The organism is Bacillus sp. MT(2024) (assembly GCF_036362845.1).
In the GTDB taxonomy this organism is placed as follows: domain Bacteria; phylum Bacillota; class Bacilli; order Bacillales; family Bacillaceae; genus Bacillus; species Bacillus velezensis.
In genome coordinates this window covers 1,094,376-1,150,003 of sequence record NZ_CP143632.1, presented here as the reverse complement: position 1 = coordinate 1,150,003, position 55,628 = coordinate 1,094,376, and the positions used below count along the sequence as shown (strand labels likewise).

The following is a 55,628-nucleotide window of genomic DNA, read 5'->3' as shown; positions in this document are numbered from 1 at the left end:
GAAAAAGAAACAAACATTTTATAATATTGTGTAAGCACCACCGAGCAGGAGGACGGGCCATGGACAAAAAAGAACAGCTCCTCACGGATTTCAGGGACTTTTTTAACAAGATGGTGTGGCTGAATAGGCTGAAGATGGAAGAAAGCCTTAAGGGGCATAAACCTTCTGAAGTGCATTGCATCGAATTCATCGAAAAAATTGAAGACGCCAATGTGACAAAACTTGCGGAGTCCCTTTATATGACAAGAGGCGCTATAAGTAAATTAACGAAGAAGCTTATCAATAAAGGCCTTATCGAAAGCTATCAGAAGCCGCTTAACAAGAAAGAAATCTATTTCAGGCTTACCGAGCAAGGAAAAGTCATTTATAAAATTCACGAGGAATTGCATAAAGAGTTTCAAGAACGGGACAAAATCGTGTTTGAACAAGTAACCGATGAACAATTTGACACAATGCTGAGCTTCGTGGAAACATACAGCAGGCATTTGGATTCAGAAATAAAGAAACTTGGTGCAGACATGAAATCGGAATAAATATGAATAAAACCATAGGCAGCCCCGCTCCATGAAAACGGGCTGCCTTTTTATATCCCTCTTATTGTTGACAAAGAAACAAAATCACTCTATTATTTTGTTGACAAGGAAACAAATACAGCAATTTTGAGAGGAGAATTATATGTCAACACATAAAAGAAAGGAACTTCGGCTGCCAAAAGAAGTTCTCACAGCCGCCTGGGCTATTGCACTGGGAGCAATTGCTCCAATGCTTGACTCTACGATGGTAAACATCGCCATCGCCAAACTGACCAAAGACTTCAACACAACATTGGATACCATTCAGTGGTCCGTTACAGGCTATATGTTAGCACTTGCGATTGCAGTACCCGTATCCGGCTGGCTTATGAATAAATATAACGGTAAGAAAATCTTCATCGGCTCAGTCATCGCCTTTGGTGTCATTTCTGTTTTTGCGGGAATGAGCCGTGACGTTTCCAGCTTCATCTTCTTCCGTTTGCTTCAAGGATTCAGCGCCGGCATTATCACTCCGCTTATGTCAACACTCTTGGTTAAAACGGCAGGTCCGGAAAACCTGGGAAAAGTGATGGCAATTGTCAGCACCCCTATGATCTTCGGCCCGATCTTAGGACCTGTCATCGGAGGCTTCATCGTCCAAGGCGCTTCATGGCATTGGATTTTTTACATCAACGTGTTCATCACTTTGATTGCCGCACCGCTTATGATGAAAACCATTCCAGACTTTGAACCATTCAACAAAGATCGTAAACTCGATATTTTCGGGATTATCAATTTGTCATTAATGAGCGCGGCATTGATGTACGGTATTACGAAAGCGGCGGATCATGCATCATTTAACAATAGCGACACCATTTTATGGGCGGGCATCGGTCTTGTTTCAGCAGTCATTTATCTTGTATATAATCTGATCAAGAAAAACCAAACCGTGCTGCCTATGAATTTGTTTGCAAACAAGAGCTTCTTAGCTTCTTCAATTGGGTTGTTCTTAGCGAATATTGCCATCATGGGGCCGATGTTAATACTTCCGCTGTTTTTTCAAAACATTCGTCAGTTCACGGCAGTCGGAGCAGCACTAGCTTTAATCCCTCAAGGAGTCGGAATGCTCGTGACTCGTCCGCTGATCGGAAAAATGATTGATAAGATCGGTGCGAAATACGTGGTTACGGTCAGTCTTGTTCTTTCGCTGATCGGATCTATCCCCCTTATTTTTATCACCGATAACACAAGTATGATTTGGATTTCCGTCGTATTATTTATCCGCGGCACCAGTTTTGGAGGAATTATGCTCCCATTAATGAGTGACGCTTATACAGGTCTTGACAGCAAACGGCTTCCGGAAGCAGGTGTCGGTATTCATATGATTGAAAACCTCGGTTCCAGCTTTGGGTCAGCTGTGATCGCAACCGTTACCGCAACTGTCATACAAGGATTGCAGCCAACGATTCCGAACAGTTTAAAAGGCTACCATGCCGGATTCTTAGTATCCGTCATCATCCTTGCGGCCATCTTCATTCCAAGTCTGTTCCTTACCCATAAAAACACTGCGATATAAAGAACTTTTTAAAGTAAAAAACCCTTGCGCAGCAAGGGTTTTAATGAATGAAACTGATGATTGTTACCGGCAGAGTCAGCCAACAACAGACAAAGCCTTTTACTCACTCACATTGCTTTTCATTAACCATTCTACTTCCGTTAATTCTTGTTTTTGAACGTCTTTTGTGTGTTTTTTCGTAAAATGGACTTTAACAGCTTCTTCGTTTTCCCAAATCTCCCAAAGCATAATTTTGCGTTCTGATGGTTCGAGCGGATGAGCATGGAACTGAATACAGCCTTCTTCTTTGTTCGTTTCTTCCTCAAGTTTTTTGAATTCCTTCATTATTTCATTAAGGTCTTTATCACTGATGATTTTTAAGCATGCCGTTATGTAATGCATCGAAACTCCCCCTCTTCCCATCATTTTATGGCTTTACATTATAACATCGAAACCGGCATACCGCATTCTCAACATATAAAAAACCGTCCATAAAAAATGAACGGCAATGTTTATTTAAGATCATTAAGAGCGACTTTTGCAGCCTCAGCGATAAGAGCATTATGATAATCGGCATCTTCCGTAAATCGGTTTGACAGGATTGCCAAAACGATTGGAGCTCTGTCAGGCGGCCACACGATCGCAATGTCGTTTCGCGTCCCGTAACTTCCGGCTCCGGATTTATCGCCGACTTCCCATCCTGCAGGAGCGCCTGCCCGAATCAGTTCGTCGCCGGTAGCGTTGCCCCGCATCCAATCCGTTAAGATCGTGCGCTTGTCAGTCGTGAGAGTGTTACCTAAAGTGAACGCTTTAAGATCAGTTGCCAGTGCCTTTGCTGTGCTTGTGTCACGACGATCCCCGGGAATCGCAGAGTTTAGATCCGTCTCGAATCGATCCGCTTTCGTTACATGATCCCCGATCTGTTTCAGTGATTTTTCGAAACCTTTAGGGCCGCCAAGCTGCTGCAGCAATAGGTTCCCGGCAGTATTATCGCTGTAACGGACAGCGGCTTCGGAGATTTCTTTCAGGCTCATGCCTGTATCCAGGTGTTTTTCTGTGATTGGAGAATATGTAACAAGATCATCTTTACTGTAGCGGATGATGGCATTAAGTTTTTCATTTGAGCTTTTCTTCAGAACAGCAGCTGCAGCCAGAACTTTATAGGTTGATGCGTAAGCAAACCGTTCATTCGGCCGATAGGCGATTGTCTTGTTTGAACCTGTATCAATCGCATAAACCCCAAGCCTGGCATCAAATTTTTTCTCAAGCTGAACAAATTTTTTGTTCGTTGTACAGCTTGTCATTTTTGTGTCTTCTATGGATTTGGCTTCAGCGTGCGTAGAGCCGAATAAAAGGCTGAAACCGGTAAAGCTTAAACATAAAAGCCCAATGCATAGTCCAAATTGTATTCTCGCTTTATTTTTCACATCCAGACCTCCTCATTATAATGTTTTTGTATACATCTTCTAATTAACATTACAAACAGGATGAAAGTCAATATATTTCCTGTGAGATGTTTTCCGTGACAGTTAAGAAAGCAGCTGAAATTTTCAATTAAAACACTCGCTGACGGTAAACAACCAGAGTCAATCAACCGAGCAGAAATGTTTACTGCCCCCACGGAGGCGGTCAAAGCCCGCAATTTAACGTTAGATTAATAGATAATACTCTAACAGGAAAGATCCTCGGCTCAAAAAAGCATTAACCATTTAACAAATAATTTGAGGTGATTTTATGTAAATCTGTTTTTTGTTAAGAGGTTTTGTCACTCTGATTACTGCTTTTATTCGTTGAATACTCATTCACTTCAAAAGTAAGGATATTCTTAAAAATAACATGATCTTTTCTGTTCTCAAACGGACCAATATTATTGTCGTGTTTGTCCACCTCGTATCTAGAAGGGCCTGTTCCCGAGTCTTTTTGATCGTACCAGTTAACGAAACTATTTAACTCTTCCATCGAAAGATCAAATTCTTTTTCAAGTCCGTTTGTCATTGTTATAGTAAGGATAGCTCGATCAGCGTGCCCTTCCTCAGGAATATTGCCACCAGAACTCGGATCTCCCAAGTTATCATCTGGGTTTTTCTCTGTATACACCTGAACTGTTTTCACCATACCTGATGTATCTACAGCAATAGAGCCACCTTTAGTAGTTCCCCCGATAATAAAAATATTATTATTTATTGTCGCCGCACCTGCAGCCACTCGAGAACTGGTTAGATTTTGAAAATCGTTAACTGTATTTGCAACAGGGTCATAAATTACTGAACTATTTGATGCTTTTTTACTTGAATCTGATCCTCCCATTAAATAAATTTTATTATTGTAAACCGTAGAAGCTATATAGCTTAATTTATCCCTCAAAGAGTATTTAAAGGTCCAATTATCAGTTTTGGGATCATACTCAAAAATGCTATTACTAAAACCACTTTTATTTTCGCCACCAATAGCATAAATTTTCTCTTTTACTGTTGCTGTGCTTAAAGCTCTTAATGGAATCGGCAGAGAACTTTTTTCAGACCAGGTTTTAGTATCAGTATTGTAAATATAAGTGTTGGAAGTTGGACCTTCACTAGGATTAAATCCACCTATTAAATAAATATCCTTCCCTATAACTGTTGCAGATGATCCCGTTAGAGGTTTAGGTAATTCTATACCTTTTGTCCATGAATCTGTGTTAATGTCATATACTTCAACAGTTTTTAAATAGGTCTTCGAACCAGAATTATCCTCGCCATAACCTCCGATTACATAGATTTTATGATCAACAACTGCAATAGCTGCACCTTCTCTCCCTTCATTCATAGAAACTTTTTCAATCCATTTATTTTGTTTAGGATCATATACATAAATTTGGTTTTGAACTTTGCCGTTATTATTACCACCAATTACATAGATTTTACCGTCAATAACCGCAGTACTAAAAAGAGATAGTTCCTTTGGTAAATCCTCTTTACCTTCCCAAGTTTTCACTTCAGTTTGATCTGCATTTTGAGCTTCTACTGATGCAGTAGTAGTGAGTAACGCACTTAAAAAAATAAGAAACAAAACTATAATTATGTTTTTCTTCAAAAAAATCACTCTCCGAAAAGTTAATCTAGAAAAGAACAATACTATTATCGGTAAATTTTTAAATTTATTTATAAAGAATGATCTTTGATCTTTACTTTGTAAAGTATTAGTTCAGCTACCTACCTTTTTATAGACCTGAAACCTTCTATACGCATTTTTCCGTTTTTCAGAACATTACCACCAGCAATCCAAATTCTTTACCTTTTTATTCGGATTGGGATAGATAGCCGCCAGCGCACCCGCTTGAATCTGTTTGGACAACAGCTGACCAACAATCTTCCACTTTAAAAAAGGGCATCAGCGATTCTATCCTTATCCCAATCACTTATCTCTCCCTCAACCTCTTGAACAATTGTGTATTCTTCCGGGAGCGCATCAATTAAGCCCGGATCAGCAAGAATCTTCCTTTGATATGCGTCTCTTCTGTCAGCACCTCGGTGGGCGCCGGGCTGTCTTCCGTTTTGCAGCCATTCAAGAGTGAATTCAATATCGCTGATCATGCTACTGATAATCTTTTTGTCGTTGATCTGTTCAGCCGTTAGATTGACTTCAGCCGTATCTTTGTAGAGCCGGTACATTTTTCTTGTTTCTCTTAATGCTCGTTTGTATTCAATGATTAAATCCTACATTCTATTCCTCCCTTAATGCGCCACACTTACCTCGTTAAGTGTTTGCCTGCCTTGTTGCCGCCAAAAGCGTTAAGATCGCTCCTGCGTGTTTTTATTGGGCTTTTTCTTTTCCTGCTTTATGTCATGCCTCCATTCAAATAAAAAACGGACACCAATCAGAGCACAGTAATTCTGTTCAATGATCAGTGTCCGCAGGCTTTCCGTCTTGGCTATATCAAGTTTTGTCTTCTATAAACATTTTTTTATCACATAGTTCGTCTAATTTTATTATTTTTGTTTCCGTGCATAATTTAGGATTTGGTTCATTTCCTAACAAAATAAGTTCCTTGCTGACGGCATGTAAAATATACCAACAGTCATCACTCTCTTCATTTGTTGAAGGATGACGTTCTTGTTCGGATCTATCTATAACAATATATTTATCTTTTGACCATTCGACTAATCTGGAAACAGGCCTCATTAAAAATGGAACTGGTAAAGAAAAAATAAAAGGAAGACCTAGAATATAAATTAGTTTAATTAACTGGTTCTCGCCTTTGATACTTCCGATTATACAACCATCAAGCGCAACATAGAACAATATTAAACATGTTACAAAAACAATAACAACGCTAAACCTTATCCAATATGGTTTGAAAAAATTCGTAAATCCCCAGTCCATGTCCTCAAATTCTATGATAAACAATATGATTGCAAATATTATTTCTCCAATCGTAGCAGTTATTGTACCAACAGTCGTAGATGTATTGAAATTAACTGTCCATTCTGGTAAATTACTCAAACTTAATATAGTAAGAAAAACCACTGTCCAAAATACTGTCTGCCAAAAGTGCCGCCAAATCATTATAGTAAACAATTTCTCTTTAGAAAAAAGCTTCTTTTCAAATATATTGGCAGTTAAAGTAGTTATTGGCCTAAATGTTACAACTAACCCGTAAACTAAGATACCTGCAGCAGCTATATAACCTGGTATCCCAATACTCTTAAACAATCCAACAACATCCATAACATTTCCTCCTCTTCTAATAGTCTCTTTTTAGAATCGGCAAATTATGGATTTTATTTAGTTCTTTTAGGGAAATCACTATTTAAATCGGATTTATTTACCTTCCCGCTCCTCTATATACTTATCAATATCTTGAAAAAACGCCGCGGCCGTGAATGCGATGATTGCTCCTATTAACGTGATGTTCGCTTTCATGTCCGGTCTGTATTCGTACTGGAAATAAAACCAGAATCCTACCCCCTCAGCCCCAAAACTATTCTCAGCGCCATCGAATCCCCCTTATTTGATTTGACAATTGACTGATTCAAATGTTCCGATATAGTTCCCCTTGCCGGAATCAGAATAGCAGTCAAGTTGGATGACATAGGTTCCCTTTCCGGTCTTATTCCGGATCGTTTTCACGTTGAATGATTTCAGAGGCGTTGCCGTTTTGAATCTGCCCCGTTGCACTAAATTCGTATCAGTCAGCCCGTCGCCGCTACGCTTCTTGTATACGCCGGCCGTGTAAGTCGCGGCATCCGGAAACACCCGGCCGCTCTACCCGGATTCATTTTGCCATCTGGACCATGCGGCGGAAGCAGGCGGCGCAACGGCCGCCGCTCCCGGAAGTAATAATGCTGATAGAATGATTGACTTGAATAGTTTTTTAATTAATGCTCCTCCTGCTTTTTATATTCTGCGATTTCCTTAGGGGTAGCCTTCCGGACTCCGTCTGTGTCTGTCCTGTTTGCCACTTGAGCGCCTTCCATGTTTTTTATCTCGCTGACGACTCCCAAATGCTCTAAATACACATGATCACCAATCTTGAAACGATTCAGTTTGGCCCGCTCCTCGGTCATGCTCCTGTATTCAGTCGCGGCTTTCATTTTTAATTCAGCCAGACACATTTGACAAAGGGTTACTGTTACAGAATTGCCGTTAAAATCAGTAAACGAAACCGATCTGACAGATTCCTTTTCCGGGTGCATCGTACATGTTTTCTTCATAGGTGAAGGCCGTGTAAATTTAATCATTCCGCTTCCTCCTCAAAAAGTCGCTTTTCCCTCTGACATAGCTCCGGATGAATGGGAAGTTCCATACCCCCGCATTCGAACTTTCACGACACATAGAGATTGCCTTTCCTTCGCCATCTGACGGATTTTCATACATCCTTCATATCTGTAAGCCTATATTCCTTTATATTCCCAATGCCCGCCGCATTTCCCTGTTATGATGAAGTTTTTAAAGCTGTTGACCAGTTGCCCAGGTTGATTCCATGCGAAAAGCGGTTTGGGCCGCCGTATCCCAATTCATTCGGGTGAATTTCAGCCCTCTAATATGTGTGTATGCTTTTCAAAGGAGGTGCGTCACATGATGTTCTAACAACCGATTCAACCCAAAGCTAACTCTACCCCAATTCCCGATCTTAAAATAAGTAAATTTACCCAGAACAAATTAATCATTTTGCACTTTCAAAATACTTATTTGGCTTTTCCTTCATTCTTCCATGGTAATATCTTGTTGAAGTATTTCGCATGAAAGGATATGGTCATGAAAGTTTTCGAAGCAACCACCCTCCTGGCCGCTGCCAAACAGCGCGCGGGTGAATACAAAAAACTGCGCGGCCAGATGGTCAATCTGAAAAAAGCATTTCAAGGCATGGCTGATCTTGGTGACAATGATTTCTCAGGCCGGGGCGCAAATAACATCAAAGCTTTTTTCAAGGACCACGCCGGCGTCACAGACAGCTGGCTTGATCTGATCGATATGAAAATCGCATTTCTCACAAGCCTTCCCGGCAAGGTCGAAGATGCCGGACTTTCCAATTCGCATGTGGAGGAATCATTTCTGGAACATGAACTCACCCACGCCCTCAGCAAATCAAAGGCGATTATGGAAGAGCAGAAAAAAGACATGCGCTCCATCCTCGGAGAGATCGAAGACATCATCTCGCTTGATCTCTTTTCCACCGAAAGCGTGGATCACAAGCTCCAATCAGCCGACAAAAAGAGAAACGAAACCATACATAAACTCGGCAGACTTGATCACGATCTAACGAAAGAATACGCAGAAACCGAAGCGAACGAACAGTTCATCCAAGCCGACTTTCAACAGCTCCAAAACGCAACGGGCAAAGGAAAAAACGCCACGCCGCTTCACTATAACGCCAAGGCATACCGAGAAAGCGACATCCATAAGAAGAAAGGCGAGATTGCAAGACATTCGGATGCTTATTTGACGATTAAAAAGGAAGAAGCGAAAGAGCGTGAAATCAAGGATCTGAAGAAAAAGCTGGCTGATGGTGTCACCGATCCGGATGAGTATTTGGAAATCGCGAAGAAGATCGGCTATGAAAACCTTGAACCCGCTCAGGTGCAATATGTGCTGCAGCTTGAACAAGCAAAACAGCTCGAAGAAGTCGGAGAAACGGCTTGGGATATCGTCAAAGGAATAGGCGTCGGCCTTTATGATGTGGGAAAAGACACCATAACAGGCGTCAAAGATCTCGCTGTCGGCGCATGGGATTTTTACCATCTCTCCGATGAACAAAAAGTCGCTAAAACCATATCTGCTGTATTGAACACGCCCTCCTACGCAAAAATCATATGGACAAACCTGGCGGATTCATGGAATGATAAAATGGTTAACGGGGATGCGTATTCAAGATCCCATTACATCACCTACGCCATCGGGAGCATCGTCGGACTAAAAGGTTCCGGCTCAGCTGTAAAAGTATCAAGCAAGCTCGCCAAAACAGGCGCCGTCAAAGTGGATAACGTCTTGGAAGCCGGTGAAAAAGCGGCTGCAAAACATGTGAAAACCGGGATTGAAAAAGGAAAAGACTATATTAATTCCGTTTCGAAAAACAAGTACGAACCCGCGCTTGCCGGAATAGCACAGGATATTGAAAATACTCACAATGTGAAGAATACTCCTTTGTTGAAAAGTATTATTGAAGATCAGAAAGAAAGTGTTCTCAGTAAATCTGTGACTTCAAATTTTAGTACAGGAAAAAGCAAGTATACCGCCGGTACAATGAAACATATTTATCATGGAGAAGTTAATAAACGCGGTAAAGCAGTTGGCTACCACCATGAAAGCATGATGGGTGGGAAGATTATACCAGGTACAGAAAAGAAACCTGACAAAAATGGAGTGTATATGGCGAAAGTTGAAGTCGGGTCTGTAAAAAAGATAGCGGATTCAAGTTTCTTTCCAAGGGAATGGAACCGCGCTGATGTATTAAAAGCAATTGACGAAGCTTATCATACTAGAAAACAAGTACGTTCAAATAAGTATAGGGGAATCACTTCAACAGGAATTAAAATTGAAATGTATTTAAATAGTGACGGAACAATAGCAACAGCATATCCGTTATATAAAAAATAAACTTAAAGGTGACCGTGACACATGAAATATTCATACAGGTTTGATAAAGATCCATTTGGTGATATAAAAATAGTTTTACCAGAAGAAATCAGTCTTTTCTCTGACTTCATTGAAAATATTACAACAATAGAACAAACTGATGAGTATATAGAATACATTCAGAATGTTTTAAATGGGATACATGAGGATTTTGAAATTGATTTAAATGGGATAAGTGTATTGATAAAAAAAGATGTTACCGATGTTGAAAACCCTTTTTTGATCGACGACCCTTATAAAAACTCAATAGAAACAGACCAATTTAAAGAGCTATTATTAATATGGAGAAACAAAATTCCTGAGATATTTAAAGGTTAAGTACATTCATTATTCTACGCGGTGAAATTTGGTTCTTAACCTTTATTGAGCCGGTATTCAAATTTCCCAGAGACCAAGATGTTAAAGCCTTTCTCATAAGAGGGCTTTATCTGTGTTTTCAATAGGATAGACTTTCTTCAGTCCGTAGATCCCATCAGCATCAGGCTGGCGGCAAAGAACCTTGCAGTATACAGCGAATGTACTTCAAAATCAGCTCAAAAAAGTTTCATCGGCAAACGGATATGTAAAAAACCCTTGCTGTGCAAGGGTTTTGGTTATGATTCCGACTGGGCTCGAACCAGCGACCTCTACCCTGTCAAGGTAGCAATTACCTTCTGAAAGAAACAGAGGTTTTCTCTCAAGTGATTCTGATGAAAATTTATCTTTTTTGACCAAAAATGAAAAGTTTGATCCCAAAAGGTAATAATCATACTTTGTTCGCATCCCATCTGAAGTTAAATCATAAAACAATTTTTCCCAGCGTAAATCTAGTTTGGATTCCTGATGTTATTTAAATTAAACAGAGCACTGGCGGACGTTCAGACTACTCGGCTCTCTAATAATATATTCTTTTTCCACTGTATAGACCTAGTCACCTTTCTATTAAAAGTTTGAAATCTGGAGAATCTATGTCTATTTGCACAATTTTCTTTCAATATATATATAAATATGTAACGAAATCATTTCAATCTAAACTAAATTATGTAATAATCATTATAATATTTCCCACTATAACCAACTATATACTTTGTGGGAAAATTATAATAATTCATGAGGTGATATTAATGTACTATGCAACACTTCGTCAAAAACAAGGGGAATGCAGAGCTTTAAAGCAGCTTGAAGAGTTTGGAAATGATATATCTAAATTCGTACCTAATATAATTATTAAGGATGCGAACCAAGATTGTTTAGATGATATTAGAAAGAGTTACAAGGGATTTGTTTTGCTAGATGTAAGAGATTGTGAACCAGAAGACATAGTTGTTTTAGAAGAGCTTCTTGAAAACAATTTAAATAAAGATTTTGAAATCATGTATCCAGTGGAATACATAGTGGATGATAACAGAAAAGAAGACAAAAAATATGTCCGGATTGACGAGTCTGTTGTTAACCAGTTCTTTATTAAATGGTTAAATCAAAACCAATCTTCCTTGCCTAACAGAGTTATGTTAGACTTTGAATTTATAGACAGCGAAAGTTCAAAAATATCCGAGTTCAAATCGGTGCTAGAATCTTTAAAGAAACACGAGATTATCATTATGAGTGGTGCTGTTCCACAAACTATACCAGTCTCTTCGGAAGAGAACTACACGCTAAGACGTTTTGAAAAAGACCTTTTTAAAAAGATTGAAGCTCTAGCACCAACCAATTCTAAACTTTACTTCGGTGACTACACTTCAGTTAGTCCAATTCTCTCAACTGGTGGAAGAGCTATTGTGCAAATAAAATACACTCTTAAAGATGATTACTGGTTTGTAAGAAATGGGTTACGTCGTGGAAATTACGACTTTGTGGATGTTTGCAAAGAAATCTCTAATTCCTTTGATTTTGATCAACAAAATTGTTGGGGGGATTCATTCATTCAATCTGTAGTCGATGAAAATGTAAATAAAGGTAATCCTTCGGTGTGGACCTCAATAGGAATTAACAAGCATATCGTGGCTTGTTTAAATGAGTTATAAGGGGACAGGTGATTTATCACCTGTTTTTATACATTTTTCAGTAAGAGTCGCACTCTATTCTTAAGCTTATTTTTAAGTGAGTTAGGAACTGTTTCGTCTAACCTTTTTATAACTTCTTGTTTAAAAAGCTCTCTTATTTTCCTTTTTGGAAGTTTTCTCCCAAGGTAATCATCCATCAAAGCTATTTTTTTCACATCTTCCGAAGATAACAAAGATATAAAGTCTTTAAAAGAAAGATTCGGGTTTAATCTTGCCTTCTTTATAAAGGATAAACGAACAGTATTTACTCTGGTTTTTTCAGCTACAATAATCCCCCAATGTTCGGGTACGAACATAGTGATTGATTCTGCAAACTTCTGCCCCACTACTACGTAATTCATCTCAAAGTTCTTGTCATACTCGGGTATTTGCGTAGTTAGTCGTTTTATTGAATCAAAGTCACTTTTTATTTCGTATGCAACCACATGTCCATTTACAGCTACTATATCTGCCCGGGCTTTTCCAGAGGGGACAGTTACCTCTTCGAAAACTCTACAGTCTTTATAAGTGGTTAGTCTAGAAATGAGAGTTGAGCGTATTTCTTTATCATCAAGCTTTTTCATATTATCACCTACTACTCCATATTCTATACATCGATTTCGAATTTATCAATTACTTATAAGTGAACTCAATTTAAAATTTGAACATATCCTCTACAATTTACATTTATGCTTTTTAAATTATCATTTGCTGCAACTATTATGATCAAATTGAAGAAATACTGCAACAAATCCTCAGTCTATAAGCTGAAAAAGGCCGTATGCAGTAAGACGATTTCAGGAGTTTGGAATGGGATGTTTTAAGGTATAAAAAAGGCCTGCCTACGAATATGGAAAGAATGAAGAGCCGCCAGCGCCGTTTGTATCTGTTTTACGGCCTCCCCTCGGGTCAATGGGCTTGTGACTTTAAAAATGCCCGCAGGCAGGCGGAAGAATGATTTTTTGCCGCCGGATGGAAAACCGGCAGATCCGGTCAGCTTTAATACTTGACCGGCTTTAATCAAGTTCGGGTCCTTGATGCCGTTCAAGCTTAGCAGGGTTGCCATGCTTACGCCTGTTTTTTGTGCAATTACAGAAAGGGCATCGCCTCTCTTGACGGTGTACGTCGCCCCGCTAGCCTTTGTTTCTGTTTTTGCAGGAGAAGATGCTTTTTCACCGCTAAATCGTTCTAATTCTTGCAGCACTGGCCGCCCTTCCCTGATCCCAGCGTCCCTCAAACAAAATCCGACGCAGGCAGTATTCCCCATTCCAATCCTGATGCTTTCTGACTCTGTCAATCCCCAGCCCAGCTCTTTTAAAAGCTGCGCCACAAATTTTGATAGCCAGCTATCCCGCTCCGCCGACTTGCTGTAGCAGACTCTAGCGCCGATAGACACGGTTCCATTTTTACCGTCTCCAGAATGCCCTGAATCACTTCTTTATCATCGACGGCAAAATGAAAGCTTTTGATTCAGTGCTACCGGTCATATAACTGCTGATCGTTATCACTTTAGCCGTTCAGTGATACGGAATTTCTGGATTTCTCTGTAATGAACAGGTTTCGGCAAAGACCGCCGCCTTAAAGGCAATGTCCATCTCCCTTGCAGTATACAGCGAATGTACTTCAAAATCAGCTCAAAAAAGTTTCGTCCCAAAATGGATTAGTGGTGAGAAAACCAATAAATATAAAAAATAAAAAACCCTTGCTACGCAAGGGTTTCGGCTATGATTCCGACTGGGCTCGAACCAGCGACCTCTACCCTGTCAAGGTAGCGCTCTCCCAGCTGAGCTACGGAATCATGATATGTATGTGTTGCTGGGTATGTTGTTGTCTCTCTGACATTTATAATTATATATCCTGATTTCTCATTCGTCAACACTTTTTTTATCTAAAATAAAAAAGGGCGCGTCGCAAAATTGACGGCGCCCTTTTCGTTTATGATCTCACTTGGGCGGGGGTTATTTTTTTCAATGCCTGTTCGAAGTCGCGTTCTAAATCTTCGGCGTTTTCGACTCCGACGCTCAGGCGCAGAAGGCCGTCTGTGATGCCGCGTTTCTCCCTCTCTGCTTTCGGCATGGCGGCATGCGACATGGCTGCAGGGTATGAGAGAATGGATTCAACGGCGCCGAGGCTGACGGCAAATACCGGAAGCGATACGTTTTCGACCAGCTTTTTGACGGCTTCTTTGCTTTCCAATTCAAAGGACAGGACGGCGCCCGCTCCGCTCGCTTGACGTTTATGGGTATCGGCTCCCGGGTGTCCGGCAAGGCCGGGATAGTAAACGTTTTTGACGGCGGGATGCCCGTCAAAATAGGCAGCCAGCCGCTCAGCCGTCCGGCTCGCTTTTTCCAGTCTGACCTGCAATGTTTTTAAGCCTCTCAATACGAGCCAGCAATCCTGAACGCCGAGCACCGCTCCAAACGAGTTTTGCAGCTTATACAGCTGATTGCCGAGCTCTTCATCTTTTACGGCAGCAAGGCCTGACAGCACGTCACTGTGGCCGCTTAAAAATTTCGTCGCACTGTGAAGCACGATATCTACACCGAGATCAAGCGGACGCTGCAGAGCAGGCGTCATGAATGTATTGTCAAGGTATGTCAGACAGCCGTGATCCTTTGCCAGTTTGACGACGCCCTTAATATCCGTGATGCCGAGCGTCGGGTTTGACGGTGTTTCCATATAAATGGCTTTCGTGTTCGGACGGATGGCGCGGGCGACCGCTTCTGTGTCCGTCATATCGACAAAGGTATGTTCGATTCCGAAACGGGACAGAACCTCAGTCACCATGCGGAATGTTCCGCCGTACACATCCTCCGTGACGAGAACATGGTCGCCTTGGGATAAGAGCAGAAATGCCGTCGAAATCGCCGCCATACCGGAGCTGAAAGCAAAACCTCTCGTTCCGCCTTCAAGACCTGCGATCGTTTCTTCAAGCGCTGTTCTTGTCGGTGTGCCGGAGCGGCTGTAATCATATGTCCCGAATTCTTCAAATGAAGACTGATGGAATGTGGAAGCATGCTGGATCGGCACGCTGACGGCTCCGGTGGCTCCGTCTGTTTTAAATGGATTGTGCACGAGCTGGGTTTCCAGCGTCCAATTGTGATTACTCATATGACACGGCCCCCTCTTTTACTTGCTGTAATGCCTGCTTTACATCCCGCTTCAAATCTTCTGCATGTTCAATGCCCACTGAAAAACGCAGCAGGCGGTTGCAGACGCCGTTTGCGATACGGATATCTTCCGGAATGTCCATGTGCGTCTGTGTCGCGGGGTATGTAATAAAGCTTTCCACCCCGCCGAGACTTTCTGCGAAACAGATCGTTTTCAGCGCCTTTAAAAACGGATTGACCCATTCCTCTTTTTGCAGCCGGAAAGACAGCATCCCGCCTTTTCCGGGATATAACACGTCGGCGATTTCCTCTTCCTGTTCTAAAAATTCTGCAAGTTCACGGGCGTTTTCTTCATGACGGCGCATTCTGAGTCCGAGTGTTTTCATCCCTCTCATTAAAAGCCACGAATCAAACGGCGGGAGAACGGCGCCGATCGCATTTTGGTGATTAAACATGATGTCGCCGAGCTCTTCATCCTTAACGACAGCCAGACCGGCAAGGAGGTCATTGTGCCCCGCTAAATATTTTGTGGCGCTGTGAATGACGATGTCCGCTCCCAGTTCAAGCGGGCGCTGGAGCACCGGAGTATAAAACGTATTATCCACAATTAAAAGCAGGCCGGCTTCTTTCGTAATCCGGGCGATTTTTTCAATGTCCGCCTCCTGCATTAACGGGTTTGTCGGCGTTTCAACAAATACCGCTTTCGTGTTTTCCGTTATTTTGGAGCGTAAACAGTCTTCATCGCTGAAATCATCATAAATAAAGCTTAAGCCGTATTTTCTCCATTCGTTTTCAAACAAACGGTACGTGCCTCCGTATAAATCGGAGGATACAATCAATTCATCCCCGCTTTTAAATAAAGCCATAATGGTTTGAATGGCTGCCATTCCCGAGCTGAAAGCAAATCCTCTCGCACCGTTTTCCAACACGGCGATGGCGTCTTCGACGAGCTGGCGTGTCGGGTTTTTCGTGCGCACGTAATCAAAACCTGTAGATTCTCCTATTCCTCTATGGCGGTAAGCGGTGGACAGATAAATCGGCGGACTGACCGTTCCCGTTGCTTCTTCGCTTCTATTTCCAATTTGGGCTAATTTTGTTTCAACATGCTGCGTCATCAGTAAGCACCATCCTTTTCAAAAATAAAAAAGCCCCCTCTTCATAAGAAGAAGGAGCTTTTCTCTTCCTCTTATCTTCCAAGCATGTGAATCGCTTGCTGGATTTAGCACCTTGGCACTTTGCCTTCCCGCGGCAAAGCAAACCGGTTGCTGAGGTTTCAAAGGGCCAGTCCCTCCACCTCTCGTGATAAGAATATTGTTTTGTATTTTCTGATTGTTCTATATTAACGCACTATAAAATGGATTTCAACAACTTTTTATTTATCTGAACTCTCGCAAGAAGTGCATCTGAAGAAAGAAATTTCTAATAATTCATGGTACAATAGGAAAAAACCATCAAGACAAGACGCGGCCTGGAGGAATGCGAAGTGGCATCAAAAAACGGAATCATTCATGAGAAAACACTTTTCTCCCATGAGCTTGAAGAGGAAATGACCGTTTTGGTCTATCTGCCCGCCACCTTCTCCCCCCTGTATAAATATCATACGGTCATCGCTCAGGACGGCCATGATTATTTCAGATTAGGGAGAATCGGGCGTCAGGCGGAAGAGCTTATGTCAAAAGGGGAAATTGACCGCTGCATCATTATCGGCGTCCCATATAAAAATGTGCGGGAGCGAAGAAACACATACCATCCCGAAGGCTCTAAGTTCGCCTCATATAAACGGTTTATCGCAAATGAGCTCGTTCCTTTTATCGACAAAGAATACCCGACTTATCAAGTCGGATACGGCCGCACCATGATCGGGGATTCCCTCGGCGGAACCGTCTCGCTCATGACGGCGATTGACTATCCGAACATGTTTGGAAACGTCATCATGCAGTCTCCGTATGTTGACGGGCACGTGCTGGATGCCGTCCGGCAGTCGGAGGATCTCAAACAGATTTCCGTTTATCATCAAATCGGAGAAAAAGAAACCGCCGTCCACACGACGGACGGCCAGGTGCTTGATTTCACCGCGCCGAACGAAGAGCTCAAACAGCTGCTGGAAAGCAAACAGTCTGAATACACGTATGAAACCTTTGACGGGGATCATAAATGGACATACTGGCAGCCGCTCATCACGCCGGCGCTGAAAAAAATGCTGTAACCATTCATTTAAGGAGGGAACTTTCATGAAATACGGTATTGTTTTATTTCCATCAAAAAAATTACAGGATCTCGCAAATTCGTACCGGAAACGCTACGACCCGAGCTACGCGCTCATTCCGCCGCATCTGACGGTAAGAGATCCGTTTGAAGCGACAGAACAGGAAATCGAGCAGGTCGTATCACAGCTGAGACAGACGGCGAAAGAGTCGCATCCGCTCGTTCTGAAAATCACAAAATACAGCTCGTTTTCTCCTGTGAATAATGTGATATATATGAAAGCAGAGCCGACAGAGGAATTAAAATCTCTGAGTGAGAAATGCTACTCAGGAGCATTATCCGGCGAGCCGGAATACAGCTTCGTTCCGCATGTCACGGTCGGCCAGAAGCTGTCGTCAGATGAACATTCCGACGTACTCGGACAGCTGAAAATGCAAGACATTTCCCACGAAGAAGTCATCGACCGTTTTCACCTGCTCTATCAGCTGGATAACGGCTCATGGACTGTGTACGAAACATTTTTATTAGGCGGAGGAGAATAACTGCTTGGAATCCATCATCGTAAAAACTGAAAAACAGCTGAACGACGCTTTTTTCGTCAGAAAAGAGGTCTTTGTGAAAGAACAGCACGTTCCGGAAGAAGAAGAGATTGATCAATTCGAAGACACGTCAGAGCATATAGTCATATATGACGGCGGCCAGCCGGTCGGAGCCGGCAGATGGCGCTTGAAAGACGGGCATGGAAAATTAGAGCGCATCTGCGTAATGAAAAGCCATCGTTCTTTAGGCGTCGGGGCCATCATGATGCAGGCGCTTGAAAAAGCGGCTGCAGCCAAGGGTGCCGGCAGCTTTATCTTACATGCGCAGACGCAGGCGGTTCCGTTTTACGAAAAACAAGGATACCGCGTCACATCCGGCGAAGAATTTCTCGATGCGGGCATCCCCCATCTGGAAATGATAAAGGAATACAAACAATAAAATCAAAAGCACTCCTGTTGATATGGCAGGAGTGCTTTTTTTATGAAAATCATACCATTTCATGAATTTTATTGCATTTTATGGAAGGTTAATGTATGTTTAGTATACTAAGTATTACAATTCATACAAAAAATACAATTCATATTTCGGAGGGATAAACATGACGGCACCAAAAGGAAAACACATATTCGGGACTGTTAAAGTGGGCACAAAAGGACAGATTGTCATTCCTAAAGAAGCAAGAGATGTTTTCGATATAAATCCGGGGGATTCACTGCTTATGCTTGGGGATGACCAGCAAGGTATCGCACTTGTTAAACAAGAACTCTTTTTCGAGTTTGCAAAAGATATTTTAAACGCTAAGCAAATCGACGCAGATAGCGAGGATGAGTAAATGCACGCGATTGAGCTGAAGCAATTAACGAAACATTATAAAGAAACCGCCGCCGTTGACCGTCTTGAGTTCTCAGTTGAGAAAGGGGAATTTTTCGCTTTACTCGGTGAGAACGGAGCCGGAAAAACGACATTAATCAGTATGCTTTGCGGACTTCTTTCTCCGGATGAGGGTGATGCATCAGTGCTTGGACACAGTATTTTGACTGATTTGGATAAAATAAAACCGAAATTGAATATGTCCCCGCAGGAAACAGCCATCGCTCCTCATCTAACCGTACGGGAAAACTTAGAGTTTATAGCCGGAGTCTACGGAATTCCGAAAAAAGAAGCAAAAAAAAGAACAGATGAGATGCTCGAATTGTTTCAATTAAAAGAGAAAGAAAGAGCAAAAACCAAAACATTATCAGGAGGAATGCAGCGCCGTCTCAGCATCGCAATGGGCATGATTACAAAACCGGATATTTATTTCTTAGATGAGCCGACATTAGGGCTGGACGTCCGTACACGCCGCGAGTTGTGGAAAAATCTTGAGACATTAAAGGGAGACATGACGATTATTTTAACAACACACTATTTAGAAGAGGCTGAAGCCCTGGCAGACCGTATTTGCATTTTAGAAAATGGGACTCTAAAAGCATTGGGCACGGCGGAGGATCTGAAAAAACAAACTCATTCAGCCACATTTGAAGATGCCTTTTTAGCGATTTGTGACGGAGAGGCGGGTCTTTATGCTTGATTTCGCCATTCGCAACCGCAAAGAGACTTTTCGTGACCCCCTGTCTATTATCCTTGGAATCGCACTGCCTGTTATTCTATTGTTTCTGTTTACGGCAATTGAAAAAAATGCGCCACTTGATACCTTTAAAATTCAGCACTTAGCACCCGGACTCATTGTTTTCGGTTTCGCTTTCCTTACGATGTTCTCTGCATTGCTGATCGCAAAAGACAAACAGACCGCCCTTTTGACCCGTTTGTTTGCTTCCCCTTTAAAAACAGCCGATTATGTTATCGGTTACGCAATGCCGATGCTGCCGTTAGCCATTTTACAAATCATCATTTGTTTTATCGCAGCTGCTGCTGCCGGTTTATCCGCCGAGTGGATGAATCTTCTCGCAGGTATCGCTGTCTTGCTGCCGATTGCGATGATGTCCGTTTTCTTCGGTTTATGTTTAGGGGCTGTGTTTACGGACAAACAAATTTCAGGTATCGGAACGATTTATATTACACTCGTGCAATTTCTGGGCGGAGCTTGGATGGAGGTGAGCCTGCTCGGTGACACATTCAAACATATCGCTTATGCCTTACCGTTTGTTCACTCGATCGAGCTGGCCCAGGAAGTCATATCCGGAGATTATTCTTCCTTTCATCAGCATATTTGGCCGATAGCGGGATATACCGTTTTGGCGCTTGCACTTGCTTTCCTCAGTTTTATGAAAATCAGGAAGAGATAAAAAAAGCCGGCACTCCGTAATGGGAGCGCCGGTCTTCTTTTTTACGTTTCTTTCAGAAGGCTTATCGTATGCGGCAGCAGACGGTCATCCCCCGGACTGCCATGGCCCGGAACGACAATGCTGATGTCCTGATATCTTTTCATGACTTTGCGGACGGCGCGCGGCCACTGATCCGGATAAAAGCCCGGAGTTGGCACGATTTCCTTTGTTTCTAAAGCCTTGATTAAACAACCGCCGAATAAGAGCTTATCCTCAGGCAGCCAGACGGTAATATTGTCTTCCGTATGCCCTTTTCCCGGATAAAACGTTTCAATTTTCATATCGCCAAACTGCAGCTTTGTCACGTTTTTCAAATCTCCGAGCGGCCGGTGATATCCCTGCTGCCGGGCGAAGTCGGCGGTCAGCTTCGTGCTGTGCACCTTTACACCGTATTTGTACAGTGTGTTCAGCCCGCCGATGCGATCGTCATGGGCGTGTGTCACAATGGCATCGGTCATCCTTTTGCCGGGAAACCGCTGTTTTATTTCTGTCATTAATTGCTCTGTGAGACTGTCATTCCACGGAGTATCAATCAGTACGATTCCTTTGGAAGTTTCAAGAAGCAATCCGTTCGCAGGGACGGGACTTCCGTCTGCCGTACCGATGCTTGTATGCATCCAGACATGCGGCGCCAGCTGTGTAAGAGTGACATCTTTTGCTGCGGAGCTCTCCGCCGCGTGTGCCGGTTTCATTCCGGCAGTAAAGAGGCCGAATAGAAATAACCCCGCAATTAATAATGAAAGCTTTCTCAAATTGAATCATTCCTTTCCGCATCTTTCATATATACGGCTCAAAAAAACCCGGACATTTCCGGGCTTTTTCACACGTATTGATTTATCAACCGGCCTTTTCCCATGATTTGCGGCAGACGGGAAAGAGAGCGCTTACGTTTTTCTTCATGCACTTTCTTTGCTGCGGCTGCGGTGTTTTCCTGGCGGCGCTCCACCTCTCTGTACACCCTGTCATTGGCGAGGGCGGCCGCTTTTGTAATACCGGCGTAATCAGGCTTATAACCTGCTGCCCGGTTTGCGTATTGAGAATACTGCTGGTTTTGAATCCGTCCTGCATAAATCATATGTACCCCTCCCCTTCGCTTTTTATTTCCCTTAATCTTACTTTTTGAAACGCGGTTCTTTTGTTATGATATTCTTTGTCTATCAAATGGATGAACACCTTTTAATGGGAGGACCCCTTTTTGAAATGCGCCCGACTGAATAACCGAACGATACATTTACATACATATTCTAGAGAACATTACCAATTCCTTTTTGAAGAAGCTCAGAAAGGAAATATTTTTTGCGCACATTGTGACCAGCCCGTCTTGATGCGGCTTTCGATTTTAGAACAGCCGGCATTTTATCATCGGCAAAAGGGAGACTTCATCGCCTGTGAAAAAGCATGCGCGGCCGAGGAACCACAAGCGGAGAAAGAAAAAGAAGAGTATAAGGAGGCAGGCATGTTCCGCCTGCCGAAAGGAAAAGCGATTTCAGAGAATCCGAAACCTATCGTCTCAGAATGGAAAAGCCCGAAAAAAGTGCCTGGGGCCGAACCGTTTTCACCAACATCCGAGGCGGCTGATACATCTTTGTTCCCCGGCATCGGCCTGAACCGCGAACAGATGAAGGCAGTTACTGAAACGGACGGGCCCCTGCTGGTGCTCGCCGGAGCGGGAAGCGGAAAAACGAGGGTGCTGACAGCCCGCGCCGCCCATATGATTGAACACCTCGGCATTTCACCTGAGAATATGCTGCTTGTGACCTTTACGACAAAAGCCGTCGCCGAAATGAAAGAGCGGATGGCGAATGAGTACGGGCTGGCAGCCGGAAAAGTCTCCCGTCTCGTGACCGGAACATTCCACAGTTTTTTCTATAAAATACTCTATCATTATGATTCTTCAAAATGGAACGGCAGCCAGCTTTTAAAAATGGAGTGGCAAAAAGAGCAATATGTGAAAAAGGCGCTTTATGAAGAAAATTTGGATGAAAAAGAGTTTCCCGTCGACCAGGCGCTACAGCTTATCGGCTGCTGGAAAAACACGTATCTCCCCCATGAGACCATTCCGCTTGCGGACGACTGGGAGAAAAAAGTGTACCGGCTCTACGAACATTACGAACGGCAGAAGCGGGAAAAACGGCAATTTGATTTTGATGACATGGCCCAAGGCTGTTATGAACTGTTTCAAAGCCGGCCTGATATTCTCGCGCAGTACCAAAACAGATTTTCTCATATTTTGATTGATGAGTTTCAAGATATTAATCCTGTCCAGTACAACATTATGCAAATGATCGCAAGCCCGGAGAATAACCTGTGCTGCGTGGGTGATGACGACCAATCCATTTATGCGTTCCGCGGCAGCAGCCCGTCTTTCATTCTTGATTTTCAAAAGGATTATCCGGCAGCAAAGACCATTTACTTAACGGCAAATTACCGCTCGCCGCATCCGATCGTCTCAAGCGCTCATGCCGTCGTAAAGAAAAATAAAAAACGGTATGAAAAAATACTTTCTGCCGTCAAAGACGGCGTTCACAATCCCGTGATATTTTATCCTTACGATGAAGAAGAAGAAGCGACCATGATCGTTTCGGATATGAAAGAGAAGATTCAAAACGGGGCGAGCCCTGACGATTTCGCCGTGCTTTACCGGACAAACAGCGCCGGACGGGCCATTTATGAAAGACTGCACCAATCATCGATTCCTTATCATGCCGACCGTGGCGTGCAGACGTTCTACAGCCGCAGAATCGTACGCCAGATCCTCGCCTACTTATATGCGAGTCAGAATGAAGATGATACGGATGCGGTGAAAGACCTGCTGCCCGCCTTATTTTTAAAGCAATCCGCCCTGCAAACGTTAAAGGCGCTGTCAATCACGGAAGATTGCACGATGATTAAGGCACTGACGAAACTGCCTGACCTGAAGCCTTTTCAAATAGGGAAGATCAAGCAGATCGTTCCGTTTTTCGCAAGCATCCGGACAATGAAGCCGGTTGAAGCCATCACCTTTGCAGAAAGCAAAATGGGTTTTTCCGAGTATTTAAAAAAACGGGGCAATGAGGGAAACAAACTGGAAAAAGGCTCTGATGATCTCAGGGATGTCAAAGTGGCCGCCAAAAAATTCAAAACCATTCCCGATTTTCTTGCGCATGTCGATCATATGCGCGCCGCTGAGAATCAGAAAACCGATGAAAACGGCGTCGAACTGCTGACCATTCACCGCTCTAAAGGTCTTGAATTCAATACGGTCTATATTTTAGGCGCGGCTGACGGCTCGATCCCCCATGACTTCGCGCTTGAGACGGCGAGACAGGGCGATCCCGCTCCGCTCGAAGAAGAAAGACGGCTCCTGTATGTCGCAATGACAAGGGCCATGCAGCATTTATATGTATCTTGTCCCGCGTACAGGCGGGGAAAAACAGCGCGCAGCTCAAGATTTCTCGAGCCCCTTCTCCGGACGGACAGACGGAGCGCACTCAGGATATAAAGAACCCGGCAGATCACTGCCGGGTTTTTCTCACATAAAAAGGCCTTTTTAGCAAGGCCGGCTGACGCCTATTTATTGTTCAACATTTTAGAAATGGTGCCAAAATCAAGTTTCTCTTTACCGCTTGTAATCGATTGAACGATTTTGTCTTCCAATTCTTTCGGAACACGCTTGTTAGCCAGCTGGGACACCTTCTGAATGACGCCTCTCACCGTGTTTTCATCTTTGAAATTGGCATTTTGCAATGATCCTGCAAGGTTCATGACATCCTTCATGCTGACGCCTGTTTTCTTCTCAATATTTTTGAAAAATTGATTATCCATGGTGTGCCTCCTTTTGTGGAGTAATACGATATTGTATGAATAAAGAGCGGAACATGTGCCCGTAAGACAAGGAAAAAATTCAGAGTGCCCCGTCTCTATACTCCTTCATACATCAGGGAAGCACGGGACTGAACGGTCCCGCGCTTATCCAAAGTCTTGCTAAGGTTTAGCCAAAAAAGGATGCACCGACAATGATCAGAAGGATGAACAATACGACAACAAGAACAAATGTTGAGCCGTAGCCGCCTCCGACATAGCCGCCTCCGTATCCGCCGCAGCCGCCGTAACCGTAGCCGCCGCCGAATCCGCCATATCCGAATCCCATATCTAAGCACCTCCTTTACTCTCTATACTCTATGTGAGCCGACTTATTTGGCTTGGATAAATGCATAGGGCCGGTGCGGATTTCATTCATTTTATTGAGAATGCTCATTTTTCTTCAGTTTCGCTTCTGTTTCGGCGGCAAACACATCTATCCATTCCTCAAAGCGCGATCCCGCTTCATCAAACTCAGACAGCTGTTTTTCAATAGATAAGATATAGTTGTCATGCTCCCGCTGATTTTGATTGTGCCGGCGGTATTTAGCGTTTATGAATGATTCAAATATATTCATAACATCCCCTCCTCCTATGATCTATGCCGGACAGAGGCCGGCGTTCGGCAAAAAACAAAAAAAACCGGAAGCTCCGGTTTTTTAGAAAACGGCTATTTCGGTTTTTTCTTTTGGCCGCAGCCGCAGCCTTTTTTCTTAATTTTTTTTTCGTAAGGCTGATGCACAGTTGATTTGTATGGAGAGTGTTGGGAAGGTTTGCTTGATTGATTCATGGTGATCCTTCCTTTCCTTATGTCATATATGCCAGTTTATGCCGAAAGTGACGGTAAGTTGCTGGTGGAACCGCCTTATTCCTGCAGAAGACGAGAAACCGCAGCTTCAATGATCCCGGACGCGCCGGCTATGGCTAACAGCAAAATCAGCCATTGCGCGGCCTCGGGGATCACAATCTGCGCCGCAATTAAAAAGGCGGCGCACCATACGCCCGTACACCAATAGCAGCTGAGAAGTTCACCGATAAATGCCCTGATGCCTTTTCCTTTTATGACAATGTAGGTTTCTGTCGTGCCGTCGGGTGCGGTTTCTGTTTTTTCCTCGTGAAAAAGGCTCCGAAGCGGCGCCATAATGGTGTCAAATACGAAAAGCCTGGCCAGCCGGAAAACGGCAAACGATAACAGAATAAATGAAAGCCAATTGATAACCACCTGTTCACTCCTTTTCAAAACTTGACCTCTTTATACATATGCGAAAACCCTGATCTTCATGAATCGCACCTTGTCCGGTAAAAAAATAGGTGCGGTTTAGTTGTTTTTCTTATTCCGCTCGGCGTTTCATTTGCATTATATAGAGTATGAATGAGAAAGGAGTGAAGGTTATGTCGTTTGAAGAAAAAGTCGAAACACTGCAACCGCAAATATACGAACAATTATCCAACGAATTCGAGCAGACGATCGAAGTGATTGATTGCGAAAATGTCACAATAGATACAACACATATAACGGCCGCTCTTTCTATACAAGCCTCAGTTACTACGGCGATTATCCTCGCGACACAGCTCGCGATCGCAGATGAAGACACAGCCGACCAAATCGCAACCGAACTGCTGATCCTGGATGATTGCCAAATAAAAAAGAGGACCGTCATTCAAGTCCTGAACAGCCGCAATATTAAAATCACACTGACAGCAGACGATATCATGGCCTTTGTACAAATTTTGTTTCAATTATTAAATATACTTTTTGCTGAACTAGACATCCTTTAACCTTTCTTTTCAAATATTTAAATAGAGGTGAGAACAAATGGCAGATAACGAAAAATTAAAAAAAGAACTCGAAAATCTACCAGAAGTGGATCCGCTTTTAAAGGTGCTTGTCAGCAATGTCTTCAAAAAACACGGCGTGACAAAGGATAAAATGCGGGAAATACCTGATGAAGAAAAAGAAATGCTGATCGCATTAGTCAAAGACATGCAGGCAAAAACAGAAGCTTTTCTTGAAAGCCAGAAACAGAAAAAAGAGCAGGAAAAAGCGCAAGAACAGCAGACAAATCCGCAAACCCGCAGAGAACAATTAATCGAACAGCTCCGGCAAAGACGCCAAAATCCCGGTCAATAACTAAAAAATAGTGATTTTTATCAGGATAGATGCCTGAGTCAAAATAAGAGGCCGGCTCATTTAATAATAGTAAAAGAAAAGGAGGAATAGATATGGAAAGCAGACCATACTCTTGGGTTGCACTTGATCCTGAATGCGAACATCCGCGAGAAGAAAAAGAAGAAAAAGAAGGAAGAAGATGTAATGTTTGCTGTAACGGACATGGATTTGGCGAAGATAATGCCTTCCTTGACCAAGACCTGGCTCAGGCGAATCTCAACAAACAAGTTTCTGAAGAAGCGATTATTATCAGAGACTCTTGTGATATTAACGTGACGTCAACAGACGTTCAAGCAGTCGCTTCAGTCATGACAGCGATTAATGCAGCAGTCGTAACGGCCACTCTCACTTCAATTGCTGACGGAGTCATCGCCGAATTGGTCGCACAAGACTTATTGCAGCTAACAGCTAACAAACAAATCAACCGTCAAAAACTGCTCATCGAAAACTCCCGCGGCGTAAACGTGACAACAGTAGATGCCGATATCGCAGTGTTGATCTCAACAGCCACAAATTTACTGATTGCTGTCTTAGTCATCACCCTCGTCCTCTAAAAAGAAAAAGCAGAGCTAAAAATGCTCTGCTTTTTCTTATTTTCTCCGCATATGATGAATATATAGACGTTCACCCACACCAAGTGAGGCTCGCGTACATATGTTGTTAAAGACAAAAGTCAAATACCCTAAAAGAAGGAGCTGAAATCCATGAGCTGCGGAAAACACCATGGCCGAGATGAAAGTTGTGTATGCGATGCAGTCGAGAAGATTTTAGCAGAACAAGAGGCTGTTGAAGAACAATGCCCGACTGGATGCTATACCAATCTGTTAAGCCCGACGGTTACCGGTAAAGATACCATCCCGTTTCTCTTGTTTGATAAAAAAGGCGGTTTGTTCTCCACATTCGGGAACGTCGGAGGATTTGCGGATGACAGCCAGTGCTTCGAGTCTATTTTCTTCCGGGCAGAAAGAGTTTGTGATTGCTGCGCGACGCTGTCAGTATTGCGCCCCGTAGATGTGCACGGCGACACCCTCAGCGTCTGCCATCCTTGTGACCCGGATTTCTTCGGTTTAGAAAAAACAGATTTTTGCATTGAAGTTGATCTGAGCTGCTTCAGCGCCATTCAATGCCTTTCACCGGAGCTTGTTGACCGGCCTGAGCCGCACAAAGAGAAAAAGCATCACGGATAGTCATTGATTCGCATCTTTCCTAAAGAAGAATCCCCTTCCAACCTTCTATTACAGATGCAATCATCAGCCCGCCCGGACTTCCGGGCGGCTGACTCTCCGATATCGTTTAATCCGGTATATAAAACGTGAAGTCAGGAGGGATATTATGAGCAAGCATACAACATACTGTGTGCGTGAAGCGGTAGAAAATATTGAAGACCTGCAAAATGCGGTCGAGGAAGATTGCCCGGCCGGATGCTATTCCAACCTTTTATCGCCGGGTTTTTCATTAGGCGATACAGTGCCGTTTGTGCTTTTCACTTCTAAATCATCACCGTTTACCGCATTCGGAAATGTCGGCGAGCTGGATAACGGTCCGTGTTTTAACACCGTTTTTTTCAGAGTTGAAAGGGTCTGTGACGGCTGTGCCACATTAAGCCTGCTTATTGCTTTTGACGAGCATAAGCACATTCTTGATTTTACAGATAAAGACTCTCTCTGCGATGTATTCCGTTTAGAAAAAACGAACTATTGCGTTGAAGTCGATCTCCATAGCTTCTGCGCCATCAATTGCCTGAACCCGAGACTGATCAACCGCACACATTCTTAAATCAAAAAGCATAAAAATAAGCTGCCGGATTAAAGAATTCAGGCAGCTTTTTGTATGGTTAAAATCCAAGCGGATGCAGCGAGGTGATATCGTCTATTGCGAGTTCTGCCGGCGCTCCGTTGCTTGTCGTCCGCAGGAAGATCGCATTATTTTTTCTGCCGACGATTACGCCTCTGTAGGTTTTTCCGTTGGCTTCTATCAGACAAAGGGTCCGCGGCATATTATGCGGCAGCTTCGTTAAGAAATCAATTTTTTCAAGAATGGACATTCTGCTCATCGGCTTTTTCACGCGCTTTGGCGGAACCTTTTCCTCTGGGGCGGCATTGTGAACCGCTTCAGGCTCTTTTTCAGCGGCATCAGGCTCTTTTTTAGCGGCGTCAGGCTTGGCAGTGTCCTGCTCCGCTTGCACCGGAACTTCTTGAACGGCTTCTTCTGACCGGCTGTGCTGTTCAGGTACTTGCTTTTCTGGTTCGACAGCCACTGCTCCTTCAGGCTGAGTTTTACATTCTTCCTCCCGCTTTCCATGCATCGGCTCTTCTTCCGGCGGCTGCGGCGCTTTCCTTTTTTTGATTAATATGTCCTGCATTGATGATTGCGTGTCTGAATAATCCGCCTGAACAATATACATGAGCGGTTTTTTTTCCGCGTTTCTGTTTTGTTTTGACATCTTCATCCCTCCGATTCTGTCATGTTTTATTTATATGACGGAATGATTAAAATCAGAAGAAAGAAAAAAGCAATCCCTGAAAGGGACTGCTTGTTATTTAACGTGCGGTAATATGGAATCCTGAATCCACGTGAAGATTTTCGCCCGTGATGCCTCTTGACAGGTCACTGAACAAGAATGCAGCCGTGTCGCCCACTTCTTCAGGTGTTGTCGTGCGGCGCAGCGGCGCGCGCTCTTCAATTTCTTTCAGGATAGAGTTGAAATCACTGATTCCTTTTGCAGACAGCGTACGGATCGGCCCTGCTGAAATGCTGTTGACGCGGATGTTTTCTTTTCCTAAGTCAGCGGCTAAATATCTCACGCTCGCATCAAGAGACGCTTTTGCCACACCCATTACGTTATAGTTTGAAACGACGCGCTCTCCGCCGAGGTAAGTGAGTGTAACGATGCTTCCGCCTTCAGTCATAATCGGACGCGCCGCTTTTGCGACCGCTGTCAGAGAGTAAGAACTGATGTTATGCGCAAGCAGGAATCCTTCGCGGTTCGTATTTAAATATTCGCCGACAAGCTCTTCTTTGTTTGCAAACGCGATGCAGTGCGCGATGCCGTGAATCACGCCGACCTGCTCTTTAATGCTTGCAAAGCAAGTTTCGATCTCAGCGTCATTTGTCACATCACACGGAAGGATGATGGAATCATTTCTTTCTAATGTAGCCGCAAGGTCATGAACTGATTTTTCCAAGCGCTCTCCCGCGTAAGTGAAAATGAGGCGCGCTCCGGCTTCATGCAGCGAACGGGCGATTCCCCATGCGATACTGCGTTTATTGGCAACGCCCATCACAACGATGTTGCGGCCTTCAAGTGAGAAATTCATATGTATAAAGCCTCCTGTAATCGTCTTAAAGACATAGTTTTAGTACCTGATCTTAATTTTTATCATATCATAACCTTGTCCAGATTGAAAGCATGGGAAAAAGACCGCGGATGTTGACGCGGCCTCTTTTTTATCTCGTCTGCAGACTGTTCCTTTTAAAGGCAAAATGATTGGTCGGGCCGTGTCCCGCTCCGATGCCGAGCGTATGTTCCACGGCTTCCCGCACAAAATTGACGGCTGTCTCAAACGCGGTCTGAATGTTTTTCCCCTTTGCCGTTTCCGCCGTCAGCGCGGCTGCGAACGTGCAGCCTGTTCCGTGGGTGTGTTTCGTGTCAATATAAGCGTGGCTGATTTGGGTAAAAGACGAACCGTCAAATAATAAATCAACGATTCTCCCCTGTTCAGGCTGATGTCCGCCTTTTATGATGACATGCTTTGCCCCAAGCTTGCAAAGGCGTTCGGCCGCTTTTTTCCGGTCCTCAAACGTGCGGATTTCCATCCCCGTCAATACCTCAGCTTCCGGAACATTCGGCGTCACCGCATAGCTGCGCGGAATTAACAGCTCTTTTAACGCGGCCTGAGATTCCTCACGCAGCAGGGAAGCGCCTCCTTTGGCAATCATGACGGGATCGGTGATGAGATGATCAAGCCCGTACTGATCCGTTTTTTCCGCAATTTCCGCAATCATTTCCGCGCTCCACAGCATTCCCGTTTTTACAGCGTCAGGCCGCAAATCTTCCGCCACCGCGTCAATCTGGCTGCCCAGCGCCTCCCGGGTGAGCGGATAAATGCCGTGAACGCCCAACGTGTTCTGGGCGGTTACCGCTGTAATGGCTGACATTCCGAAAACGCCGAGCTCCTGAAAGGTTTTGAGATCCGCCTGTATACCGGCGCCGCCTCCTGAATCTGATCCGGCAATCGTCAATGCTTTGCATATGCTCATGATGTTTTTCGCTCCTTTCGCATTATCCGATCCATTTATGATAAAAGGATTTCGCTCTGCTGATATCACTTGTGCCGTGTATTAATGCTCTGCCGTCACGAAACAGTACCATCTTGAAATTGTCTGTGCAAAACGAAATTAAATACGGGTTGGCTGAAACATCAAGCCCTGCCCGTCTGAGCTGTCCCGCAAGGTTTTGCAGATCAAACTGTTCGGAAATCCCCGTTCTGATCTGCACCGTGTTCCGTCCGCACAGAACCGCCGCCTTTGTCTGATTTTCATAGGATAAAAACGGAAAATCGTTTGTGCCGCAGCTTGGGCAATCAGCCGACTTAAGACGGGCGACGTTTATTTCTGACCGTTCATTTTTCCATAAATCAAAGGAACGGAGAACATGCTCGATAGATCCGCCCGTTAACAGCTTCAGCGCATCTGCTGCCTGAAAAACGGCCGTCTGCAATACAGCCGGGCTGATGATTCCCGCCGTATCGCATGTCATACCGCCTAAGGGCAATGTCTCAAGCAGACAGTGAAGGCACGGCGTGACACCGGGAATGACGGTAAAAGAGAGCCCGTAGCTGCCGACACAGGCGCCGTACAGAAAGGGAATCCCTTTCTGCACAGCAGCATCGTTCACAATCAGTCTCGTTTCAAAGTTGTCGGCGGCATCCACGATGAGGGAGGCGCCACGAATCAATCCGGGTGCGTTTTCCGCAGTGACATCCATGACAAATCCCTCGACCTCTACATCACTATTTATAGACCGAAGCCGTTTTTCAGCCGCCGCGGCTTTCGGCATTTCCTGTCTGACATCGTCTTCGGTATAAAGCTGCTGGCGCTGGAGATTACTCCACTCCACATAATCTCTGTCAGCGATCGTTACCTTCCCGACCCCTGCTCTGACAAGCATCTCCGCACTTGCCGTCCCAAGCGCACCCGCGCCGATAATCACGGCATGAGATGACCGGAGCTTCTCTTGGCCGGAGGGACCGATCGGCTGAAACAGCTCCTGTCTGGAATATCTGTCCGTCATACCGGAAGACCGTCTCGCGGACTGCTTGCAGTTCCGTAATCTTTCACCGGAATTCTCCCGGCTTCATAAGAAAGACGGCCCGCTTCTACGGCAAGCTTCATCGCCCGGGCCATTTTGACCGGATCATCAGCGCCTGATACAGCGGTATTTAACAGCACGCCGTCAGCCCCGAGCTCCATCGCGTAGGCGGCGTCTTTTGAAGATCCGACGCCGGCATCGACAATGACCGGCACCTTCGCCTGTTCAATGATAAAAGAAAGATTCAGCGGATTTAAAATTCCCTGACCGGAACCGATCGGCGAAGCGCCCGGCATAATGGCATGCACTCCGAGCTCCTCAAGACGTCTTGCGAGCACGACATCGTCTGACGTATACGGAAGCACGATAAATCCCTCTTCGAGCAGCTGTTCTGATGCTTTCAGCGTTTCAACCGGATCAGGCAAAAGTGACCGGCTGCATCCGATGACTTCTACTTTTATCATGTCACAAAGCCCTGAAGCTTTGGCAAGCCTTGCGATTCGGACCGCCTCTTCAGCCGTTGCGGCGCCGGCCGTATTCGGCAGAAGCGTGTATTTAGACAAGTCAAGCTGTTCGAGAAAGTTAGGCTGAGACTCTTCAAAGATGTTCATCCGCCGCACCGCAAAGGTTAAAATATCTGATTCCGAGACGGCCACCGCCTCTTTCTGAATCTCAAAACTCGGATATTTTCCCGTTCCTAACAGCAATCTTGACCGAAACTGTTTTCCGCCTATTGTTAACATCCTCATCCGCCTCCTACAAAATGGACAATTTCTATGACATCGCGGTCACACAAACTTGTATTTTCATAATTCTTTTTTTCAATGATTTCTTTATTTCTCTCCACAACTACGATTCTTTGATCAAGCTGGTACGATTCAAGCAAATCCTGAACCGTCCCCTCTTTTCGATTCCAATCAATTTGTTTTCCGTTCAGCTGAAGGATCATATATGAACAGCCTCCTTGCGATCGATTCGAAACGCTTCTTCCCATTCCCGTTTGACTTGTTGCCCCAAGATCATATCCCGCACCATTACAGCCGTTGCCGGCGCCAACAGGATGCCGTTCCGAAAATGGCCGGCGGCGAAGATGAGGCCGCTGTCTTCAGGATGCCGCCCGATAAACGGCTTGCCGTCTTTTGTTCCCGGCCTGAGCCCCGCCCAAAACCGGTCTATTTTCATATGTTCGATGGCGGGAAGCATGGTTTTCGCTTTTGCAATGACGGCCTCAATTCCTCCGATGTCAGGCGTATCGCTCCAGTCACCCTGTTTCATCGTGGCGCCGATGACAAGCCGGCCGCTTTTTCTCGGGACGACATAACAATGATCATGGTAAAGGGTTTTGGTCAGCGGGGTATCGTCATTCCACACGGAAAGGCATTCTCCTTTCACAGGAAAAAAAGGCTGTCCCAAGCCGAGCTGGCTGAAAAACCGGCCGCTCCATACACCGCTTGCAACTGCGACTTTGTCAGCATAAACATCCCCGCCGGACGTTGTGATGCAGTATTCTCCGTTCACCCGTTTTACGGAAGTAACTTGTGTATGCTCATATATGTCAGCGCCATAGCGCCGCGCCCCTTTTGCATACGCTTTGCAAACATAGTACGGTTCGACATGGACATCGTCTTTTATAAAACTGGCGCCGAGAATGTCTTTTGAAGCGTAAGGCTCTTTTTCAAGGGCATCTTCCGCTGAAAGCCAAGTGACGGAAGGCAGATCATCCATCTTCCGTAAACGGGCGATATCTTCTTCGGTATACGCCAGTTTAAGCATTCCGCCGTTATGGCGCCTGATGTCAATGCCGCAAACTTCCTCAAGCTCTTGCCCCGCCGCTTCATACAGCCTTTGACTGTGCATGGCAAAATCAAAAAACGCATCCCGGTTTTCACATTCTGCATGAGCGCCCAGCATTCCCGCGGCAGCGCTTGTCGTTTTTCGGCCGACTTCTCCGCCTTCAAACAAGACAACGTTCTGCTGCGTCTTCGCCAGCTCATAAGAAATGGCGCACCCGATAATTCCGCCGCCGATCACCGCCGTATCATAGTGCTTCTTCATAATCGGCCTCCCTTACCGCGCGTGTATACCGTTTTGCCGCCTCCTCAGGATTTTCAGCAGAGAAAATGCCTGACATGACGGCAATTCCGTCCGGCTTCGCCTGCTTTGTGTGTCCGATCGTCTGCAGTGTCATTCCGCCGATTGCGATAACGGGGATGGAAAGCGTGCGTTTGATCTCTGAAAGCAGGCTGATGCCTCTTGCTTCAAGTCCTTGTTTACATTCGGTTTCAAATATATGGCCGAACACCACATAATCCGCATCTTCCTTTTCAGCTTGGATGGCTTCTTCCAGCGAATGGACCGAACGTCCGATATGAAGATGGGGAAATCTGCTTCGCACCTGCTTTACGGAAAAGCTGCGGGACGGAAGCTGAACACGGTGTATGTTGGCAAAAAGCGCGATATCCGCCCTGTCATTGATGATCAATTTGTCCTTATCCGCACCGCCCTTTTTCAAAAGGGACAAAAGCTGCATGATCTCTCCCGCTGTTTTATCCCGCTCACGGATATGGATAAAGCTTACTTCGCGCTGAATCGATAGAATATCCTCGGCCAGCTCGGCAACGGGTTTGCGATTATCAGTTACCGCGTGCAGCTCCAAAGGATTCCACCTCTTTTCCGTCCTTCTCGGACCAGCCTTCTTTTTGATAAGCCATTCCCCAAAATTGATATTCATAATAGCTTGAAATCACAAAATTCTCTTTCATTTTCGCGCGGATTTCCTCTGTGCTGTTTTCAGCAATCTCGTCAAAACGGCTGATCTGTTCTTCGACCTGCTGTCTGAACCAGTCTCCGCCGTATGTACCGATCCATTTTTCATAAATCGGATGCTCCGGTTTGCACTCTTTTAAGTGTTCGCCGACTTCATAATAAAGCCAATAACAGGGCAGAAGCGCAGCTAATATTTCTCCAAAATTCCCGCTCATCACCGATCTGTACATATGAGACGTATAAGAATAGGCGGTCGGTGCCGGTTTAAATGCCGCACGCTCTTCTTCCGTAATCCCTAAAAGCTCCGTAAACTCGCGGTGCAGCGCCATTTCCGCTTCATATGTCCCTTGAGCGTGGCCCGCCATCCTGCCCGTCGTAAACAAGTCTTCGGCATATGCGGCGCCGAACGCCTGAACTTTTGCAAAATGCGTCAAATAGTAGGAATCTTGCAGCACGTAATAGCTGAAACGGTCTATCGGCAGGCTTCCGTCACCGATTCCCGTTACAAACGGATGAACAAAACTTCCGTCCCACCATTCGGCAGCCGCCTGTCTGCATTCTTCAGAAAATGTCATCATGTCTTCCCCCCTGATAAAATAAAAAAACCACTTTCCCGCATCGGAAAAGTGGTTTGGAATTTAAATGGATAAAAGGAACCCCAAAAAAATACCGCTCCACTTCCCTACGCAGGTCTGAACCTGTTCAAGTTATGAGGGTCTAAAAGTCTCACTTTTATCTCAGCCCTTATGAAGGACACCCCTAGTGGTCATACGATTAATGATTTATTTGTTATGCCTTCTATATTATCACGAATTGGAATTTGGTCAAGCTTCAAGGACTTTTCTCAGTTCCGACACGTAGTTGCGCGAGCCCGTGACGATGAGACGGTCTCCTGTTTTCAGCCGCGTGTCTCCGTGCGGAACGATGCTGTCCACACCTCTGAAAATCCGGACGAAAATCACATCGCCCATCAGCGGAAATTCCCGCAGAATGATGCCGTTATACGCCGGGTTTTCCAGATTGATCTGATATAACGAAGACTCCTCATTCGTCAGGAGGCTCATCACGCCCGGCGCCTCAATTAACGCGCGCAGCAGCGTTTTTGTAGACAGAAGGATAGAAAAAATACTGATGCCCTCTTCTTTCAGTTTTGTTTCATGCTCAACCGAGCCGACGCTTGCGATGATACGCTCAGTCCCTTTCTCTTTCGCTAGTAAGGCGATTTCAGCGTTCACATCTTCATTTCCCGTCGCCACGACAAGAATATCCGTTTTAAAAATACCGTGCGACTCAAGCGTGCCGGGCTCGTAATCAGAAATCGTGTCAACTGAAAAAACGGATTCCGCAAGCGTTTCCCCGGCATTTTCCTGATACACATGGACGACCCGTACTTCATATTCCTCTTCAGGCAATTCCAGCGTAACCGGGAGCGTCATTTGGTTGGCGCCGATAAATGTAATGCGCTTTTTTTCCTGCGGCGCGCTTTGCCGTTTGAATAATTTCTTAAAGCCGATCGGCGTGATGATGCTGGCAATAACCGCAACTAAAGTCAGCGCGCCGGACATATTGGCGCTGATAATGTGGAGCCTTTCTCCGATCGTAGCCGCCGCGATAACAAGCGACAGCGTGGACGTCAGCAAAAAGCCCGAAGCAAACACGGTTCTTTTGTCGTACCATTTCTTTAAATAAAACACCGGGAACATTTTGCTGATAAACAGCGCAAGCAGAAGCAGCGGAATCATCGTTAATGTTTTCGGATCTTGGAAAAGCGTCCAAATGTCCAATTTCACCCCGACCATGACGAAAAAGATCGGAATTAAAAACCCGTAGCCGAAGGAATCCAGCTGTTCCACCATTTCTTTATTCGGAGACAGAAGCGATACCAGAACGCCTGCCAAAAACGCGCCGAGAATATTTTCCGCCCCGAGAGATTCCGATAAAGCGACAAGCACGATAATCAGTGTGAAAATGGCTCTCGTGCCGATCTGCACAGTGCCTTTAGACATCGACTGCACAAATGAACGGTGTTTAAAGATCCTGCCGAAGAAATACAGCACGACCCCCGCGGCAAAGAGAATCAACAGAAGCCACATATTTCCGCTGTCTTCTCCGTAAAGAGAAGAGAAGAAAGCGAGCAGAATCATTGTAGCCAAGTCCGCGATAACGGCGACAAGCAGGATAATCTGGCCGATATTGGAGTTCATGATCCGTTCTTCTTTTAAAGTCGGGACCACCACACCGAGTGATATCGTCGAAATAATAAGCGTCATTAAAAATGCGTTTTGTATAAAACCGGCTAATACAAAGGCATAGGACAGCAGCAATGATAAAATAAAGATGCCGAAAAAGATAATCAGTGCGGCAGAAAACGTGTTGGGCGCTTCCTTGCCGTTCGGAAGGAATTGTTTTTTCTTCCCTTTCTCAAATGATGAAAAATCAATTTCCAAGCCGCTTAAAAACATTAAAAAGATAAAGCCTAGAACAGACAGCGTCTCCAGCCATGTATCTCCCTGAACGACAAGATTCAGGCCGCTTTTTCCGATAATAAGCCCCATGATGATCTCCGCGACGACGACGGGGATGCTGAGCTTAAACCGATGTAAAAGGAGCGGCGTCAAAAAAGCGACGATCAAAACGACGACTAAAGATGCGACTGATGTGTGTTCCATTTGTAAATACCTCCTTAAAACAAGGGTTATAAAAGCCCGCTTTAAGCGGGCGAAACCTTACTTTTTTTTAAAAACATAACGCATATTCTAACAAGGCTGAACGCGAAAAAAAAGTGATAAGGCTTTATTTCTTTAATTCTTTTTTAATTTGTGCAAAAACAGCGTAATTAGGTATAGGAATTAGCCCCATAATAAATAAAAAACCGTTAATAAGGAGGCTGACACGAATGGCTTACGACATCATCAGCGATATACACGGATGTTATGACGAAATGATCGCCTTAATGCAAAAGCTCGGATATGAAGTGAAAGACGGAACGCCCGTCCATTCTGAAGGCAGAACGCTTGTCTTTGCGGGGGATTTAACGGACAGAGGCCCAAAATCCGTAGAAGTGATGCGTTTTGTGGCAAAAGCATATGAAAAAGGAGCCGTCCGTTATGTCCCGGGAAATCATTGCAACAAACTGTATCGTTACTTAAAAGGAAACCCCGTAAAAGTGATGCACGGACTGGAAACGACGGCAGCCGAACTGAAAGAGCTGTCTCCCGCCGACAGAACGGAAGTCTCCGGACAATTTATCCGATTATATGAGTCAGCGCCGCTTTATGATATTTTACATAATGGCGATCTCGTTGTCGCCCACGCCGGCATAAAAGCTGACGATATCGGTAAATACTCGCGTAAGGTAAAAGAATTTGTTCTGTACGGCGATATTACGGGTGAAACGCATCCCGACGGCAGACCCGTCAGAAGAGACTGGGCTGCCGACTATGAAGGCAAGGCGTGGGTTGTGTACGGCCATACCCCGGTAAAACGCCCCCGGATCGTCAACCATACGATCAACATTGATACAGGCTGCGTCTTCGGCAATCAGCTGACAGGCTTTCGTTTTCCGGAGCATGAAACCGTCTCTGTGGAAAGCTCAATGCCCTATGATGCTTCACGCTTTCGCGAGGATCACGGCAGGCAGGCATGAAAAAAAAGCCCGAAACCGGTAAACGGTTCGAGCTTTACATGTGTTCAATTAATGTTTTCATATCGTCAGGCACCGGGGCGTGAAAAACGAGCGTTTCTCCGGTCATGGGGTGTACGAATGAAAGCAGCTCACTGTGAAGAGCCTGCCGGGCAATTCCCTCATTTTTTCCGCCGTACAGTGTATCACCGACTAACGGATGGCCGAGGTAGCTCATGTGCACCCGGATTTGATGCGTCCGCCCCGTTTCCAGCCGCAGGGCTGCAAGCGTAAACGCATGTCCCGCTTTTTCCGTTTGAAAATGCGTCACCGCTCGTTGTCCATCCGGCGTTACCATCCGCTCAATAATACTGTCGTGTTTTCTTCCGATGGGCGCGTCCACCGTTCCTTCCTTCTGCAGCATGATCCCGTGTACGACAGCGAGATACCGCCTGCTGACAAGCCCCTTTTTCTGCGCTGCCGACAAAAGAGAATGGGAAAGCCGATGTTTGGCGATGAGCATCGCCCCCGATGTATCCCTGTCAAGGCGGGTGACAAGATGAACCGTTGATGGCACGCCGCTTTTTCGGTAGTGGCTGATCACTCCGTTAGCGATGCTTTCCGACGGGTGTTCTCTTGATGGAATTGAGGAGACATACGGCTGTTTATTGACCACAAGCACATGGTCATCTTCATAAAGAATATCAAGCGGAACCGGCTCAGGCAAAAGCGTTTCACTCACATGCTCCTTCGGAAATTCAATCTTAAGCACGTCTCCCTCCGCTAACACGGTGCGGACGGTTACATGCTCTCCGTTCACAAGCAGGTCTCCCCCGCCGAATTTAATGTCAGCGAGAAGCCGCTTTGAAATGCCGAGCTGCGCCGTATATTCTTTTACCGTCATGCCGGCTTCCCGGGCAGTCATGTTCTTTTGGATAAAAAAGTTGTCCAATCCGTTTCCTCTTTCTATTCGCCTTTTCCGATAAAGGAATCCTGCACCCTTTTCCAAAACGGAAAAGGGCGGAATCTTGCAAATCTGACTTTTTCATTTGCCACACGGCATAGAATGGACTTGACATCCTTATGCAGCAAGGTTAAATGATCAATTGTGACTTGAAAGTCGACGTCGTTTCTCGGTTTGATGACACAGTTATGATGATCGGGAAGCAAAAGCGGCGAGCCGACAGTCCTGAACACTCTGTTGTTAATAGATGCCATTTCCGCAAGCTGAATCGCCCTTATGGAAGGGTGGATGATTGCGCCGCCTAACGCCTTATTATAAGCCGTGCTTCCGGAAGGCGTGGACAGACATAAACCGTCTCCCCTGAACGTTTCAAACAGCTGGCCTTTAATTTCCACGTCAGCGACGAGACTGCCTTCTATGCTTTTGATCGTACATTCGTTCAAAGCCAGATACCGCTCCTCACGCTCTTCATCATGATAAGTGACAATCACCTCAAGAAGGGGATACTCCACGGTATGATACGGCGTTTTGGCAATGGCCAGAACGAGCTTTTCTATCTCCTGCGGAACCCAATCGGCATAAAAACCCAAATGCCCCGTGTGAACTCCGACAAACGCCGTTTTATCGAGACGGTCGCTGTACCTGTGAAATGCGTAAAGAAGCGTTCCGTCACCGCCGACGGAAATAACGATTTCCGGCTCTTTTTCATCCAAGGTCATATCAAAATCGAGTAAATACGCCTGTATTTTGCTTTTCAGTGTATCTGAAACCTCGTCTCCTTTTGAAGAAACGGCAAATTTCATGCCATTCCCCTCCTTTCCTACTGGCGGTCTCCCGCTTTTTTCTTTCGCGAGAACGCGGCTTGGGCTTCCTGGATTTCTCCGCGGATTTCTGACATTTCTTCATCGAGCCGGGATGCGGCTTCTGAGGCCCGCTGCAGCCTCAGCTTCACTTTTTCGGGAATGTTCCCGCTGTATTTGTAATTCAGTGAATGCTCAATGGTTGCCCAAAAGTTCATGGCAAGCGTCCGAATCTGTATTTCCACAAGAACGTGCTTTTCTCCGGACGTTGTTTGTAAAGGATATAAAACGACAAGGTGGTAAGACCGATATCCGCTTTCCTTATGCTCTGCTATGTAATCCCGCTTATCGACAACGGTAAAATCTTTTCTGGCAAACAGCATATTTTTGACGATCTGGATATCATCGACAAATTGGCACATAATACGCAGCCCCGCGATATCCTGCATCGTTTCAATCTGATGAAGCGGTATGCTTTTTCGTCTCGCTTTTTCAAGTATGCTCGCCACCGGCTTCACGCGGCCAGTCACAAACTCAATCGGTGAGTGGTCATCTTCATACTCATAAAGGGTTCTGACGCCTTTCAGCTTCACCTTTAATTCTTCAACAGCCTGGCGGTATGGCGCTAGAAATTGCTCCCATTGTTTGTCATCCATCGTACATCCCCCAATTCCGAACCTGTTCTAAAGAAATACGTTTTTCACTTTTTCTTCCATATCTCCGTAGTTTGCATTATCTTTAATATTTTCAAGAAGATAATCGAGTTCTTCATGCAGCCCTGAAAGTTCAACCGTTTTCCCGCCGGCCTCAAGGACCGCCGGTTTTCCTTGGTCTAAGGCTTCTTTCAGATCCGGCCAGACATGTTCTTTTATAATGACATATTCAAAAGAGTCAGCTGATTCAAGTATGTATACAAAAGCAAAGTGATCGGAATCAACAAGCATTTGACCTGAGGCTTTGCGTTCCGCTCCGCTTAAGTCTTCTCCGCACTTCAAGCGGAGCGCGTCTTCTGTTAATGATGCATTCTGGATTTCAATTCTCTTTTGCATAATGTTCTCCTTTTTTAACAAAGTACAGCATTTATTTTATCATATCAAGGTCGATATTGATAAACGTAACCTCTAAAGAGATAATGGGAATTATACAATTTTTCGTCCTGAAAGGAAGACTGTCATGACCCAAGAAATAGAAATTGAATTCAAAAACCTGCTGACAAAATCAGAATTTCTGAAGCTGAGTGAAGCACTCTGCATGAAAGAACATGATTTTAAACAGCAGGTCAATCATTATTTCGACACGAAAGATTTTTCTCTGAAACAAAAAAAATCAGCACTCCGCATCCGAGAAAAAGACGGCTCGTTCGTTCTGACGTTAAAAGAACCTGCCGCGGTCGGTCTGCTGGAAACGCACCAACAGCTTGCGGCGGCACCGGATCTTGACGTCTTCAAGATTCCGGATGGCCCCGTCAAACGGCAGCTGGACGGTCTAGGAATCCGTTCAGAACACATTTGCTGCTTCGGAACGCTGTCGACCGCACGCGCGGAAAAAGAATCAGAAAAAGGCTTAATCATTTTAGATCACAGCCGATATTTAGAGAAAGAAGACTTTGAATTGGAATTCGAGGCTGCTGACTGGGATGAAGGAAAACGGGCGTTTGAACAATTGCTCAAGCAATTCGGCATCCCAGAGCGGATCACGAAAAATAAAATCCAGCGTTTTTATGAACAGAAACAGAAAAAGGTGGAATGACACAGTGAATATAACGAATTGGGCGGCCCTTCTCCAGCTGCAGTCAATGGCGCTGCAATCAATATCTCATACAAGCACGGCTTCAGGCGGACAATCTTCAGAAAGCCCGCTTGCCAATTTCAGCGCGCTGCTCAGCCAGTATACGGACACAGCCGTACGGCAGCAGCCGGAATCGGGAATTTTAAACGGTGTGCGGACCGCTCACGCTTCATATTCACCGAGAATTCCCGTTTCATCCGGTACCGCGGCTGCTTCACAGACCGCTTCCGCGGGCATAAAGTCTCCGGATGCGGCTTCTGATATCAGCACCGGAAACTTTTCAATAGACAGCGCCATTCAGAAAGCGGCCGAAAAATACGGAGTGGACGAAAAGCTGATCCGCGCGGTTATTAAACAGGAATCAGGCTTTAATCCGAAAGCTGTCAGCGGTGCGGGGGCAATGGGACTGATGCAGCTCATGCCTTCCACGGCAGAATCACTCGGGGTGTCAAACCCGCTTGATCCCGTCCAGAACGCTGAGGGCGGCACAAAGTACTTAAAGCAGATGCTCACGAAATACGACGGAAATGTATCTCTCGCGTTATCCGCCTACAACGCAGGCCCCGGCAACGTAGATCGGTACGGAGGCATTCCGCCGTTTAAGGAAACACAGCAATATGTCAAAAACATAACCCGGCAGTATTACGCGTAAACCAGAGAGGCTTCCTTCGCCCTCTGGTTTTTTTGCGGAGTGAAATCTTACACATGAATGAAGGCGATGTGATATGATATGAAATACAAGCGCCTGACAGAAAGGCACTTTGTTTGTAGAAATAAAATGTTATTGCTAAAATATACAGTAACTGAAGATAGTAAAACTGAAAGATAAATTCGCAATGGGAATTATGATTCCTATTAGCCATATAAAGGAGTAGTCAACATGGGACAATCGTTTAACGCACCATATGAAGCGATTGGAGAGGAACTTCTATCGCAACTTGTTGATACTTTTTATGAGCGTGTCTCGTCTCATCCCTTGCTGAAGCCGATATTTCCAAGTGATTTGACTGAAACGGCCAGAAAACAAAAGCAATTTTTAACCCAGTATTTGGGCGGACCTCCTCTTTATACTGAAGAGCACGGACATCCCATGCTCAGGGCAAGGCATCTCCCCTTTCCGATTACGGACGAGAGGGCTGATGCGTGGCTAAGCTGTATGAGCAAAGCGATGGATCAGGTCGGGCTGGAGGGCGATATTCGTGAATTTCTGTACGGGCGTCTGGAACTGACGGCCAGGCATATGGTAAACCAGTCAGAAGCGGAGGATCGATCATATTGACGAATTATCAGCATGAGCAATACTTCGCCCATTGCCACGGACATCCAAAAAAACCGCTCGAAATTTACATGTTTGTCGACCCTTTATGTCCTGAATGCTGGTCGCTGGAGCCCGCCATAAAAAAATTAAAAATCAAATACGGACGTTTTTTTACGCTGCGGATCATTGTGTCCGCGAGCATTACATCGCTGAATAAGCAAAAGCGGAAAAAACACCTTCTTGCCGAAGCTTGGGAAAAAATTGCGAACCGTTCCGGGATGCCCTGTGACGGAAGCCTTTGGCTTGAGCAGGATCAGCCTCTTTCATCGCCCTACCTTGCCGCACTCGCTTTAAAAGCGGCCGAACTGCAGGGAAGAAAAGCGGGCATTCTGTTTCTCCGCAGCATGCAGGAAAGCCTGTTTGTCTCCAAGCAGAATATTACGGATGAAGACGTTCTTTTAGAAATTGCCGAAAAGACGAAATTGGATGTTGAAGAATTCAAGCGCGACCTCCATTCGCAAAGCGCGGTAAAAGCGCTTCAGTGCGATATGAAAATCGCGGCGGAAATGGACGTCACCGTCAACCCGACATTGACGTTCTTTAACAGTCTGCATGATGATGAAGGGCTGAAGGTTCCCGGCAACTATTCTTATGACGTATACGAAGAGATCCTATTCGAAATGCTCGGGGATGAACCGAAGCCTTCTGAAACGCCGCCTTTGGAATGTTTCATTGAATATTTCCGGTTTGTCGCATCGAAAGAAATCGCACTCGTTTATGATTTGAGTCTAGAAGAAGTTGAAAAAGAAATGAAAAAACTGGCATTCGCCAAAAAGGTCGCCAGAGTGGAAGCAAAGCATGGTCTGTTTTGGAAATCTCTGGCCGGCACCCAGGAGGATGTCACCTGTTGTGATCCTTAAAAAAAGCTGATTCCTTACGGAGCCGGCTTTTTTTGTGCAAATAAAGAAACCGCGCCGGGATAAGCGCGGTTTCATATGTCTTAACGACAACAAAGGGGATGGGAGAAATTTTTCACGGTCAAACAAAGGGGTAATGTTTGTTTGTGATCAATTTCACATCCTTATCATATCAAATCTTGTCGAGTTTTGACAAGCCATAAGATTAATGTTCATATTTTTGTCACAAAACATAACTGACTGCTTGTTTTCATAGAATATATCAATCATAAACAAGGAGGGAAATCAATGCTCCGCACCGTATTGATCATCGGAATGATTGTGTTTTTCTTCTTTTTAAACCTGCTGGCTATGATGCACATGCTGCCGATTTACATTACATCTCCCCTGCTGTTTCTGTCCATATTGTTTGCCCTGTACCGGCTGAATCACCGAAAAACGTTTAAGGGGTTTTAGAAAAAGCCTGCGCATCTTATGCACAGGCTTTTTTGAATTACGAAGGGTTCACTTTCGAAAGAAGCTCTTCCATTTCATTCAGTTTCTCTTCAAACATTTTGCAGGCCGCCTCGATCGGTTCAGGCGATGTCATATCGACTCCCGCTTTTTTCAGTATGTCGATCGGATATTCCGAGCTTCCCGCTTTTAAGAATTCGGTATAGCGCTCCACCGCAGGCTTACCTTCTTTTAAGATCTGGCTGCTCAGCGCTTGGGCCGCACTGTAGCCTGTCGCATATTGATACACATAATAATTGTAATAGAAATGCGGAATTCTTGACCATTCCAGACTGATTTCTTTATCAATCACCATGTTGTCACCGAAATACTTTTTATTCAGATCATAATAAAGTTCGTTTAGCAGTTCAGGCGTTAGCGGCTCGCCTTCCTGCGCTTTCGTATGAATCAGATGCTCAAATTCAGCGAACATCGTCTGTCTGAACACTGTGCCTCTGAACCCTTCAAGCATGTGGTTGAGCAGGTACAGACGCTGTTTTTCATCCTTTAAGCTGTTCAGCATATATTCACCGAGCAGCGCTTCATTAGTCGTTGAAGCGACTTCAGCGACAAAAATGCTGTAGTTACCGTACGGATACGGCTGATATTTTCTCGTATAGTAGCTGTGCACGGAATGGCCGAACTCGTGAACGAGCGTAAACAGATTATTGACATTGTCATGCCAGTTCATCAAGATGTACGGATTCGTGCCGTATGTACCGGACGAATAAGCACCGCTGCGTTTTCCTTTGTTTTCGTATACATCGACCCAGCGGTTTTCAAGTCCTTCTTTTAAAATAGACGCGTATTCCTCGCCCAGCGGAGCAAGTCCTTTGAGCATATAATCTTTCGCTTCCTCATATGTGACCTTCATTCCCGAATCTTTTACAAGCGGTGTGTACAGGTCATAAATATGGACTTCATCAAGGCCGAGCACCTTTTTCCGCAGGTCAATGTAACGGTGTAATAACGGAAGATGTTTATTGATCGTTTTAATAAGGTTATCGTAAACTTCTTCAGGGATGCTGTTATTGGATAAAGCCGCTTCCCGTGCTGATTTATATTTTTTCACACGGGCGTAAAAATTATCTTTTTTCACAGTGCCGCTGAGTGTAGTCGCCATCGTGTTTTTATACTGTCCGTATGTTTTATATACGGCTTCAAATGCGTTTTTGCGGACTTCACGATTGCTGCTTTCCAGGAAATTAATAAAGTTGCCGTGTGTGATTTGAGTTTCCTTGCCGTTTTCATCCTTAATCGACGGAAACGTAATATCGGCGTTATTTAAAACACTGAATGTATTGGAAGGTGACGACAGCGCTTCAGAGGCTTCCGCAAGCAGGGCCTCTTCTTGTTCGCTCAGCACGTGCGGACGCTGTTTTGTAATTTCTTCAATTGCATGGGAGTAAAGCTTAAGCTCCTCTTTTTCCAGAATAAACTGGTGCAGCTTGTCCTCCTGAATCGCCAGAATTTCCGGTTCAATGTAAGCAGTCGCGCTGGCAGCCTGAGAATACAGGCTTGCGGCTTTGTCGTTCAGCCCTTGGTAGAAAGAATTTCCCGTATCCTGGTCTGAGCGCATATGTGCGTATGCATAAAGTTTCCCAAGGCGGTTCGTCACTTCATCCTGTGCCGTAAGCGCCGCGTATAAATTATCAGCCGAATGAGCAAGCGTGCCTTTAAAAGAAGATAAATTCGGAATTAATTCTTTAACTGCTTGAAATTCTTTATTCCAGGCCTCATCACTAGGAAAAATATCCTCTAGTCTCCATGTATGCTCTGCCTTTACTTCACTTCTGTCAGGCAGCTGTGCTGCTTTATTTTCCTCAGTCATGGTGATCCCCCTCGTTTTCTTTACTTCAAGCCAATTGAAAAAACGATTGTTTCTCCAAAAACTTGTGTTGTGATTATCTTCCGGCTTTTCACTGCCTTTTGTCAAATCATATGCGGCATATAAGACCGAGCATACCAATAATACAGTGAAAAAACGAAAACAAAATGCTTGTACGCCCCTCACATTCGCCACCACCTTGACGTTAGGGTGAACGAAATGAAGCATTCTCATTCCCCAAAAAAGAGCAGGTCCCGCCGGCGCAGCTCTTCTGCCGTTTGAGGGCGCTTCTGCTGAGATGAGGGCATATATACTTCATTCTCAATTTCCCTTAAAAAATCCTGCAAGCATAAGAAATCAGCATATTGTTTTACCGCCATTCCGATAAGGCTGTCTTGTGAACCATACCGCATCCGGATCTCCTTATGCCTGATTTTTTGCCGTAAATCATGAACCATGCCGGATAATCGGATCGGAGCGCCTTTTTCAAAAAGTTCCGCAAGCCGCAAGTATAAATGGCCCTGCCACACAAAAACGGGACTTGCAAACACAAAGCCCGCTGAAACGGGAATAAACACTTCAGAGGGGAGAAATGGAAATGCAACCTGATGTCTTTCGTAAAAAAGACGCCGGATAAGACCGGCATCTTCTGATAAAAACCGCCCGCTTTTGTTGCGGAAGCCGGCAACGGCACGCCCCCACGAGGGAAGTCTGACGCTGTGCCGCCCTTCCGGATGACAAATGTCTTTCAGGTTTGCTTTGTGAAGAGGGATTGTGGTTAAGCCGGCATAAGAATAGCCGGTGTAAAACGGAGTGATGGAATGCAGCCTGTAAAAGGAGCGGACGTCGGGGCAGTAAAACATTAAGGAGGAAAATGAATTGACTTCAAAGAACTGCCAGTGAAAAGCAGAAAGCCGGAAAAATTGCGCAGCCATCCGTTTTAACCGTTTTGCCCCGATGATCCAGACCGGCCGGTACCCGGCACTTTTCAGGCCTGCCGTCCGGCTCTTTAAAGAGTCCGCCGAAAGGTTCGCACATTGAAATTCAAAAGCCAGCCTCTCTTCTCCGCTTTCTGCCGTCAAGTCAGGCCGCTGTCCAGCGGAAGTCAGATACGGTTCCAGGCTGACGCTGCACCCTTGTGTCTTCAGCCAGAGAAAAAGCTGTCTTTTTCCTTCCAGATGGTATTCGCTTTCAGGTTCGGATTCCCCGGGACACAGCCTGCTTTTTTTATGAGCGAAGTGCGGCAGTTTCTCCCGTCCCAGTTTGATATCAAGCTCACTTTTGCAGACGGGGCAGAACCAGCGTTTCTTTCTCAGCTCGGCCGCTTTTTCCTTTGAATAGCTTCCGGCCAGCTGAATGAGCCGTCCGTCGGCAGTCACAGCACTGAACATGTTGCATCTTCTCCTTTCCTGAATCTTGTTGTATTCAGCAGGAAGAAGGCATAATCCTGTTTGCGGATGAGAGCCGTTATACGGTTTTCAGCCGTTCATCCTGTCATTCAGAACAAAAAAAACCGATTTCTGCTGAGAGAAATCGGTTTGTTATGATGCAAAGTGTTTTTTTATTGTATATAACGCATGATCAGCGATCACCAATTTGCCGTATTCTTCAAGACGGTGAATGCTGACTGATGATTCGTGCGCGTACTCCAACAGGATGCTTAGCTGATTTTCAACCTCTTCATCAGTTTGCTCATAAAAATCTGCATATAAATAATATCGGTCTTCAAACGAATACAAGGTCGTTTTGATTCCGTTAAGATTCAATTTTGATAGCGAGATGAGATCCTCAAAATCATCGAACCGCAAAGTGAACTGAAGCTTTTGCTCCTTATCTTCCCGGCTCTCGGCCTGCTCTTCTTTCTGGAAATCATCAAGTAAAGCATCGAGATTTTCATCTGCCGGCTCTTGTTTTTTATCTTCCGGGATCGGCAGTTCGAGTTTTTGTCCGTCCTTGGAAAGCTGGGCTTTTGTTACGATTATTTCCAGTCCTTTGTCCAATGCCTGAACCTGAATCCAAAGAGGACCCTCGACAGCGAATTCCTCTTCATCATGCACTTCATCCATGACTTCCCAGAACAGTTCTTCACTGCGCTCGCGATTGTACCAGATTTCTTCTCTGTCAAAACCGCGATCTTCAATATCACCATAAGACATATAAAATTTTACAGTATGCTCATTAATTCTTTCTATTTCCATTTTGCCAACCTTCCCTTCTTTATAAGATGTTGAAGGGACATCTAAGCTCCCGATGAATAGTACTTTACTACACTTTACCCATTCCGTCCACATCTTAACCTTATAGAAGACAGCGCAAATTCTTTATATTTCTATTTTATGATAAAACAGTTATAAAAGAAATAAAAAAGCATTTTCACACTGAAAAACAGGCTTTCTCCCGGTTCCCATCATAAATAGCGCACTGCTTCATATATTAGCTGTACAAGCAATCGATCTATAAGCGAGGTGTTACCATGCCGCACGATTACCTGCTGTCCCTTCTGCTTATTATCGGGATTGACCTTATTCTCGGCGGTGACAATGCCGTCGTCATCGCGATGGCCAGCCGGAATCTGGCCCATAAACAAAGACAGCAAGCGATCATCTTCGGAACATTTATTGCAGTCGTCTTGAGAATCGTTCTGACGAGCGCTGCGGTCTATTTATTGAATGTTCCTTTTTTACAATGCGCAGGCGGGGTATTTTTATTGTATCTCGGCTATCAGCTTCTGATTGAGAAGAAAGATGCGCAGCATGTAAAAAGCAGTTCTTCTCTTTGGAAAGCCATCCGCACAATCGTTCTGGCTGATATCTTTATGTCGCTTGACAATGTCATCGCAGTAGCCGGCGCTTCTCACGGTGAGCTGACACTAGTAGTGATCGGTCTCTTCATCTCGGTGCCGATTATTATTTGGGGCAGTAAGCTCGTTCATGCCGCCATGGAAAAAATGCCTTTATTGATGTATGCCGGGAGCGGCCTTCTCGCATTTACCGGCGGTGAAATGATTGCCGGAGACAGCAAGCTGTCATTTTTCATGGCAGAACACGGCATGATACAGATGATGCTGCCGATTTTGACCGTCGTTTTTGTTATCCTCGCCAGTATGATTTACCAGCAGACTGAAAAATAACAAAAAGCCCAAACCGCGATGGTTTTGGGCTTTTTCCATGCTTATCGTAAGCTTATATCAGTTGGCAAGACGCTGTGCTTCTCTTAATTGGAAAGAACGCACTTTTCTTGGCAGGAATCGTCTGATTTCATCTTCGTTATAGCCGACTTGCAGACGTTTTTCATCAATGATGATCGGACGGCGGAGCAGTCCCGGATGCTCATTGATCAAAGTATATAAGTCTTGAAGCGGCATAGATTCAACATTTACGTTCAGTTTCTGGAATACTTTAGAACGGGTAGAGATAATTTCATCCGTACCGTCTTCAGTCATACGCAGAATCTGCTTGATCTCATCAATTGATAACGGCTCGGAGAAAATGTTTCTTTCTACAAACGGAATCTCGTGCTCTTCAAGCCAAGCTCTTGCTTTTCTGCATGACGTACAGCTAGGTGATGTGTATAATGTAACCATTAATCTTCACTCCTCTAATTAGTAGGATGAACATATTTGTATTCTCAAATTGAAATGACTTTAAAAAAGGAATCTTTATAGGTATTATACTATAAAAAAGTAAGTGTGAACAGTCTCCTGAGAAAAAAATGTGTCAATCCGGCAAATTTACGGCTGGCGGATTTTTCCCCATTCTCAATTAGCTCAGCTGATCGAAAATGTTTTTTTGTTTTTTCTCATCAATGACTTTGAGAACTTCATCCGTTTTTTCGTATGATTCTCCGTACCATTTTTCATCTTTATAAGTGTGAATGTTTTCATATGTCTGTTTCATCGCTTCAAATATTTCTTCTTCTGATTCCGTCTTAGGTGACCAGTACAGAATCTCCATTTTGTTCACTTCATTCGTAGCCAATGACCGGCGCCGATACCCGATTGACTGCGCGTGCTTGAAATGCTCTCTTTGATAAAAACGCAAGCGTTTCTGTGTATCCGTGTCATCCTCGTCAACAGGCTCCACCTCAAGCAGAATCGGCTTGTTCTTCTTTTTCAGTCTGCCGATCAGCTTGCTTCCGAGGCCTTGTCCTCTGGATTTCTTTGACACAAACAGGTAATCAATAAAGATGAAAGAGTCAAATTCCGCATACATCAGCACGTGGTACTGCCCCTCTTCTTTATGATAAACATCGCTTTGCTCCTTTAACAGAGCTTCCATATGCGCTTTTGATTTCATTTCTTCAATCGGAAAATATTCACTCAGCTTTTCGTACCAGTTCATTCATTTGCTCCTTATGGGTTCGTTGTCTTCACACTTTTAGATATACCCCATTTCCGATTGTTTAAACAATCTTACATCTATTAAGACGTGTGATCCCTTAACATGGTTTCAATTTTTTTAAAATGGTGTGTAATCGACGTTTTTGGTATAACGGTTTGCCGCATCCCACAATAAAAATTCGTCAATTCCTTCATCATGCAGCGCTTTAACCTGGTCTTCCACCTGGCGTTTCCCGTACTTTTGATAATTTCCGCTGCCGAGATATGATGCCGTGAAGTCCTGAAGCCACGGGCGCGATACAGGCGGGTGTTTCAGCTTAGACAGCTTTTTATTTTCCACCTTCGCATATTCTTTGACGACATTGTAAGGCTCAAGATCCGGTTTATCAATGCCGAAATAGCTTGTCCAATGGCTCGGATAAATCATGGATGAAATGACATCGACCTGGTCTGAAATTTTGCTGAAATTCTGGCCGATACCAGGCGCTTCCGGCAGCGTGGCTGAATAGCCGAAAATATCAACCGACACATCCGCGCCGTACGGCTTGAGTTTTTTCTTCGCATAACCGACAAAATCGGTGACGGCGTGAACGCGTTTTTGCACATTGCTGTCTGCTGTTTTTCCGTAATCGCCGTGTCCGTATGTCAGTTCGTCATCACGTTTTTCAAATCCTTCAGGAAAACGGACATAATCAAACTGAATTTCTTGAAACCCCATCTTTACAGCTTGTTTTGCAATCTTTACATTGTAATCCCATACTTCTTTTATAAACGGATTGACGAACGATTCGCCGCGGCCGTTTTTCCAGACACTTCCGTTTTTTTCTTTAAAGGACCACTCGGGCTTTTTGTTCGCGAGTTCGCTGTCTTTAAATACGACAATACGCGCGATCGGATAGATCTTTTTTTCCTCCAGCTTTTTCATCATCTTTTTTGGGTCTTTGATGTACGGCTTGGCGATTTTGGCATACTCAGAATGGCTGTCCGGCTTAAAGGTGAGGTTTCCGTTGTCGTCCTTGACATCAATCACCATTGTATTGAGCTCCGTTTTGTCCACAAAGTCTGTCAGCTCCCCGAATTTGCTTCCTCCCGCTGAATGTCCTGTGACGTAAATGCCCCGCACCTTATCAGGATGTGAAAAATGCAGCCCTGACGGATAAGCGAACCGTGCATTTGATTTCGGCAGTTCTTTTTCAGCCAGCGCTATTTTTACAAGCGGCTGCTCCTCTTTCACAGCGGCATGGGCCGGATAAGCGGCTGCACTGATAAACAGTCCCGCACAAATGGCGCACAAAATGGTTTTCATACTGATCTCCCCCTTTTTTTCCATTATAGAAAAACGGGAGCAGGCTTAATAAACTTGAATGTGCGCAAAAAAATCCTCCAAGACTGAGTCTTGGAGGATGATACGTTTATAGATAGGTTTTAAATTCAGCTTCTGTGCACATGACAAAATGTCCCGGTTTCACTTCTCTGAATTCCATTTTTTCTCCTTCTTGGAGCTGATGAACTGCCGGATCGTATTTCTTTCGCACGCGATTTCTTTCATAGTCCGGATCAGGAAGCGGGATAGCGGACAGCAATGATTTCGTATATGGGTGAAGCGGGTTTTCGTAAAGCTCATCCGCCGGCGCAAGCTCCACCAATTTTCCGAAATACATGACGCCGATGCGGTCGCTGATGTATTTGACCATTGATAAATCATGGGCGATAAACAGGTAAGTGAGCCCTTTTTCTTTCTGCAATTCTTTCATTAAATTGACGACTTGCGCCTGAATGGAGACGTCAAGCGCCGAAATCGGTTCGTCCGCGATGATAAACTCCGGATCAACCGCCAGCGCTCTGGCGATTCCGATACGCTGACGCTGTCCGCCCGAAAATTCATGCGGGTAGCGGTTGGCGTGCTCTTTATTTAAACCGACCGTTTCCAGCAGTTCGTGAACCCGCTGCATCCGCTCTTTTTTCGTTTTTGCCAGGCGGTGAATATCTATTCCCTCGGCAATAATGTCGGCGACTGTCATTCTCGGATTTAAAGATGCGTACGGATCCTGGAAAATCATCTGCATTTTCCGGTTAAACTCCAGCAGCTTCTTGCGGGATTTTTTCCCGTGGACATTTTCCCCGTTAAAGAGAACTTCCCCTCCGGTTGCCTCATACAGCCGGATAATACTGCGGCCCGTCGTTGATTTACCGCAGCCCGATTCTCCGACAAGGCCGAGCGTTTCACCTTTATAAATATCAAATGACAAATCATCTACGGCTTTTACCGTTCCTTTCTGCGTGAAAAAATGCTGTTTTAAGTGTTTGATTTCGAGAAGTTTCTCAGTCATTTTTTTCACCTTCCTTCATTAAAACAGGATGCTGATACGTATTCGGAAGCTGACGGATTTTAGCCTTCACCGCTTCAGGCGGCTCGACCTTAGGCGCATCAGGATGCAGAAGCCACGATTTCACAAAATGCGTGTCAGACACTTTATACATCGGCGGTTCCTGTTCAAAGTCAATTTTCATCGCATATGAGCTGCGGAGCGCAAATGCATCCCCTTTCGGAGGATTCGTCAGATCAGGCGGCGTGCCCGGGATGGCCGTCAGTTTTTCCTGATCGGTGCTGTCCAGACTCGGCATTGAGGCAAGCAGTCCCCACGTATACGGATGGCGCGGATCATAAAAGATTTCATCCACCGTGCCCGATTCGACGACCTGACCCGCGTACATGACGGCGACCCGGTCGGCGACATTGGCGACAACGCCGAGATCATGCGTGATAAAAATGATAGACGTATCAATTTTCTTTTGCAGATCTTTCATCAGCTCAAGGATCTGTGCCTGAATCGTCACATCAAGCGCTGTTGTCGGTTCATCGGCAATTAACAGTTTCGGATTTGCCGCAAGCGCCATCGCGATGACGACACGCTGTCTCATCCCGCCTGAAAATTCATGGGGGAATTGGCCGATCCGTTTTTCGGGCATCGGAATTCCGACGAGATCAAGCAGCTCTATGGCGCGCTTTTTCGCCGCTTCACTTGAGATTTTTTCATGTTTGAAAAGCACTTCCGTAATTTGTTTGCCGACTCTCATCGTCGGGTTCAGAGAGGTCATCGGATCTTGGAAAATCATTCCGATGTCCTTTCCTCTTATAGTCTGCATTTCTTTTTCGGACATCGGCACGATATCGCGTCCGTCAAAAAGAATCTGTCCTCTTTTAAAATAGCCCGGCGGCATCGGAATCAGCTTCATAATCGCTTGGGAGGTCACACTTTTTCCGGAACCCGACTCCCCCACGATCGCCAGTGTCTCTCCTTTATTCAAATGGAAATTCACGCCGCGGATTGCCTGTACCTCTCCGCCGTATGTTTTAAATGAAATGGCTAAGTCTTTTACTTCTAGCAAACGTGTCACTCATATCACTCCTTATTTGCGTAACTTAGGATCCAGCGCGTCTCTTAACCCATCGCCGACAACGTTAAAGCCGAACATCGCCAGGCAGATAAAGCCGGCAGGGAAGAACAGACGCCAAGGGTAATAGGTTAATGCAGGCAATCCGTCTGAAGCCATCGTTCCCCAGCTCGCAAGCGGCGCAGGTACGCCGAGGCCCAAATAACTTAAAAACGCTTCTGTAAAAATCGCCGTCGGAACCGTCAGTGTCATCGTTACGAGGATAGAGCCCATCGCGTTCGGAACGATATGCTTAAACAAAAGCCGGCCGGTTTTGGCACCGAGTGTCTGTGAAGCAAGCACATACTCCTGATTCTTTAATTGCAGCACCTGTCCGCGGACGATTCTCGCCATATTGATCCAGCCCGTGATCGTCATGGCGACGATAATGGTGAGCAATCCTTTCGGCAGGACAACCATCAGCAAAATAACCATTAATAATGAAGGAACAGCCCACAGAATGTCGGCGATGCGCATCATCACTTCATCTGTGCGTCCGCCGCGGAATCCGGAAATGCTGCCCCAGATTACGCCGATCAATAAATCAAGCACGGCAGCTGCGACACCGATAAAGATAGAAATCCGCGCGCCCACCCATGTCCGGACGAATATATCCCTTCCAAGGTCATCCGTGCCGAACCAATGATCTTTCGACGGCGCTTTATCCGCATTTAATAGATTGGTAGTGGCATAATCATATCTTGAAAAGATAGGCGCAAAAATCGCCATCAGAATAATAAGAACGATCAGTACGAACCCGACCATCGCAAGCTTATTGCTGCGGAAGCGGAGCATGGCGTCTTTCCAGAGGGAAAGGCTTTTTTTATTTATTTTTTCGGCATCGCCGGCATTAGCTGAAGCTGGTTCAAACATATTTTTAGGAATGTTCTGCATGGTCTAGGCTCCTTTCTTTGCTTTGGAAAGCTTGATTCTCGGATCGATTAATCCGTAAAGCACGTCTACAATTAATACGCATAGAAGCAGGAGCACGCTGAAAAACACGGTAACTCCCATAATGACCGTATAATCACGGTTTGTAATGCTGTTTACAAAATGCGCGCCTAAACCGGGAATTCCGAAAATGGATTCAATGATGAAACTTCCCGTTAAAATGGAAGCCGCCATCGGCCCCATATATGTCACGACCGGCAAAAGCGCGTTTCGCAGCGCATGGCGCACGGTGACTGACGGACGGGAAAGTCCTTTAGCTTTTGCAGTCCGTATGTAATCGCTGTTTAACACTTCAATCATGCTTGAACGGGAGAGTCTGGCAATGAACGCCATCGGCATGGAAGCGAGCGCAATGGAGGGCAGAAAGGTGTATGCCCAGGATTCCCACCCTGCGACCGGGAACAGTTCTAATTTAATTGAGAAAATATATTGCAAAATCGTCGCCAATATAAAGCTCGGAACTGAGATCCCAAAGATCGTTAAAATCGCAATGGTATAATCCTGCCATTTATTATGGTACAGGGCAGCAAGCACCCCGAAAAGCACACCGAACGCTAAAGCGAGGAGAATAGCTTCTGCACCGAGAGTGAATGAGACGGGGAAGCCTGAATTGATTAAATCATTAACACTTTGGCCTTTATATTTAAAAGAAGGCCCGAAGTCCCACATCGCCACAGATTTTAAGTAGCTGACATATTGAACGAAAAGAGGCTTGTCCAGACCATAGTGTTCGTTTAAGTTTGCCTCAATTTCAGGCGGCAGCTT

63 protein-coding genes, 1 tRNA gene, 2 pseudogenes and 2 riboswitches (1 of these 68 only partly in view) are annotated in these 55,628 nt (G+C 45.0%); of the genes and pseudogenes, 24 read left to right on the top strand and 42 right to left on the bottom strand.

Annotated features, from left to right (window positions below):
* Positions 1-59: 59 nt before the first annotated feature.
* A complete protein-coding gene (locus VP472_RS05975) occupies positions 60-533 on the top strand; it encodes a MarR family transcriptional regulator (protein WP_003154948.1) in 474 nt (157 codons plus the stop codon).
* A 142-nt stretch (positions 534-675) separates the two neighbouring features.
* Positions 676-2,088, top strand: coding sequence for an MDR family MFS transporter (locus tag VP472_RS05970; RefSeq protein ID WP_146276540.1), 1,413 nt, complete (start codon positions 676-678; stop codon positions 2,086-2,088).
* A 99-nt stretch (positions 2,089-2,187) separates the two neighbouring features.
* On the opposite strand, the gene VP472_RS05965 is transcribed toward VP472_RS05970, so the two are convergent.
* The 7 genes and pseudogenes from VP472_RS05965 to VP472_RS05935 form a co-directional block, all read right to left on the bottom strand.
* Positions 2,188-2,469 carry a putative quinol monooxygenase gene (locus VP472_RS05965; protein ID WP_077722075.1) on the bottom strand — a complete coding sequence of 94 codons (282 nt, stop codon included), beginning with the start codon at positions 2,467-2,469 and terminating at the stop codon, positions 2,188-2,190.
* Positions 2,470-2,579: 110 nt separating this feature from the next.
* Entirely contained in the window at positions 2,580-3,500 is a 921-nt protein-coding gene (gene bla / locus VP472_RS05960; RefSeq protein WP_146276538.1) for a class A beta-lactamase, read from the bottom strand.
* A gap of 319 nt (positions 3,501-3,819) precedes the next feature.
* The gene (locus VP472_RS05955; protein ID WP_225979745.1) at positions 3,820-5,148 is read right to left on the bottom strand and encodes a Kelch repeat-containing protein; all 1,329 of its coding nucleotides are present in this window, start codon (positions 5,146-5,148) and stop codon (positions 3,820-3,822) included.
* A 275-nt stretch (positions 5,149-5,423) separates the two neighbouring features.
* A complete protein-coding gene (locus VP472_RS05950) occupies positions 5,424-5,717 on the bottom strand; it encodes a hypothetical protein (protein ID WP_225979744.1) in 294 nt (97 codons plus the stop codon).
* A 265-nt stretch (positions 5,718-5,982) separates the two neighbouring features.
* Positions 5,983-6,774: a hypothetical protein gene (locus VP472_RS05945; protein WP_146276534.1), complete on the bottom strand. Its 792-nt coding sequence runs from the start codon at positions 6,772-6,774 to the stop codon at positions 5,983-5,985.
* A gap of 279 nt (positions 6,775-7,053) precedes the next feature.
* A pseudogene (locus VP472_RS05940) lies at positions 7,054-7,425 on the bottom strand (hypothetical protein).
* Positions 7,425-7,787, bottom strand: a complete 363-nt coding sequence (locus VP472_RS05935) for a hypothetical protein (RefSeq protein ID WP_146276532.1) — start codon at positions 7,785-7,787, stop codon at positions 7,425-7,427. Before VP472_RS05935 ends, VP472_RS05940 begins: the two are co-directional and overlap by 1 nt.
* 517 nt (positions 7,788-8,304) lie before the next feature.
* Between VP472_RS05935 and VP472_RS05930 the strand changes: the two genes are divergently transcribed.
* From VP472_RS05930 to VP472_RS05920, 3 genes are all read left to right on the top strand, one after another.
* Entirely contained in the window at positions 8,305-10,143 is a 1,839-nt protein-coding gene (locus tag VP472_RS05930) for a T7SS effector LXG polymorphic toxin (protein ID WP_146276530.1), read from the top strand.
* Between the two features lie 21 nt (positions 10,144-10,164).
* Positions 10,165-10,500 (top strand): hypothetical protein, encoded by a 336-nt coding sequence (locus tag VP472_RS05925; RefSeq protein ID WP_045506862.1) that lies wholly within the window; start codon positions 10,165-10,167, stop codon positions 10,498-10,500.
* Between the two features lie 785 nt (positions 10,501-11,285).
* Positions 11,286-12,185, top strand: coding sequence for a beta family protein (locus VP472_RS05920; RefSeq protein ID WP_161596041.1), 900 nt, complete (start codon positions 11,286-11,288; stop codon positions 12,183-12,185).
* Between the two features lie 26 nt (positions 12,186-12,211).
* Here VP472_RS05920 and VP472_RS05915 read toward each other — a convergent pair whose 3' ends face one another.
* From VP472_RS05915 to VP472_RS05895, 5 genes and pseudogenes are all read right to left on the bottom strand, one after another.
* On the bottom strand, positions 12,212-12,787 hold the full coding sequence (locus VP472_RS05915) for a sce7726 family protein (RefSeq protein ID WP_146276526.1): 576 nt from the start codon (positions 12,785-12,787) through the stop codon (positions 12,212-12,214).
* A 236-nt stretch (positions 12,788-13,023) separates the two neighbouring features.
* Positions 13,024-13,690: pseudogene (locus VP472_RS05910) on the bottom strand (LysM peptidoglycan-binding domain-containing protein).
* A gap of 238 nt (positions 13,691-13,928) precedes the next feature.
* Positions 13,929-14,001 (bottom strand) — tRNA-Val (locus VP472_RS05905).
* Between the two features lie 137 nt (positions 14,002-14,138).
* Positions 14,139-15,314, bottom strand: coding sequence for a cystathionine beta-lyase (gene metC / locus VP472_RS05900; RefSeq protein ID WP_052827270.1), 1,176 nt, complete (start codon positions 15,312-15,314; stop codon positions 14,139-14,141).
* Entirely contained in the window at positions 15,307-16,428 is a 1,122-nt protein-coding gene (locus VP472_RS05895; protein WP_052585709.1) for a methionine biosynthesis PLP-dependent protein, read from the bottom strand. The genes metC and VP472_RS05895 overlap by 8 nt, the downstream gene beginning before the upstream one ends.
* Before the next feature lie 68 nt (positions 16,429-16,496).
* Positions 16,497-16,622: riboswitch (SAM riboswitch) on the bottom strand.
* 174 nt (positions 16,623-16,796) lie between these two features.
* Here VP472_RS05895 and VP472_RS05890 point away from each other — a divergent pair.
* The 6 genes from VP472_RS05890 to VP472_RS05865 all read left to right on the top strand — a co-directional run bounded on the left by VP472_RS05890 (position 16,797) and on the right by VP472_RS05865 (position 20,343).
* Entirely contained in the window at positions 16,797-17,519 is a 723-nt protein-coding gene (locus VP472_RS05890) for an esterase family protein (RefSeq protein WP_060675072.1), read from the top strand.
* A 25-nt stretch (positions 17,520-17,544) separates the two neighbouring features.
* Entirely contained in the window at positions 17,545-18,060 is a 516-nt protein-coding gene (locus VP472_RS05885; RefSeq protein WP_003154969.1) for a YjcG family protein, read from the top strand.
* A 4-nt stretch (positions 18,061-18,064) separates the two neighbouring features.
* Positions 18,065-18,496, top strand: a complete 432-nt coding sequence (locus tag VP472_RS05880) for a GNAT family N-acetyltransferase (RefSeq protein WP_077722072.1) — start codon at positions 18,065-18,067, stop codon at positions 18,494-18,496.
* 160 nt (positions 18,497-18,656) lie between these two features.
* Positions 18,657-18,890: an AbrB/MazE/SpoVT family DNA-binding domain-containing protein gene (locus VP472_RS05875; RefSeq protein ID WP_003154973.1), complete on the top strand. Its 234-nt coding sequence runs from the start codon at positions 18,657-18,659 to the stop codon at positions 18,888-18,890.
* On the top strand, positions 18,891-19,628 hold the full coding sequence (locus VP472_RS05870) for an ABC transporter ATP-binding protein (protein ID WP_077722071.1): 738 nt from the start codon (positions 18,891-18,893) through the stop codon (positions 19,626-19,628). It begins immediately after the preceding gene.
* The gene (locus VP472_RS05865; RefSeq protein WP_146276524.1) at positions 19,621-20,343 is read left to right on the top strand and encodes an ABC transporter permease; all 723 of its coding nucleotides are present in this window, start codon (positions 19,621-19,623) and stop codon (positions 20,341-20,343) included. Before VP472_RS05870 ends, VP472_RS05865 begins: the two co-directional genes overlap by 8 nt.
* Positions 20,344-20,384: 41 nt before the next feature.
* Here the strand turns inward: VP472_RS05865 and bla (VP472_RS05860) are convergent, their stop codons facing one another.
* Positions 20,385-21,134 carry a subclass B1 metallo-beta-lactamase gene (bla, locus tag VP472_RS05860; RefSeq protein WP_094247070.1) on the bottom strand — a complete coding sequence of 250 codons (750 nt, stop codon included), beginning with the start codon at positions 21,132-21,134 and terminating at the stop codon, positions 20,385-20,387.
* A 68-nt stretch (positions 21,135-21,202) separates the two neighbouring features.
* Positions 21,203-21,457, bottom strand: coding sequence for a hypothetical protein (locus VP472_RS05855; RefSeq protein ID WP_070081642.1), 255 nt, complete (start codon positions 21,455-21,457; stop codon positions 21,203-21,205).
* A gap of 120 nt (positions 21,458-21,577) precedes the next feature.
* Here VP472_RS05855 and VP472_RS05850 point away from each other — a divergent pair, with 120 nt between their 5' ends.
* Positions 21,578-23,863 carry an ATP-dependent helicase gene (locus VP472_RS05850; protein WP_146276522.1) on the top strand — a complete coding sequence of 762 codons (2,286 nt, stop codon included), beginning with the start codon at positions 21,578-21,580 and terminating at the stop codon, positions 23,861-23,863.
* A gap of 68 nt (positions 23,864-23,931) precedes the next feature.
* Here VP472_RS05850 and VP472_RS05845 read toward each other — a convergent pair whose 3' ends face one another.
* The 4 genes from VP472_RS05845 to VP472_RS05830 all read right to left on the bottom strand — a co-directional run bounded on the left by VP472_RS05845 (position 23,932) and on the right by VP472_RS05830 (position 25,444).
* Positions 23,932-24,186, bottom strand: a complete 255-nt coding sequence (locus VP472_RS05845) for a sporulation-specific transcription regulator SpoVIF (RefSeq protein WP_003154986.1) — start codon at positions 24,184-24,186, stop codon at positions 23,932-23,934.
* Positions 24,187-24,352: 166 nt separating this feature from the next.
* Complete coding sequence (locus VP472_RS05840; RefSeq protein WP_070081640.1) at positions 24,353-24,511, bottom strand: YjcZ family sporulation protein; 159 nt, start codon at positions 24,509-24,511, stop codon at positions 24,353-24,355.
* A gap of 91 nt (positions 24,512-24,602) precedes the next feature.
* Complete coding sequence (locus tag VP472_RS05835; RefSeq protein WP_146276520.1) at positions 24,603-24,800, bottom strand: hypothetical protein; 198 nt, start codon at positions 24,798-24,800, stop codon at positions 24,603-24,605.
* Between the two features lie 287 nt (positions 24,801-25,087).
* Complete coding sequence (locus VP472_RS05830) at positions 25,088-25,444, bottom strand: DUF1360 domain-containing protein (protein WP_069473263.1); 357 nt, start codon at positions 25,442-25,444, stop codon at positions 25,088-25,090.
* 170 nt (positions 25,445-25,614) lie between these two features.
* On the opposite strand from VP472_RS05830, the gene VP472_RS05825 reads away from it, so the two are divergent.
* From VP472_RS05825 to cotZ, 5 genes are all read left to right on the top strand, one after another.
* Positions 25,615-26,001 carry a spore coat protein gene (locus VP472_RS05825; protein ID WP_003154992.1) on the top strand — a complete coding sequence of 129 codons (387 nt, stop codon included), beginning with the start codon at positions 25,615-25,617 and terminating at the stop codon, positions 25,999-26,001.
* Between the two features lie 37 nt (positions 26,002-26,038).
* Positions 26,039-26,353, top strand: coding sequence for a hypothetical protein (locus tag VP472_RS05820; protein ID WP_003154993.1), 315 nt, complete (start codon positions 26,039-26,041; stop codon positions 26,351-26,353).
* Positions 26,354-26,445: 92 nt separating this feature from the next.
* The gene (locus VP472_RS05815; protein ID WP_044802820.1) at positions 26,446-26,946 is read left to right on the top strand and encodes a spore coat protein; all 501 of its coding nucleotides are present in this window, start codon (positions 26,446-26,448) and stop codon (positions 26,944-26,946) included.
* A gap of 150 nt (positions 26,947-27,096) precedes the next feature.
* A complete protein-coding gene (locus VP472_RS05810; protein ID WP_003154995.1) occupies positions 27,097-27,579 on the top strand; it encodes a CotY/CotZ family spore coat protein in 483 nt (160 codons plus the stop codon).
* 145 nt (positions 27,580-27,724) lie between these two features.
* Positions 27,725-28,168, top strand: a complete 444-nt coding sequence (gene cotZ, locus VP472_RS05805) for a spore coat protein CotZ (protein ID WP_003154997.1) — start codon at positions 27,725-27,727, stop codon at positions 28,166-28,168.
* Between the two features lie 58 nt (positions 28,169-28,226).
* On the opposite strand, the gene VP472_RS05800 is transcribed toward cotZ, so the two are convergent.
* The 10 genes from VP472_RS05800 to VP472_RS05755 all read right to left on the bottom strand — a co-directional run bounded on the left by VP472_RS05800 (position 28,227) and on the right by VP472_RS05755 (position 37,138).
* Positions 28,227-28,835, bottom strand: a complete 609-nt coding sequence (locus tag VP472_RS05800) for a CotO family spore coat protein (protein WP_077722066.1) — start codon at positions 28,833-28,835, stop codon at positions 28,227-28,229.
* A 97-nt stretch (positions 28,836-28,932) separates the two neighbouring features.
* Positions 28,933-29,709: an enoyl-ACP reductase FabI gene (fabI, locus tag VP472_RS05795; protein ID WP_003155001.1), complete on the bottom strand. Its 777-nt coding sequence runs from the start codon at positions 29,707-29,709 to the stop codon at positions 28,933-28,935.
* Between the two features lie 130 nt (positions 29,710-29,839).
* Positions 29,840-30,652: a bifunctional hydroxymethylpyrimidine kinase/phosphomethylpyrimidine kinase gene (gene thiD, locus VP472_RS05790; protein WP_070081636.1), complete on the bottom strand. Its 813-nt coding sequence runs from the start codon at positions 30,650-30,652 to the stop codon at positions 29,840-29,842.
* Positions 30,653-30,674: 22 nt separating this feature from the next.
* Positions 30,675-31,685 carry a thiazole biosynthesis adenylyltransferase ThiF gene (gene thiF, locus VP472_RS05785; protein WP_077722063.1) on the bottom strand — a complete coding sequence of 337 codons (1,011 nt, stop codon included), beginning with the start codon at positions 31,683-31,685 and terminating at the stop codon, positions 30,675-30,677.
* Positions 31,682-32,452, bottom strand: coding sequence for a thiazole synthase (gene thiG, locus VP472_RS05780; protein ID WP_088005363.1), 771 nt, complete (start codon positions 32,450-32,452; stop codon positions 31,682-31,684). The genes thiF and thiG overlap by 4 nt, the downstream gene beginning before the upstream one ends.
* A complete protein-coding gene (gene thiS / locus VP472_RS05775; RefSeq protein WP_003155008.1) occupies positions 32,449-32,652 on the bottom strand; it encodes a sulfur carrier protein ThiS in 204 nt (67 codons plus the stop codon). The genes thiG and thiS overlap by 4 nt, the downstream gene beginning before the upstream one ends.
* Complete coding sequence (gene thiO, locus VP472_RS05770; RefSeq protein WP_146276519.1) at positions 32,649-33,758, bottom strand: glycine oxidase ThiO; 1,110 nt, start codon at positions 33,756-33,758, stop codon at positions 32,649-32,651. Before thiO ends, thiS begins: the two co-directional genes overlap by 4 nt.
* On the bottom strand, positions 33,742-34,359 hold the full coding sequence (gene tenI / locus VP472_RS05765; RefSeq protein ID WP_146276517.1) for a thiazole tautomerase TenI: 618 nt from the start codon (positions 34,357-34,359) through the stop codon (positions 33,742-33,744). The genes thiO and tenI overlap by 17 nt, the downstream gene beginning before the upstream one ends.
* Complete coding sequence (tenA, locus tag VP472_RS05760) at positions 34,337-35,044, bottom strand: thiaminase II (protein WP_003155011.1); 708 nt, start codon at positions 35,042-35,044, stop codon at positions 34,337-34,339. Before tenA ends, tenI begins: the two co-directional genes overlap by 23 nt.
* Positions 35,045-35,131: 87 nt before the next feature.
* A riboswitch (TPP riboswitch) is annotated at positions 35,132-35,240 on the bottom strand.
* Between the two features lie 53 nt (positions 35,241-35,293).
* Positions 35,294-37,138, bottom strand: a complete 1,845-nt coding sequence (locus tag VP472_RS05755) for a monovalent cation:proton antiporter family protein (protein WP_102421730.1) — start codon at positions 37,136-37,138, stop codon at positions 35,294-35,296.
* Between the two features lie 227 nt (positions 37,139-37,365).
* Here VP472_RS05755 and prpE point away from each other — a divergent pair, with 227 nt between their 5' ends.
* Positions 37,366-38,115 (top strand): bis(5'-nucleosyl)-tetraphosphatase PrpE, encoded by a 750-nt coding sequence (prpE, locus tag VP472_RS05750; protein WP_146276515.1) that lies wholly within the window; start codon positions 37,366-37,368, stop codon positions 38,113-38,115.
* 34 nt (positions 38,116-38,149) lie between these two features.
* On the opposite strand, the gene VP472_RS05745 is transcribed toward prpE, so the two are convergent.
* From VP472_RS05745 to VP472_RS05730, 4 genes are read right to left on the bottom strand one after another with little or no spacing between them, the layout of a single operon-like run.
* Positions 38,150-39,043: an RluA family pseudouridine synthase gene (locus VP472_RS05745; RefSeq protein WP_146276513.1), complete on the bottom strand. Its 894-nt coding sequence runs from the start codon at positions 39,041-39,043 to the stop codon at positions 38,150-38,152.
* 14 nt (positions 39,044-39,057) lie between these two features.
* Positions 39,058-39,858 carry an NAD kinase gene (locus VP472_RS05740; protein WP_003155018.1) on the bottom strand — a complete coding sequence of 267 codons (801 nt, stop codon included), beginning with the start codon at positions 39,856-39,858 and terminating at the stop codon, positions 39,058-39,060.
* Positions 39,859-39,875: 17 nt separating this feature from the next.
* Complete coding sequence (yjbM, locus tag VP472_RS05735; RefSeq protein ID WP_003155019.1) at positions 39,876-40,511, bottom strand: GTP diphosphokinase; 636 nt, start codon at positions 40,509-40,511, stop codon at positions 39,876-39,878.
* 27 nt (positions 40,512-40,538) lie between these two features.
* Complete coding sequence (locus tag VP472_RS05730) at positions 40,539-40,904, bottom strand: UPF0738 family protein (protein WP_070081630.1); 366 nt, start codon at positions 40,902-40,904, stop codon at positions 40,539-40,541.
* Positions 40,905-41,028: 124 nt separating this feature from the next.
* On the opposite strand from VP472_RS05730, the gene VP472_RS05725 reads away from it, so the two are divergent.
* The 5 genes from VP472_RS05725 to VP472_RS05705 all read left to right on the top strand — a co-directional run bounded on the left by VP472_RS05725 (position 41,029) and on the right by VP472_RS05705 (position 44,274).
* Complete coding sequence (locus VP472_RS05725) at positions 41,029-41,604, top strand: CYTH domain-containing protein (protein ID WP_070081629.1); 576 nt, start codon at positions 41,029-41,031, stop codon at positions 41,602-41,604.
* Positions 41,605-41,608: 4 nt separating this feature from the next.
* Positions 41,609-42,295, top strand: coding sequence for a lytic transglycosylase domain-containing protein (locus VP472_RS05720; protein WP_146276511.1), 687 nt, complete (start codon positions 41,609-41,611; stop codon positions 42,293-42,295).
* A 228-nt stretch (positions 42,296-42,523) separates the two neighbouring features.
* Positions 42,524-42,922 (top strand): globin domain-containing protein, encoded by a 399-nt coding sequence (locus VP472_RS05715; RefSeq protein WP_003155023.1) that lies wholly within the window; start codon positions 42,524-42,526, stop codon positions 42,920-42,922.
* Complete coding sequence (spxH, locus tag VP472_RS05710; RefSeq protein WP_146276509.1) at positions 42,919-43,821, top strand: protease adaptor protein SpxH; 903 nt, start codon at positions 42,919-42,921, stop codon at positions 43,819-43,821. The genes VP472_RS05715 and spxH overlap by 4 nt, the downstream gene beginning before the upstream one ends.
* A 285-nt stretch (positions 43,822-44,106) precedes the next feature.
* The gene (locus tag VP472_RS05705; protein WP_003155026.1) at positions 44,107-44,274 is read left to right on the top strand and encodes a hypothetical protein; all 168 of its coding nucleotides are present in this window, start codon (positions 44,107-44,109) and stop codon (positions 44,272-44,274) included.
* A gap of 37 nt (positions 44,275-44,311) precedes the next feature.
* On the opposite strand, the gene pepF is transcribed toward VP472_RS05705, so the two are convergent.
* From pepF to mecA, 3 genes are all read right to left on the bottom strand, one after another.
* Positions 44,312-46,141, bottom strand: coding sequence for an oligoendopeptidase F (pepF, locus tag VP472_RS05700; protein ID WP_003155028.1), 1,830 nt, complete (start codon positions 46,139-46,141; stop codon positions 44,312-44,314).
* Positions 46,142-46,368: 227 nt separating this feature from the next.
* On the bottom strand, positions 46,369-47,529 hold the full coding sequence (locus tag VP472_RS05695; protein ID WP_153986654.1) for a competence protein CoiA family protein: 1,161 nt from the start codon (positions 47,527-47,529) through the stop codon (positions 46,369-46,371).
* Positions 47,530-47,679: 150 nt separating this feature from the next.
* The gene (gene mecA, locus VP472_RS05690; RefSeq protein WP_003155032.1) at positions 47,680-48,336 is read right to left on the bottom strand and encodes an adaptor protein MecA; all 657 of its coding nucleotides are present in this window, start codon (positions 48,334-48,336) and stop codon (positions 47,680-47,682) included.
* A 275-nt stretch (positions 48,337-48,611) separates the two neighbouring features.
* Between mecA and VP472_RS05685 the strand changes: the two genes are divergently transcribed.
* Entirely contained in the window at positions 48,612-49,268 is a 657-nt protein-coding gene (locus VP472_RS05685; protein ID WP_003155033.1) for a TerC family protein, read from the top strand.
* A 57-nt stretch (positions 49,269-49,325) separates the two neighbouring features.
* Here VP472_RS05685 and spx read toward each other — a convergent pair whose 3' ends face one another.
* From spx to VP472_RS05650, 7 genes are all read right to left on the bottom strand, one after another.
* Positions 49,326-49,721: a transcriptional regulator Spx gene (spx, locus tag VP472_RS05680; protein WP_003155034.1), complete on the bottom strand. Its 396-nt coding sequence runs from the start codon at positions 49,719-49,721 to the stop codon at positions 49,326-49,328.
* A gap of 178 nt (positions 49,722-49,899) precedes the next feature.
* Positions 49,900-50,478, bottom strand: a complete 579-nt coding sequence (locus tag VP472_RS05675; protein ID WP_003155035.1) for a GNAT family N-acetyltransferase — start codon at positions 50,476-50,478, stop codon at positions 49,900-49,902.
* A 117-nt stretch (positions 50,479-50,595) separates the two neighbouring features.
* Positions 50,596-51,783, bottom strand: a complete 1,188-nt coding sequence (locus tag VP472_RS05670; RefSeq protein WP_146276505.1) for a putative glycoside hydrolase — start codon at positions 51,781-51,783, stop codon at positions 50,596-50,598.
* A 106-nt stretch (positions 51,784-51,889) separates the two neighbouring features.
* Entirely contained in the window at positions 51,890-52,807 is a 918-nt protein-coding gene (gene oppF / locus VP472_RS05665; protein ID WP_070081625.1) for an oligopeptide ABC transporter ATP-binding protein OppF, read from the bottom strand.
* Positions 52,800-53,876 carry an ABC transporter ATP-binding protein gene (locus tag VP472_RS05660; RefSeq protein WP_061890535.1) on the bottom strand — a complete coding sequence of 359 codons (1,077 nt, stop codon included), beginning with the start codon at positions 53,874-53,876 and terminating at the stop codon, positions 52,800-52,802. Before VP472_RS05660 ends, oppF begins: the two co-directional genes overlap by 8 nt.
* 12 nt (positions 53,877-53,888) lie before the next feature.
* Entirely contained in the window at positions 53,889-54,806 is a 918-nt protein-coding gene (gene oppC, locus VP472_RS05655) for an oligopeptide ABC transporter permease OppC (protein ID WP_003155041.1), read from the bottom strand.
* Between the two features lie 3 nt (positions 54,807-54,809).
* On the bottom strand, positions 54,810-55,628 hold the 3' portion of the coding sequence (locus VP472_RS05650; RefSeq protein ID WP_003155043.1) for an ABC transporter permease. It continues 117 nt past the right edge of the window; 819 of the gene's 936 nt are visible here — the last part of the coding sequence; its start codon lies off the right edge, out of view; its stop codon occupies positions 54,810-54,812.

What these genes read in the sequence shown, in the direction of transcription:
- VP472_RS05740 (WP_003155018.1), bottom strand. Translation starts at nt 39,858, where the DNA reads ATGAAATTTGCCGTTTCTTCAAAAGGAGACGAGGTTTCAGATACACTG.
- VP472_RS05865 (WP_146276524.1), top strand. Translation starts at nt 19,621, where the DNA reads ATGCTTGATTTCGCCATTCGCAACCGCAAAGAGACTTTTCGTGACCCC.
- thiF (WP_077722063.1), bottom strand. Translation starts at nt 31,685, where the DNA reads ATGACGGACAGATATTCCAGACAGGAGCTGTTTCAGCCGATCGGTCCC.
- pepF (WP_003155028.1), bottom strand. Translation starts at nt 46,141, where the DNA reads ATGACTGAGGAAAATAAAGCAGCACAGCTGCCTGACAGAAGTGAAGTA.
- fabI (WP_003155001.1), bottom strand. Translation starts at nt 29,709, where the DNA reads ATGAATTTCTCACTTGAAGGCCGCAACATCGTTGTGATGGGCGTTGCC.
- VP472_RS05800 (WP_077722066.1), bottom strand. Translation starts at nt 28,835, where the DNA reads ATGTCAAAACAAAACAGAAACGCGGAAAAAAAACCGCTCATGTATATT.
- VP472_RS05970 (WP_146276540.1), top strand. Translation starts at nt 676, where the DNA reads ATGTCAACACATAAAAGAAAGGAACTTCGGCTGCCAAAAGAAGTTCTC.
- VP472_RS05930 (WP_146276530.1), top strand. Translation starts at nt 8,305, where the DNA reads ATGAAAGTTTTCGAAGCAACCACCCTCCTGGCCGCTGCCAAACAGCGC.
- oppF (WP_070081625.1), bottom strand. Translation starts at nt 52,807, where the DNA reads ATGACTGAGAAACTTCTCGAAATCAAACACTTAAAACAGCATTTTTTC.
- VP472_RS05675 (WP_003155035.1), bottom strand. Translation starts at nt 50,478, where the DNA reads ATGAACTGGTACGAAAAGCTGAGTGAATATTTTCCGATTGAAGAAATG.
- thiD (WP_070081636.1), bottom strand. Translation starts at nt 30,652, where the DNA reads ATGAGCATATGCAAAGCATTGACGATTGCCGGATCAGATTCAGGAGGC.
- metC (WP_052827270.1), bottom strand. Translation starts at nt 15,314, where the DNA reads ATGAGTAATCACAATTGGACGCTGGAAACCCAGCTCGTGCACAATCCA.
- VP472_RS05715 (WP_003155023.1), top strand. Translation starts at nt 42,524, where the DNA reads ATGGGACAATCGTTTAACGCACCATATGAAGCGATTGGAGAGGAACTT.
- VP472_RS05895 (WP_052585709.1), bottom strand. Translation starts at nt 16,428, where the DNA reads ATGACGCAGCATGTTGAAACAAAATTAGCCCAAATTGGAAATAGAAGC.
- VP472_RS05870 (WP_077722071.1), top strand. Translation starts at nt 18,891, where the DNA reads ATGCACGCGATTGAGCTGAAGCAATTAACGAAACATTATAAAGAAACC.
- VP472_RS05915 (WP_146276526.1), bottom strand. Translation starts at nt 12,787, where the DNA reads ATGAAAAAGCTTGATGATAAAGAAATACGCTCAACTCTCATTTCTAGA.
- VP472_RS05975 (WP_003154948.1), top strand. Translation starts at nt 60, where the DNA reads ATGGACAAAAAAGAACAGCTCCTCACGGATTTCAGGGACTTTTTTAAC.
- VP472_RS05725 (WP_070081629.1), top strand. Translation starts at nt 41,029, where the DNA reads ATGACCCAAGAAATAGAAATTGAATTCAAAAACCTGCTGACAAAATCA.
- thiO (WP_146276519.1), bottom strand. Translation starts at nt 33,758, where the DNA reads ATGAAGAAGCACTATGATACGGCGGTGATCGGCGGCGGAATTATCGGG.
- prpE (WP_146276515.1), top strand. Translation starts at nt 37,366, where the DNA reads ATGGCTTACGACATCATCAGCGATATACACGGATGTTATGACGAAATG.
- tenA (WP_003155011.1), bottom strand. Translation starts at nt 35,044, where the DNA reads ATGACATTTTCTGAAGAATGCAGACAGGCGGCTGCCGAATGGTGGGAC.
- mecA (WP_003155032.1), bottom strand. Translation starts at nt 48,336, where the DNA reads ATGGAAATAGAAAGAATTAATGAGCATACTGTAAAATTTTATATGTCT.
- VP472_RS05685 (WP_003155033.1), top strand. Translation starts at nt 48,612, where the DNA reads ATGCCGCACGATTACCTGCTGTCCCTTCTGCTTATTATCGGGATTGAC.
- VP472_RS05825 (WP_003154992.1), top strand. Translation starts at nt 25,615, where the DNA reads ATGTCGTTTGAAGAAAAAGTCGAAACACTGCAACCGCAAATATACGAA.
- VP472_RS05925 (WP_045506862.1), top strand. Translation starts at nt 10,165, where the DNA reads ATGAAATATTCATACAGGTTTGATAAAGATCCATTTGGTGATATAAAA.
- thiG (WP_088005363.1), bottom strand. Translation starts at nt 32,452, where the DNA reads ATGAGGATGTTAACAATAGGCGGAAAACAGTTTCGGTCAAGATTGCTG.
- oppC (WP_003155041.1), bottom strand. Translation starts at nt 54,806, where the DNA reads ATGCAGAACATTCCTAAAAATATGTTTGAACCAGCTTCAGCTAATGCC.
- cotZ (WP_003154997.1), top strand. Translation starts at nt 27,725, where the DNA reads ATGAGCAAGCATACAACATACTGTGTGCGTGAAGCGGTAGAAAATATT.
- VP472_RS05835 (WP_146276520.1), bottom strand. Translation starts at nt 24,800, where the DNA reads ATGAATATATTTGAATCATTCATAAACGCTAAATACCGCCGGCACAAT.
- VP472_RS05855 (WP_070081642.1), bottom strand. Translation starts at nt 21,457, where the DNA reads ATGATTTATGCAGGACGGATTCAAAACCAGCAGTATTCTCAATACGCA.
- VP472_RS05945 (WP_146276534.1), bottom strand. Translation starts at nt 6,774, where the DNA reads ATGGATGTTGTTGGATTGTTTAAGAGTATTGGGATACCAGGTTATATA.
- VP472_RS05840 (WP_070081640.1), bottom strand. Translation starts at nt 24,511, where the DNA reads ATGGGATTCGGATATGGCGGATTCGGCGGCGGCTACGGTTACGGCGGC.
- VP472_RS05950 (WP_225979744.1), bottom strand. Translation starts at nt 5,717, where the DNA reads ATGTACCGGCTCTACAAAGATACGGCTGAAGTCAATCTAACGGCTGAA.
- VP472_RS05755 (WP_102421730.1), bottom strand. Translation starts at nt 37,138, where the DNA reads ATGGAACACACATCAGTCGCATCTTTAGTCGTCGTTTTGATCGTCGCT.
- VP472_RS05810 (WP_003154995.1), top strand. Translation starts at nt 27,097, where the DNA reads ATGAGCTGCGGAAAACACCATGGCCGAGATGAAAGTTGTGTATGCGAT.
- VP472_RS05935 (WP_146276532.1), bottom strand. Translation starts at nt 7,787, where the DNA reads ATGATTAAATTTACACGGCCTTCACCTATGAAGAAAACATGTACGATG.
- VP472_RS05845 (WP_003154986.1), bottom strand. Translation starts at nt 24,186, where the DNA reads ATGGATAATCAATTTTTCAAAAATATTGAGAAGAAAACAGGCGTCAGC.
- VP472_RS05885 (WP_003154969.1), top strand. Translation starts at nt 17,545, where the DNA reads ATGAAATACGGTATTGTTTTATTTCCATCAAAAAAATTACAGGATCTC.
- VP472_RS05705 (WP_003155026.1), top strand. Translation starts at nt 44,107, where the DNA reads ATGCTCCGCACCGTATTGATCATCGGAATGATTGTGTTTTTCTTCTTT.
- VP472_RS05695 (WP_153986654.1), bottom strand. Translation starts at nt 47,529, where the DNA reads ATGTTCAGTGCTGTGACTGCCGACGGACGGCTCATTCAGCTGGCCGGA.
- VP472_RS05815 (WP_044802820.1), top strand. Translation starts at nt 26,446, where the DNA reads ATGGAAAGCAGACCATACTCTTGGGTTGCACTTGATCCTGAATGCGAA.
- VP472_RS05965 (WP_077722075.1), bottom strand. Translation starts at nt 2,469, where the DNA reads ATGCATTACATAACGGCATGCTTAAAAATCATCAGTGATAAAGACCTT.
- yjbM (WP_003155019.1), bottom strand. Translation starts at nt 40,511, where the DNA reads ATGGATGACAAACAATGGGAGCAATTTCTAGCGCCATACCGCCAGGCT.
- VP472_RS05730 (WP_070081630.1), bottom strand. Translation starts at nt 40,904, where the DNA reads ATGCAAAAGAGAATTGAAATCCAGAATGCATCATTAACAGAAGACGCG.
- VP472_RS05820 (WP_003154993.1), top strand. Translation starts at nt 26,039, where the DNA reads ATGGCAGATAACGAAAAATTAAAAAAAGAACTCGAAAATCTACCAGAA.
- VP472_RS05670 (WP_146276505.1), bottom strand. Translation starts at nt 51,783, where the DNA reads ATGAAAACCATTTTGTGCGCCATTTGTGCGGGACTGTTTATCAGTGCA.
- spx (WP_003155034.1), bottom strand. Translation starts at nt 49,721, where the DNA reads ATGGTTACATTATACACATCACCTAGCTGTACGTCATGCAGAAAAGCA.
- VP472_RS05875 (WP_003154973.1), top strand. Translation starts at nt 18,657, where the DNA reads ATGACGGCACCAAAAGGAAAACACATATTCGGGACTGTTAAAGTGGGC.
- thiS (WP_003155008.1), bottom strand. Translation starts at nt 32,652, where the DNA reads ATGATCCTTCAGCTGAACGGAAAACAAATTGATTGGAATCGAAAAGAG.
- VP472_RS05920 (WP_161596041.1), top strand. Translation starts at nt 11,286, where the DNA reads ATGTACTATGCAACACTTCGTCAAAAACAAGGGGAATGCAGAGCTTTA.